The organism is Herbaspirillum sp. LeCh32-8, from assembly GCF_017814915.1.
Taxonomy (GTDB): domain Bacteria; phylum Pseudomonadota; class Gammaproteobacteria; order Burkholderiales; family Burkholderiaceae_D; genus Herbaspirillum.
Map to the genome: position 1 here is coordinate 778831 of NZ_JAGIPZ010000001.1, position 56223 is coordinate 835053.

Consider the following 56223-nt stretch of genomic DNA (forward strand, 5'->3'; position numbering starts at 1 on the left):
TCAATGAGCGCACGGTCAGCAGGGTGATTTCATAGTCGAAGTCGATGAAGCCTTCCACGATCACACGGCCGGCGTCCACGCGGCCACCGGCGGCAGCGTAGTTCCAGGCGCCTTCGATCTCGTCGGGACCGTCGATCTTGGACTGTCCCTTGCCGGAGGACGACATCACCGGCTTGATCACGCAGGGGAAGCCGATCTGGTCGATCGCAGCCTTCAGCTCTTCCAGGCTGTCGGCGAAGCGGTAGGGCGAGGTCGCCAGGCTCAACGTCTCGCCGGCCAGGCGACGGATGCCTTCGCGGTTCATGGTCAGCCAGGCGGCGCGGGCGGTCGGGATGACGTGTGCGCGGCCGGCTTCTTCCAGCTTGACCAAGGTTTCAGTGGCGATGGCCTCGATCTCGGGCACGATCAGGTCGGGTTTTTCCTGCTCGATCAGCGCGGCCAGTGCGGCGCCGTCGGTCATGTTGATGACGTGGGCGCGATGCGCCACCTGATGGCCGGGCGCGTTCTCGTAGCGGTCCACCGCAATCACTTCAACGCCCAGGCGCTGCAGCGCGATGATGACTTCCTTGCCGAGCTCGCCGGAGCCGAGCAGCATGACTTTGGTAGCCGATGGAGAAAGCGGGGTGCCGAGTCGGGTTGGTTTTTTCATAAGGGAAGAAGTGGATCAGCAGGGCGCTGATGCGGTGCGAGAAATAAATAACGGGCGGACGATACCAAATCTTGCTGCGTTTGGACAGCCGCAATGCCTGCAGTTTCATCGCGCGGGAATAGGTAAATTTTTGCAGATATTTCTACGTAGAAATGATTGTGGGGCAGAGACGCCCGGTGCAAGGCTGAACTTCCCCCTATCGGTCAGCAACAGCCGGTAAAACGCATCAACGCCCAAACCGGCGATGGCCGGGCCGTCCTTGCGCCGCTATCAAAAAACGCCCGGTCATCGTAATTATTTTTGGTCCAGATGCAAATCCAGCATGGCCCCGGAGAGCGATTTACCGTGTGCGTCCAGCGCCAGCGAGCGCGTCACGCCGCCGCCCAGCGCGCTGCGCATGACGAAGTTGAGTGCGCCCAGGTGTGGCAGCTCGTAGCGCACTACGTCGCCATGCACCACGCCGGCAAAGTGTGCGCGTACGCGCTCGGTGGTGAGTTCGCGCGCCAGCAGCGCGTAGTCTTCCAGGCGATAGGCGATCACCGAGATGTTGGAGATGTCGCCTTTGTCGCCGGCGCGGGAGTGGGCAATGTCACGCAGCAGCATGGGCGATCTCCTCGAATTGGATGGATGGTGTCACCAGCTCGCGCGGCAGCAGCAAGGACAGTACTGCGACCACCTCGCGCGCCGACTTGGTGGCGCCGCCGCCGCCGGCCGGGCCATTCGTATAGAGCGTCTCGACCTCGTTGCCGATGCGCACCGCTTCCTTCATGCTGGCGGTGCGGCCGGCCACGCGGGCACGCACCTCGAACGGTTCGGCCGCGCCTTGCGACATCGCGGCGCCGCAGATGGCGTTCACGCCGATCAGCTCGAAGCGCAGCTCCTCGCTTTGCACGCCGGTCAGCGCCAGCCGCTCGCGCACGATATCCAGCGCCAGCTGCGCGCGCGCCTGGGCGCCCGGACCGGCGTAGGAAATCTGGCCTTCGCCGATGAAGCTGTCGCGGTAGCCCAGCGTGGTCTTCAGCGTGGCCGTGCGTGCGCGGCCGCGACCGCCGGAGACGGCCACGCGATCGGGGCCGATCTCCACGATCTGCGCCTGCGAGAAGTCGGCCACCACATCCGGCGTGAAGTAGCTGCGTGGATCGTGCAGCTCGTAGAGCAATTGTTCCTTGCAGGTCTGCGCGCTGACGCGCCCGCCCGAGCCGGCTACCTTGGTGATCACCGCGCTGCCGTCGGCGCTGACTTCGCCGATGGGAAACCCCAGGCGCGCCAGGCCGGCCACGTCCTTCTTGCCCGGATCGGCGAAATAGCCGCCGGTGATCTGGCCGGCGCATTCCAGCAGGTGGCCGACCAGCGTGCCTTGTCCGAGCTTGTCCCAGTCGTCCAACGCCCAGCCGAACTCATGCACCAGCGGCGCCAGCACCAGCGCCGGATCGGCCACGCGGCCGGTGACCACGACGTCGGCGCCGGCCTGCAGCGCTTCGACGATGGGCGCGATGCCGAGGTAGGCGTTGGCCGAGATCAGCTTGTCGCCCAGCGAGGCGACCGGCTGGCCGTTGTCCTCGATGGAAAAGCCGCCGTCCTTCACCACATGCAGCACGTCGTCGCCGGTGACGGCCGCCACTTTCAGGCGCGGCAAGCCGAGCTCTTGGCCGATTTCGCGGATGCGGCGCGCAGCCGCTTGTGGATTGGCCGCGCCCATGTTGGTCACGATGCGGATGCCCTTGGCCACGCAGGTCTTTAAGACGGCATGCATGCGCTCGGCCAGCAGCGGGTCGTAGCCTTTGGCCGGATCGGCCAGGCGCGCTTGCTGGCCGATGGCGATGGTGCGCTCGGCCAGGCACTCGAAGATGAGGTAATCGAGTTCGCCTTTCTCGGCCAGTTCGGCGGCCGGCTCGATGCGGTCGCCCGAGTAGCCGGCGCCGGCGCCGATGCGCACTACGCGCTGGGTCGGATCTGTTGTGCGGTTCATGCTGCTTCCAATCGTTGTGGCGGGGTAGGCCGGGTTGTCTTGCCGTCTCAGAACAGCGGGAACAGGCCCAGCAGGACGCAGGCGATGGTCATGACGATCGACGCGCCGAAGAGGAACGGAATGGTGTACTTCTGGTGGTCGGCCAGTTCGATGCCGGCCAGGCCGCATACCAGGAAAGTGGCCGGGGTCAGCGGGCTGACCGGGAAGCCGGTGGTCATCTGGCCCAGCAGCGCGGCCTGCGCCACCTGGATGGTCGGCACGCCCAGCATGTGGCTGACTTCGGCGATCACCGGCAGCACGCCGAAGTAGAAGGAATCCGGGTCGAACAGCAGCGACAGCGGCATCGACAGCACGCCCAGCACCACCGGGATATGGCTGGCCATCTCCGGCGGCACGAAGCCCACGGCGGTCTTGGCCATCGCGCTCAGCATGCCGGACTTGGTCATGATGCCGGTGAACACGCCGGCGGCGAACAGGATACTGGCCATCAGCAGCGCGGCCTTGGCGTGGGCGTCGATACGTTCGCGCTGCATGGTGACGTCGCGGTAGTTGATCATCAGCGCGGCCACTACGCCGACCATGAACATCACCACCGGATCGACCTTGCCGCTGATCATCACGCCCAGCACCACCACGGTCAGCGCGATGTTGATCCAGAAGTTCTGCGGACGGCGGATCTTCAGTTGCGCCTCGGTCAGCTCATGCTGCTGCACGAAGTCCACGGTGGAACCCTTGCCCAGGCCGAGGCGGCGCTCTTCCTTCAGGCCCAGCAGGTAGGAGGCAATGAAGACGAACGCCAGGCCCACCAGTTGCACCGGCACCAGCGGCGTGAAGATGTCCGACACCGGAATGTGCAGCGCGGCCGAGGCGCGGATCATGGGGCCGGTCCAGGGCAGGAAGTTGACGCCGGCGGCCATCGAGGCCACGCACGCCAGGATGCGCTTGTCGATGCCCAGCCGGTTGTACAGCGGCAGCATGGCCGGGATGGTGATCAGGAAGGTCACCGCGCCCGAGCCGTCCAGGTGGATCAGCAGCGCCAGCAGCGCGGTGCCGGGCACGATGCGGGTGGGGCGGCTGCCGACGGTCTTGAGGATGCGGCTGATGATCGGGTCCAGCATGCCGGCGTCGGTGACGATGCCGAAGAACAGGATGGCGAACACGAACATGCCGGCCACCGGCGCGATGGCGGTGACGCCGGAGACGATGAACTTCGAGGTCTGCAGTCCGAAGCCGCCGATCAGCGCGGCAATGATGGGGATGGCGATCAGCGCCACCAGCGGCGACATCTTCTTGGTGAGGATCGCCGTGAACAATAGGACGATCGTGACAAAGCCGAGCAAGGCAAGCATGCGTGTCTCCTGGATTTTTAATTCGATTTCTTATGGGATCCGCTGCGGCCGCAAGCGTGGTCGGCGGAAGTAGGGCGAGTGTAGGTTTGCGGCGATTTTGTTGTAAAGTTGATTTTTCCGATCAATTGATCGGTTTTTAAAATCAATCAGGCGCGCCCAAGGCAAGCCTTTTTCCAGCTCTCACACGTCATGCACGTCAACATCTCCACCCGCTTGCTGCAAGCCTTCCTGGCGTTGTCGGATTGTCGTCATTTCGGCCATGCGGCCGAGCGCTGCCACGTCTCGCAGTCGGCCTTCAGCGTGATGATCCAGAAGCTGGAGGCCGCCGCCGGCGCGCGCCTGTTCGAGCGCGATACGCGCAACGTCACGCTCACCCCCGAGGGTGAGTTGTTCGTCGAGGTCGCGCGCCAGCTGGTGGCCGATATCGACGCTGCCTTTTCCAACATGAGCGACTACGTCGCACGCCGCAAGGGGCGGGTGGCGATCGCCGCCTTGCCGTCGCTGGCCGCGGGCTGGTTGCCGCCGCTGCTGGCCGACTATCGGCAACGCTTCCCGGGCGTGACGGTGGAGCTGTTCGACGCCATCTCGGACCAGTGCCTGGACCTGCTGCGCCAAGGCAAGGCCGACATTGCGCTGACCGCGCCGGGCCCCAACCTGATCGAGTTCGACACCCGCCCGCTGTGCTCGGATCCGTTTTATCTGGTGTGCCGCAGGGACCATCCGCTGGCCGCCAAGCGCCGCATCAAGGTGCCGCAGCTGGCCGGCTGCGAGCTGATCCACCTGGCGCGCTCGACCAGCGTGCGCCAGCATTTGGAGGCCATGCTGCATCCCGCCGGCACGATCAACACAGGGTTAGAGGTGGAACACCTGGCCACCGTGGCGGCGTTGATCGAGAGCGGGCTGGGCGTCTCAGTGGTGCCGGAGCTGACGCTGTTCCAGTTCCGCCTGCCCAATCTGGTGGCGATCCCGCTGGACGCGCCCGAGCTGGTGCGACCGCTCCTGATCGTCACGCCCAAGGAGCGCAGCCTGTCGATCGCGGCACAGGGCTTGCTGGAGTTGGTGGAGGCAAAGGCGGCCGCGGAATCCGGCGGCGCGCGCGATAAGGGAGCGAGGAAGGGGCCGAAGAAGGAGCGGGTGCGAGTACGGCCGTGACAGCCGCACGCCCATGAAAAAGGGCCGATCGGATATCCGGTTCCGATCGGCCCAGCTTGAAGGAATATTGCCGACGCAGTCCACCGGATGGCGGAGTCTGCGTCACACCGCTCAATCGGCGGCGTAGATGTCGTTGTGGACGGTTTCCTTGACGAAGAACAGCCCGATGACGACGGTGATCACGGCGATCACGATCGGATACCACAGGCCGTAGTAGATGTCGCCCTTGAAGGCCACCAGTGCGAAGGACGTGGTGGGCAGCAGGCCGCCGAACCAGCCGTTGCCGATGTGGTAGGGCATCGACATCGAGGTATAGCGGATGCGGGTCGGGAACATTTCTACCAGGGCGGCGGCGATCGGGCCGTACACCATGGTCACGTACAGCACCAGGATGAACAGCAGCAACAAGACCATGGGCTTGTTGATCTGGTCCGGATCGGCCTTGGTCGGATAACCGGCGGCCTTGATGTCGTCAGCCAGTTCCTTGGAGAAGGCCTTGTCCTTCGCAGCGGCATCTTCCTTGGACAGGCCGGCGGCGTCATAGGAGGTGATGATCTTGTCGCCGATCTTGACGGTGGCCACCGAGCCCGGTGCGCCGGCCACGTTCTCGTAGTTCACCGATGCGGCCGACAGCTTGGCCTTGGCGATGTCGCACGAGGAGGTGAATTTCTTGGTGCCGGTCGGGTTGAACTGGAACTGGCAGCTTGCCGGATCAGCGGTCACGATCACCGGGGCCTTTTGCAGGGCGGCTTCCAGCGCCGGGTTGGCGAAGTGGGTCAGGCCGTTGAAGATCGGGAAGTAAGTCACTGCGGCGATCAGGCAGCCGCCCAGGATGATGGGCTTGCGGCCGATCTTGTCCGACAGCGAACCGAAGAACAGGAAGAACGGCGTGGCCAGCAGCAGTGCGGCGGCGATCAGGATGTTGGCGGTGGCGCCGTCAACCTTGAGCGACTGTGTCAGGAAGAACAGCGCGTAGAACTGGCCGGTGTACCACACCACGGCCTGGCCGGCGGTCAGGCCCACCAGCGCCAGGATCACCAGCTTGAGGTTCTTCCACTGGCCGAAGGCTTCGGTCAGCGGCGCCTTGGAGGTCTTGCCTTCGGACTTCATTTTCAGGAAGGCCGGCGACTCGTTCATGGACAGACGGATCCACACCGAGATGGCCAGCAGCAGGATGGAGACCAGGAAGGGAATGCGCCAGCCCCATTCGGCAAAGGCGGCTTCGCCCACGGAGGTGCGCACGCCCAGGATCACCAGCAGCGACAGGAACAGGCCAAGGGTCGCGGTGGTCTGGATCCATGCGGTGAAGGCGCCGCGGCGGCCTTCCGGCGCGTGTTCGGCCACGTAGGTGGCTGCGCCGCCGTATTCGCCGCCCAGCGCCAGGCCCTGCAGGATACGCAGGATGATCAGGATGATCGGGGCGGTGATGCCGATGGAGTTGTAGTTGGGCAGGATGCCGACGATGAAGGTCGACGCGCCCATGATCAGGATGGTGACCAGGAAGGTGTATTTGCGTCCCACCAGGTCGCCCAGGCGGCCGAACACCAGCGCGCCGAACGGGCGCACGATGAAGCCTGCGGCGAAGGCCAGCAGCGCGAAGATGAAGGCGGTGTTGGGGTCGGTGCCGGCGAAGAACTGCTTGGCGATGATCGCCGCGAGCGAGCCGTACAGGTAGAAGTCATACCATTCAAAAACGGTGCCTAGCGAAGAGGCAAAAATGACCTTGCGCTCTTCAGGTGTGATGCCGCGCGCAGTCGTGTTGACTGATGCTGTCGTCATGCTGGTCTCCTTGGTTTTAGTAGATAGTTTTTTGCATGGCCGAATGGGGCGTTATGCAAGAACGCAGCAGAGATGTTGTGACTGACGCGACAGCCATCCCCGGTTTACACAAAATTGCGATATTGGTTCCGCATTGCTTGCGTAATGGCCCACTTGTCCACGGCGCGAGTGTGCGACGCCAACCTTACGCAGGACTTGCTTGAAACTTACACAAGCTTACAGCCGGGCAAGCACGGAAATGAGCTGCGGCGCAGCAAAAAAGAAGCCGCCTGGCGCGGCTTTTCGGGGAGATGGTTGATTTTGCGGCGCAGCGATCGGGGTGGCCGCGCTCGCATTTTGCGTTCAGCCGAAGCTGACGGTTTTTTCGAGGAAGTCGATGAACACGCGCACCTTGGCCGACAGGTTCAGGCGCTCCGGGTAGACGGCGTAGATATCCGCCGGCGGAAGATCCCAATCGGGCAGCACGCGGCGCAGGCGACCGGCATCGATGAATTGCTGCACGTCCCATTGCGATCGCAGCAGCAGGCCGTGGCCGTCCAGCGCCCAGTGCAGGGTGGCCTCGCCGTCGTTGCTGCTCATCGCGCCGTGCACCTTCACCGTCTGCTGGCGTTTGCCGCGGCTGAAATGCCAGGTGCCGTAGGCGGTGTCGTTCTCGCGCAGCACGATACAGCGATGGCTGCGCAGGTCGTCGGGGGATTGCGGCTCGCCATGCTGTTCCAGGTAGGACGGAGCGCCGCAGATGAAGCGCCGGTTGGAGGCCAGCCGGCGCGCCACCAGCCGCGAGTCGGGCAGCTCGCCGAAGCGGATGCCGACATCGAAGGCCGACTCGGCCAGGTTCATCGGGCGGTCGGTCAGGTCCAGCTGCACGTCGACCTCGGGGTAGCGCAGGCGGAACGCCGACAGCGCCGGCGCAATATGCCGGCGGCCGAAGCCGAAGGTGGCGTTCACCTTCAGCAGTCCGCGCGGCACCTCGCGGCTGCTGGAGACCATGCGCTCGAGCTCCTGCACCTCTTCCAGCAGTCGCGAGCCGGTCTTCAGGTACAGCTCGCCCTCCTGCGTCATCGCCAGCCGGCGCGTGGTGCGGTTGAGCAGGCGCACGCCCAAGCGCTTTTCCAGTTGCGCCAGCCGCGCGCTCACCGCCGGCGGCGTCAGGCCCAGGTCGCGCGCCAGCGCCGACAGGCTGCCGTAACGCACCAGGCGGGTGAAGAATTCAATGTCGCTGATCGGATCCATGGCGGCGGGCTTTGTTTTATTCGTAATTTAAATTTAAGAATAGCTTAAATGACTATGCATTATGCCGCGTTGGCTATGAAGTTACACTGATTTCGCCAGTGAAAGCGATGAATTCCATCGCATGGCGTATCAGGAGACATCGTGGGAAAGACCCTTTACCGGAAGATCGTGGACGGCCACACCGTCTTTCAGGTCGACGAGCAGCACGTGGCGCTCTACGCCGACCTGCACATCATGAACGAATACACCAGCCCGCAGGCCTTTGCCGGGCTGGCCGAGAAGAACCTGCCGGTGCGCTGCCCGCAAAAGCAGATGGGCATCGTCGACCACGTGATCCCCACGCATCCGGTGGCCCGCGCCGCGCGCACCATCGTGATCGACGCCGCCGCGCAACAGGCCGCCAACTTCACCCGCAATTGCAAGAAGCACGGCATTCACCTGTTCGACGTGCAGGACCGGGAGCAGGGCATTGAGCACGTGGTGGCGCCAGAGATCGGCCTGATCCGCCCGGGCATGGTGGTGCTGTGCGGCGATAGCCACACCACCACCTACGGCGCGCTGGGCGCGCTCGGCTTCGGCATCGGCACTTCCGAAGTGGAGCACGTGCTGGCCACGCAGACGCTGATCTATCGCGTGGCCAAGGACATGCGCATCCGCGTGGACAGCAGCCTCGCCGCGGGCGTCACCGCCAAGGATCTGGTGTTGTACATCATCGCCCGCATCGGCGCGCAGGGCGCGCGCGGCTACGCGGTCGAGTATTGCGGCAGGGCCATCGAGGCGCTCTCGGCCGAAGCTCGCATGACCCTGTGCAACATGACGGTGGAGGCCGGCGCGCGCGGCGCGCTGGTGGCGCCGGACGATGTGAGCGTGCGCTACGTGGCCGAGCGCATCCGCGACATGCCGGCGCAAGCGATCGCGGCCGCCTGCGAACAATGGCGCGCGCTGAAGTCGGATGCCGACGCCGTCTTCGATATCGAACATCGCTTCGACGCCGCCGACGTCGCCCCCTATGTCACCTGGGGCACCAGCCCTGACCAGGCGATTCCGGTGAGCGGCCGCATCCCGGCGCTGCCGGGCCAGCCGCTGGAGCAAGCCAACGTCGCCAAGGCCTTGAACTACATGGGCCTGGACGCCGGCGCTGCGCTTGACGGGCTGGCGGTCGACCATGTCTTCATCGGCTCCTGCACCAACGCCCGCATCGAGGACTTGCGCGAAGTGGTGGCGGTGGTGCGCGGCAGAAAGGTGGCCGCCGGCGTGCGCGCCATGGTGGTGCCGGGCTCGGGCCGAGTGCGCGAGCAAGCCGAGCGGGAAGGGCTGGCGGCGACCCTGATCGACGCCGGCTTTGAATGGCGCCAGCCGGGGTGCTCGATGTGCCTGGCCATGAATGACGATGTGCTGAAACCGGGCCAGCGCTGCGCCTCCACCACCAACCGCAATTTCGAGGGGCGCCAGGGACGCGGCGCCCGCACCCACCTGATGAGCCCGGCGATGGCCGCCGCCGCCGCGCTGGCCGGCCGCATCGTCGACGTGCGCAAGGAGTTCAAGCATGAGCAGGCATGACATCGTGGCCGGCATTGCCGCGCCGCTGACCATCGACAATCTCGACACCGACCAGATCATGCCCAAGCAATTCCTGCTGGGCATCGACAAGAGCGGTCTGGCGCGCGGCGTGCTGTATGACCTGCGCATGGATGGCGAGGGCCGGCCGCGCGCCGACTTCGTGCTGAACCGCCCGGAGTACCAGGGCGCGCGCATCCTGGTGGCCGGCGCCAATTTCGGTTGCGGTTCCAGTCGCGAACACGCGGTGTGGGGGCTGATGCAGGCCGGCATCGAGGCAGTGATCGCGCCCAGCTTCGGCGAGATCTTCTACTTCAATGCGCAGAACAACCGCTTGCTGCTGGTGACGCTGGCGCCGGAGGAAGTCGCGGCGCTTGCCGCGACGGTGGGTCGGGACGGCGGCAGCGCCATGAGCATCGACGTGCAGCGCCAGCGCGTGGTCGCGGCCGACGGCGTGGAATACGCCTTCGAGCTGCCGCTGCGCCAGAAGCGCATGTTCACCGAAGGGCTGGACATGATCGGCATGACGCTGGCCGACGCCGGCGCCATCGACGCTTTCGAACAACAACACCGGGCGCAGAACCCGTGGATGCAGATCGACCTGCCGCGCCAGCAGGTATCGGTCGCACAAGCCTGAATCAGCTTCAGGTCGCCGCATGACGGCACACCGGTCCGCGACGGCGGGCCGGTATTCCAATCCCAACAGGAGACAACCATGGAAAGTCCATCCATCGCACAGGACGCGCCGGCGCTCGGCCGTTTTTCCGCATTCACCCAATTTCGCATCGGCGGCATGCCCTTGCCGATGTTCGCCGCGCTCACGCTGGTGACCGCGCTGGCGATTGCCAGCGGGCGCCTGCCCAACGACATGATCGGCGGCTTCGCCGTGCTGATGTTGTCGGGCCTGCTGCTGTCCGAGATCGGCCGGCGCATCCCGCTGCTGCGCCACATTGGCGGCCCGGCGATCCTGTGCCTGTTCGTGCCGTCGGCGCTGATCGGTTACGGCCTGATGGAGCCGGCCGCGCTGAAGACCATCACCACCACGATGAAGACGGCCAACCTGCAATACCTCTACATCGCCTGCCTGGTGGCCGGCAGCATCCTGGGCATGAACCGCAAGATCCTGATCCAGGGCTTCCTGAAGATGTTCGTGCCGCTGCTGGCCGGCACCGCGGCGGCAGTCGCCGCAGGCATCCTGGTCGGCCTGGCTTTCGGTTACGACCCCAAGCACACCTTCTTCTTCATCGTCGTGCCCATCCTCGGCGGCGGCATCGGCGAGGGTGTGTTGCCGTTGTCGATCGGGTATTCCCAGATCCTCGGCACGCCGCAGGGCGACCTGATCGCCTCGCTGGTGCCGGCGGCACTGATCGGCAACGTGGTGGCGATTCTCTCGGCCGGCCTGCTGAAGCGCTTTGGCGAGCAGCACCGCCGGTACAGCGGCGACGGCGTGCTGGTGCGCACCGGCGAAGACCAAGAGCTGCTGCGCGAGAAGAAAGACGAGGCCCCGCTCGACCTGAAGCTGATGGGCGCGGGCCTGCTGCTGGGCTGCTCGCTGTTCATCCTCGGCGAGCTGCTGGCGCCGCTGACCGGGATCCCCGGCCCGGTGCTGATGATCGTGGCGGCGGCGCTGCTGAAGGTGGTGCGCAGCATTCCCGAGAGCATGGAGACCGGCGCATACCAGATGTACAAGTTCATGTCGACCAACCTGACCTTCGCCATCCTGGTCGGCCTGGGCACCTTGTTCGTCTCGTGGGACAAGCTGATGGCGGCGTTTTCGCCGGCTTATTTCGTGATCTGCGCGGTGATCGTGCTGGCGATGGTGGCGGCAGGATTTTTCGTCGGCGCCTGGCTGAAGATGTACCCGGTCGAGTCGGCCATCGTCACGGCCTGCCATAGCGGCCTGGGCGGCACCGGCGACGTCGCCATCCTGTCGTCGTCCAACCGCATGGGGTTGATGCCGTTCGCGCAGATTTCCACGCGCATCGGCGGGGCGGCGATGGTGGTGATTGCGACCGTGTTGATGAAGCTGTTCTATTGACCGCAAGCCGCGCGAGTGCGCGGCGAACGACGCTGGGCCCCTGCTTTCGCAGGGGCGACGGCGCGTACTATTTCAAATAGCTTGTCGTCCCTGCGAAAGCAGGGACCCAGTGTCTTTCGTGGCGTATCGACGGCCGTTGAACGACGCTGGGTCCCGGCCTTCGCCGGGACGACGGAGATATTTTCTGCTTAGCTGAGTGACATTGGCGCACCAGGTCGCCGTCTTCTTTTGACGCTACGGGCGTTCAAGCCAGCGCCGTCGTCGGCAGCGGCGCCGTGGCCGGGTTGCCGGACGGCAGCGCGTCGCCCGACAGCAGCGCCTTGACCACGCGTTCACCCAGGCCCAGGCCCACGCTCATGCCGATGCCGGTGTGCATCAGCACCACCGAGGTCTTGTCGTCGATGGCGGTGGCGGTGAAGGGGCCGGGGCCCTTGCTGCCGTACACGCCTTGCCAACGCTCGACCACTTTCACGCGCGTGCCCAGCGTGTGCTCGACCAGGCCCAGCATCAGCTCGTCGACTTCTTCGCTGTTGAACGGCGGCGAGTCGATGCCGTAGTGGTGCGAATCGCCCACGATCAGCTCCTGATAAGGCGTCGGGCTGACCAGCAGGTGGATGCCGTGCTTGTTGAGCAGCGGCGCGGTTTGCTCGATCTCGGCATGCACCGCGCGCGCGGTGGGCAGGTCGGAGAAGGCGCCGTAATGGGTGCAGGACAGGCCGGTCAGCACCGCGTGCGTGAGCGGCAGCGCGTCTTCGGTCTTCAGGCGCAGCATCTGCAGGCGGCACTGCTTCAGGTTCATCGATTGCAGCTTGTCGGCGAACAGGGTCAGGTAATCGTGACCGGAGCAGACGATCACGCGTTCGGCGCGGAACTCGCCGGCCGTGGTCGACAGGCGGCCGTCGCCGGCGCCGTGCACCAGGGTGTTGAAGCGGAAGTGCACGCCCTGCGAGTGCAGGTAGGCCACCAGCGCCGGCATCGCCTCGCGCGAATACAGCTGCAGGTCTTCGGTGCCGTGCAGGGCCGAGCGGTGGTGGCGGAAGCGGCCGCCGTACAGTGCTTCGAGCTTCTCGCCCTGCAGCAGCGAGGCGCGGTATTCGTACTGGCGCGCGCGCACGATCATGAACTCCTGCAGCACGTCGTGTTCGGCGGCGGTGCGGGCGAACAGCAGGGTGCCGGCTTCGCGGGCGCTGAAGTGGGCGCGCGCGGCGAGGTGCAGCCACAGTTCGCGGCTTTCGCGCGCCAGGTCCAGCATGACGCCGGGCGGCTGGCCGGTGACCAGGCCCATGCCGAAGTTGCGGATCGACGCGCCCAGCGGCGTGCCGGTGCGCTCGAACACGGCCACGCGCAGGCCGCGCTTGACGGCGGCGTAGGCGTGCGCCAGGCCCAGGATGCCTGAGCCGACCACGGCGACGTCGAAGTGATTTGGATCGGTGTTGCTCATGAATGCTCCATCGGAATCTGTTTGCGAGATGTGTGCTGCCTGTTTTGTGCGGGCGCTCTGGCGTCGCTCGTCGGCGTGCGGCGTTGTTGCCGCGCTGCTTATCCTCCCCGCATGCCGCCGCAGGCGTGCGCTGCGGCGGCATGGGTACTACCGATGCATGGCCGGTATTACTGTTTCTTTTCGGCCTTGCTTTCGTAGCGCTTGCTCCACTCGGTCAGGATGCGGTCGCGGTTGGTGCTGGCCCAGGTGAAGTCGTTCTTCACCAGGCGCTTTTCGTAGTCGGCCGGCAGCAGTTCGTCCGGCTTGGCCACGCCAGGGATGGCGACCACGGCGAAGTTCTTTTCATACAAGGCCATGGCGTCCTTGCTGGCCGAAAAATCTGCCAGTTTCTTGGCGGCTTCCAGGTTCTTGGTGCCCTTGACGATGGCGGTGGCTTCGATGTCCCAGCCCAGGCCTTCGCTCGGCAGGATCACGTCGATCGGCGCGCCTTCCTTCTTGGTCTTCACGGCGCGGTATTCAAACGCGATGCCGATCGGGAACTCGCCGGTGGCGGCCTGCTTGCAGGGCTTGGAGCCGGAGTGGGTGTACTGGCCGATGTTCTTGTGCAGGGCGTCCATATAAGCCCAGCCCTTGTCTTCACCCATCATTTGCAGCCAGGCCGAGACGTCCAGGTAGCCGGTGCCGGAGGAGGCCGGGTGCGGCATCACGATCTTGCCGGCGTAGACCGGCTTGGTCAGGTCGGCCCAGGAGGTCGGCTTGGGCAGGCCCAGCTTTTGCGCTTCCACGGTGTTGAAGCAGATGGCCGAGGCCCACACGTCCATGCCGACCCACGCCGGCGGATTGGCGGCGCTGCGGTACTTGGCGTCGATTGCCGACAGGCCCTTGGGCGCGTACGGGGTCAGCATGCCTTCCTTGTCCAGCAGCGCCAGGCTGGTGGCGGCCAGGCCCCAGATCACGTCGGCCTGCGGATTGGCCTTCTCGGCCATCAGCTTGGCGGTGACGATGCCGGTGGAGTCGCGCACCCACTTGATCTCGATGTCCGGATTGGCCTTCTGGAACGCTGCCTGATAGGCCTTGATCTGGTCCGCTTCGAGGGCGGTGTAGACCGTCAGCGTGGTGGCGGCGTGCGCGACCTGTGCCGAGAACAGCATGCCGGCGCCGACGACCGATGCGAGCAGGGTGAACAGCTTGGTTTTCTTCATGATGGCCTTTGGATGGGCTGGGTTGAAAAAGCGTCCGTGGAACGCGGAGGGAGAAATCGCAGAGGCTCGCTCAATGACCGCGGCCGCGCCGCCATGCCTGGGCGCGCGCCACAAAGCCGCTGCCGGCGAAGTGCATCAGCAGCGATGAGGCGGCCGAGGTCAGCAGGATCAGCGTGGACATCGCCGCCGCCGGGCCGACGTCGCCGGCATCGTCCATGTTGAGCACGGCGACCGAGGCCAGTACGGTGTCGGGGCGGTACAGGAAGATCACCGCCGAGACCGTGGTCATCGACGAGACGAACAGGTAGCGGAAGATCTCCAGCAGCGACGGCAGGCACAGCGGCACGGTGACGCGGATGAAGGTCTTGAGCACTGGCACCTTCAGCGACAGCGAGGCGGCTTCAAATTCGGGATCGAGCTGCTTCAACGCGGTGACCGCGGTCAGGTGCGCCGTGGTGTAGAAGTGCACCACCGAGCACACCACCAGCAGCGCCATGGTGCCGTACAGGAAGTTGAACGGATTGGCCGGATGGTTGAAGAACAGCAGGCTGCCCAGGCCCAGCACCAGGCCGGGGACGGCCATGGGCAGGAAGCACAGGAAGCGCAGCAGCGGACTCAGCACTGCGCCCAGCCGCGCCGGGCCGCGCGTCTTTTCCATCAGCCAGGCGCCGGTGAAGATCACCACGGTGCCGACCACGCTGGTGCCGCAGGCCAGCTTCAGGCTGTTCCAGTAGGCCAGCCAGCCGCCGCCGTCCATGTTGTCGAAGTCGTAGTGCTGCAGCGTCAGCGCCAGGTTGTAAGGCCACAGCTTGACCAGCGAGGCGCCTATGGCGACGGCGATCATCAGCAGGATGGCGGCCGAGATCAGCAGCACGGCGAGCAGGTTGAAGCCGTCGCGGCGCCAGTCCGGGCGCGGCACGTAGGCTTCCGAGCGGCTGCTCATCTGGGCCCGCTGGCGGCGCTGCAGCCAGGCGTCGACGGCGAAGGTCAGCACCGCCGGCACCAGCAGCAGCAAGCCGATCAGCGCGCCGCGGCCGAACTGCTGCTGGCCGACCACCGCCTTGTAGGCTTCCACCGCCAGCACGCTGTAGGCGCCGCCGGCGATCTTGGGCACGCCGAAGTCGGTGATGGTCAGCGTGAAGACCAGGCAGAACGCGCCGAAGATGCCGTAGCGCGTGGCCGGCAGCGTGACGCTGGTGAAGGTGCGCCAGCGCGAGGCGCCCATGGCGTTGGCGGCGTCATACAGGCGGCCGTCGGCCTGCGACAGCGCCGACAGCAGGATCATCAGCGCATGCGGGAAGGTGTAGAACACTTCGCCCAGCAGGATGCCCCAGAAGCCGTAGATGCTGCCGTTCATCAGTTCCTTGAACAGGCCCTGGTTGCCGAACAGATAGATCAGCGCGATGCCCGGCAGGAGCGACGGCGCCAAAAGCGGCAGCAGGCCGATGCCGCGCCACATGCCCTTGAACGGGATGCAGGTGCGCTGCAGCGCGTAGGCGAAGGCGTAGGCCAGCGGCACCGTCACCGCGGCGGTGACGAAGGACACCCACAGGCTGCGGCTCACCATGGGCAGGAAATTGATGTTGGAGAACAGCTTGGCAAACGGCGCGCTGCCGGCCCAGGCGCCGTCGGGCGTGAGCACCGCCTGGCCCAGGATGAACAGCAGCGGGCAGCCCAGCGCCACGAGCAGCGCGGCCAGCAGCAGCCATTTCAGGCCCGAGGTCAGCAGCTGGCTGCCGTCCAGCGCGGCCGGCGCGGCGGGCGTGGCCGAGCTTGCTGCAGCGGCTTCGCCATCGGCGTTCATAGCGGGGAGTTTGGTCATGGAGACGGAAGAATTCATGGCGCCGCTTTCCCTGCTCAGACGAAGACCTGCAGCGCCTGGCGCGGCAGCGAGATCCAGATGCCCTGATCGTGGCCGGCGTCGTGCATGGCGTTCAGGCGATCGTGGGCGTCGCCCATGACGTCGGCCAGCAGGGTCTGGCCGGGCAGGGCGTCGGACGCCAGCGCCAGGCGGTAGCGGTTGCCGAGGTAGATGCGATCCACCACGCGGGCGCGGAAGCGGTTGGCGGCGCTCTCATGCGGGAACAGGTCGACCGCCTCCGGGCGGCAGAACAGGCGGCCGTTGGCGAGTTCTTCTTCCTCCGGGCGAATCTCCAGCTGCAGCGTGCCGACCGCCACCTGCGAGCCGGAAATGCGAGAGAACGGCAGCCAGTTGGACTGGCCGATGAAGTCCGCCACGAAGGGCGAGGCCGGACGGCGATAGATCTCGTCGGGCGTGCCGAACTGCTCGATGCGGCCGCGGTTCATGACGGCGATGCGGTCGGCCATCACCATCGCTTCTTCCTGGTCGTGGGTGACCATCAGCGTGGTGATGCGGAATTCCTTTTGCAGGCGGCGGATTTCCAGCTGCAGGTGTTCGCGCACCTGGGCGTCCAGCGCCGAGAGCGGCTCGTCCAGCAGTAACAGCGAAGGCGAGGGCGCCAGTGCGCGCGCCAGGGCCACGCGCTGCTGCTGGCCGCCGGACAATTGGCCGGGGTACTTGCGTTCGCTGCCCGACAGGCCCACCATGCCCAGCATCTCGGCCACGCGCTCGTGCTTTTGCTGGCGCGACAGTTTGGGCCGACCGGCGCCGTTGTTGAGGCCGTAGGCGACGTTGTCTTCCACCGTCAGGTTGGGGAACAGGGCGTAGGACTGGAACAGGATGCCGTAGTCGCGCGACTGCGGCGGCAGCAGCGAAATCTCGCGCCCGCCGGCGTGCAGCCGGCCTCCGTCCTGGCGCTCCAGCCCGGCGATGGTGCGCAGCAGGGTGGTCTTGCCGCAGCCGGACGGACCCAGCAGGCAGACCATCTCGCCGTGTTTGACTTCCAGCGAAACGCGGTCCAGCGCGGTGAAGGCGCCGAAGCGTTTTTCGATGTCGCGCACCGACAGGAAAATGTCGTCGCCCTCGTGCTGCGGGCTGGTCGATGCGGGGAAGGAAGTTTGCGTCATGTCGGTGTGGTCTCGCTATGGGTGCGGCCCGCGCGGAGCTCGCCGCGCGGTTGCCAACCGCTGTTGTTATTGCCAAAACGCAGTGCTATCGGGCATTTGCGGGGCGTTGCCGGTCTCGAAGGCAAGCGGATGTTACGGCGCAAATGTGACTGCTGGATGACAGCCCCCGTTGTGATAGCGGGGTAATATCCGATCTATAGATTGAAGTTATGGATGATCCTTTTTTGGGCATCACGCGGGGAATCGCAGGCGGAAAAACTTGTCGAAATTCCAGCAGCGGAAGACGTCTTTGAACGTATGGCAAGCTTGCCTCGCTGCAAGCAGGCCGGCGTACATGACGCGGGGAAACGAGGAGAACAACAATGCACAACGTCACCATCAAACCGAAGCGCCTTGGCGCACGACTGGCGGCCGGCGGCTTGGGCGTGGCGGCCTTGCTGGCCGCGTGCTCGGCGCCGGAGAGCACCAAGGAGCAGCGCGACGAGCTGGCTAAGTCCATCATCGAGCAGAAGAAGACCACCGAGGACGGCACCTCCACCGCCACCACGGTGGATGGCTACAAGACCGACCTAGCCAAGCGCATCTCGCAGGTCAACTTCACCAGCGTCTATGTGGAGCGTCCGCAGGCGCTGCTGCGCTCGGTGATCGTGATCAAGTTTGTGGTCGACCGCGACGGCAACCTGGTCAAGAGCGAGATCCTGCGTACGAACCGCGACAAGCACGCCGAGGCCAGCGCGCTGGGCAGCCTGAAGAGCACGGCGCCTTTCCCCAAGCCGCCGGAAGCCCTGCTCAGCCATGGCCGCATCGAGCTCTCCGAAAGTTGGCTGTTCAATAACGACGGACGTTTCCAGCTGCGCAGCGTGGCCCTGGCGCAGATGGATCGTTGAGCCGCCTTTCAGGGGCGACTGCCATCCCGGGCAAGATGCCGCAGGGCATTGGCATGTGTATAATGTCGCGCGTGCACGACTGAGTGCGTGCGCCTGAGCGATGGCCGCTCCGCCGGACCAGGGCGAACGAGAGTTCGCCTTTTTTATTATCCGATCCGGCAGGGTCCGGCCAGGCTCGCCAAACGGCGCCGCGCACCTCCATTGACCGGATCGTTTATTGATTGGCTATTCATGTTTGAATTCATTCGTACCCACCAGCGCCTGATGCAGTTCCTGCTGCTGCTGTTCATCTTCCCGTCGTTCGCTTTCTTCGGCCTGGAGGGCTACAGCCGCCTGACTGACGACAACGGCGTGGCCAAGGTGGCCGGCCAGACCATCACCAAGGAAGAGTGGGATGCCGCGCATCGCCAGCAACTGGACCGCATGCGCCAGGTCTATGGCAACCAGTTCGACGCCAAGCTGTTCGACACCGCGGAAACCCGTCGCGCCATCCTGGACAACCTGATCGCCCAGCGCGCCCTCGGCGCCGAAGTGGTGGCCAACAAGCTGGTGGTGCCTGACCAGGTGCTGCAGCAAAGCATCCTGCAGATCCCCGGCCTGACCAAACCGGACGGCACCTTCGACAACGAGCAGTACCGCGTGCTGCTGGCCGCCCAGGGCCTGACCCCCAAGAGCTACGAAGCCGGCCTGCGCCGCGAAATGGCGCTGCAGCAGTTGAACGCGGCGATCCAGACCACCGCCTTCGCACCCAAGACCGTGGCCGAGAACCTGTCGAACCTGAACGATCAGGAACGCACGGTGCAGATGCTCAACTTCAAGCCGGACACCTACGCCTCGCAGGTCAAGGTGAGCGACGAGATGCTGCAGGCCTACTACGACAAGAACGGCCGCCGCTTTGAAACGCCTGAATCGGCCAATATCGAATACGTGGTGCTGGACGCCGCCGCCGTGGCCGCGCAGTCGGCCGTGACCGACGACGACATCAAGTCCTACTACGAGCAGAACAAGAAGCAGTATTCGACCGACGAGCAGCGTCGCGCCAGCCACATCCTGATCACCGTGAAGAAGGATGCGCCGGCCGCCGACAAGGCTGCCGCCAAAGCCAAGGCCGACGGCCTGGTGGCGCAGCTGCGCAAGAACCCGGGCGACTTCGCCAAGCTGGCCAAGGCCAATTCTCAGGATCCCGGCTCGGCCGAGAACGGCGGCGACCTCGGCTTCTTTGGCCGCGGCGCGATGGTCAAGCCTTTCGAGGATGCAGCTTTCAGCCTGAAGCAAGGCGAGATCAGCGATCCGATCGAGTCCGACTTCGGCTATCACGTGATCGAAGTGACCGGCATCAAGCCGGCTGCGGTCAAGCCGCTGGACTCGGTCAAGGATGAAATCGCCGGCGAAATCAAGAAGCAGATCGCCGCCAAGAAGTACTCCGAGCTGGCCGACCAGTTCAACAACCTGGTCTACGAAAACGGCGACAGCCTGAAGGCCGTGTCCGACAAGCTGAAGCTGAAGATCCAGAGCGCCACCGGCGTGATGCGCAATCCGAACCCGGCTGCCGGCGCCGCGCCGTACAACAACGCCAAGTTCCTGACCGCGCTGTTCACCGACGACGTGATCAAGTCCAAGCACAACACCGAGGCCGTGCAGGCCGCGCCGAACACCCTGATCGCCGGCCGCATCACCGAGTACCACCCGGTGGCCAAGCGTCCGTTCGCGGACGTGAAGGCCGACGTGCAAAAGGCGGTGACGCTGCAGGAAGAGCAGGCGCTGGCGCTCAAGGCCGGACAGGCGCGCCTGGCCGAGCTGCAAGGCAAGGATGACGGCGCCGGCTTCAGCGAAGCCAAGGTGGTGTCGCGCGTGAAGGCCGAAGGCTGGACCGAGGAAGCCTTCAATGCCGTGATGAAGGCCGATACCGCCAAGCTGCCGGTCTACGTCGGCGCTGAAACCCCGGGCCTGGGCTACCAAATCTACCGCGTGACCAAGGTCGAGCAGCCCAAGACGGTTGATGCCGCCCGCCGCAAGACCGAGCAGGAGCAGATCGCCGGCGCGCTGTCGCAGCAGGAAGCGCTGGCCTACCTCGGTTACTTGCGCGAGAAGGCCAAGACCAAGCTGTTGAAGGGCGCCGCCTCGGTGAGCGCCGACGACGCCGCGAAGTAAGTCGCGACGGCGCCTGCCCCGGCTGATGCATCCCGGGGCAAGGGCGCACCGCAGGCGTGAATCGGCGCGTCGGTTTCGCCCCATGCTGGTGATCGGCGACGATCTGTAGGCATGGGCGAGACAATTAGCTAAAAAATATAGAAAGGCCGCTTTCCCAGCGGCCTTTTTTGTTTCATCATGGGAGCCGGCGTCGCATTCCGGCGGGATGCGCGAGGGAGCCGGGCAGGGGAGTCATCGTAGATCTTCTCTTTGTTTTGTTGGCGAAATGTCAGCTTTTCAGCCGATGGGAAGATGCATCGGCGCATGTCCGGACGCGCGCTCGCTTGTCATCCTGATGGCGGTTTGCGTCGTTTCTGAATTGTCCGGCTGCCGTAGAGTTGTCGCTGTCTCCAGTCGCATTCGAAGGGTGTCGTGCCCGATGTTTCTTCTTTGAAATATCGCCGGCGCCATGTGTTGCCAATCAATACCGCGAATACCGACCACGTTTTATGCCTGCCCCAGTCCTGATCATCCAAACCGGCAATTCCAACCAGACCCTCAGAGCCAGCTACGGCGGCTACGCCCAGCAGATCCAGTGCGCCGCCGGGCTGTGCGACAGCGACACCCAGACCGTGACCGTGTACGAAGGCGAGGAGCTCGGCTCCCCGTGCGGCTATCGCGCGGTCTTCATCACCGGTTCGCCGGCCATGGTGACGGACAAGGAAGACTGGAGCGAGCGCACCGCCGAGTGGATCCGCGACGCCGCCGAGCAGGACATGCCGATGTTCGGCATCTGCTACGGCCACCAGCTGCTGACCCACGCCTTCGGCGGCGAGGTCGGCTACAACCCGGCCGGCCGCGCGGCCGGCACCATGCACGTGGAAACCTTCGATTGCTGCCGCAAGGATGAATTGCTGGGCGTGCTGCCGGAACAGTTCCCGGCGCACATGCTGCACATGCAGTCGGTGATCCGCCCGCCCAAGGACGCGATCGTGATGGCGCGCTCGCCGATGGACCCGCACCACATGATCAAGCACAAGCACAATGTGTATTCGACCCAGTTCCACCCGGAGTTCTCGCCGGCGTTCGTGCGGGCGCACCTGAATTACTACGCCGAGGTGTATCGCGGCTGCGGCATCGACGCCATGGCGCTGTGCGACAAGGTCAGCGAGACACCGCAATCGACCGGCCTGCTGCGCCGTTTCCTGGAACTGTACGCGCGGCACTGACACCGGTGCGGCCAAACAAAAAAGCCCCTGTCCCGATAGTCGGCGCAGGGGCTTTTTGCTGCTGCGGCGCGGCGCTTTTACTTTAGGCCCACCAGCGGTTTGAGGTGCGTCCACACGTTGTCCAGCAGGATGGGCTGGGCCTGCTCGTTGGGATGGATGCGGTCGGCCTGGAACAGCTCCATGTTGGCGGCGATGCCATCCATGAAGAAGGGCACCAGCGGCGTCTTGTTCTGTTTGGCCAGCGCCTGGAACATGTCGGAGAAGCGGCGGGTATAGTCCGGGCCGTAGTTGGGCGGGATCTGCATGCCCACCAGCAGCACCTTCGCGCGGCTCTGGTGGGCGGCGTCGATCATGGCCTGCAGGTTGTCCTGGGTGGTTTTCAGCTGCAGGCCGCGCAGGGCGTCGTTGCTGCCCAGCTCGATCACCACCACGTCTGGCTTGTTCCTGGCCAGCAGCGCCGGCAGCCGGTTCTTGCCGCCGATGGTGGTGTCGCCGCTGATGCTGGAATTCACCACGGTGGCGTCGATCTTGTTCTGCTGCAGCCGTTGCTGCAGCAGCTGGGTCCAGCCGCGGCCGCGCTCCAGGCCGTACTCCGCCGAGAGGCTGTCACCGAGCACGAGCAGGGTTTTTGGGGCAGAATAGGCGCTCATCGCCGCCAGCATCAGGGCGATGCCCGCCAGCAGCCGCATCAGTGGCATCAGCCCAGCGCCCATGCGCCGGTGCGCTGCAACCGTCCCGGACCTTCTTGCCTGAATGCCCTGCATGAGCGCTGCCATTTCCATTCCCGCCGATCCCGTTGCTTCCGCTGTGCCTGCCATCGAAGTCCTTCAGTTGTCCAAACGTGTTGCCGATGCCTCGGCCGAATCCGGCCAGCTCACCATCCTGAGCGGCATCGATTTTACCGTGGCCGCCGGCACCACGGTGGCCATCGTCGGCGCCTCCGGTTCTGGCAAGTCGACCCTGCTGGGCCTGTTGGCTGGACTGGATACGCCCAGCGAAGGTTCCGTGAAGCTCGATGGCGAGGACATCTACCGGCTTGACGAAGACGGCCGCGCCGCGCTGCGCAAGCGCAAGCTGGGCTTCGTGTTCCAGTCGTTCCAGTTGCTCGGCCACCTGACCGCGCTGGAGAATGTGATGCTGCCGCTGGAGTTGCGCGGCGACGCGCAGGCGAAGCCGAAGGCCGAAAAGATGCTGGCCCGGGTCGGTCTGGGGCAGCGCCTGAAGCACTATCCGAAATATCTCTCCGGGGGCGAGCAGCAGCGCGTGGCGCTGGCGCGCGCCTTCGTCACCGAGCCGCCGCTGCTGTTTGCCGACGAGCCCACCGGCAGCCTGGATGCCGCCACCGGCGAGGCGGTGATCAAGCTGATGTTTGAACTGAACCAGGAACGCGGCTCCACGCTGGTGCTGGTCACCCACGACAACAGCATCGCCGCGCGCTGCGCACGCACCATCACCATCGCGGCGGGCCGGCTGGCCTGAGGCCGTCCAACGGCGCGAGACTAGACCGACTCCATCGGATCGGCTGCCGGCAGCCGGTGGTGGCGCTTGCGCTCGACCAGGGCGATGCCCACGCCGCTGGCGCAGATGACGGCGATGCCCAGCACCGTCAGGCCGTCGGGAAACTGGCCGAACACCAGCCAGCCCATGCCCGAGGCCGAGATGATCTGGGCATAGAAGAAGGGCGTCAGTACCGAGGCTTCGGCGTGGCGGTAGGCGGTGTTCTGCAGCAGGTGGCCGATGGCGCCGGTGATGCCGGTGGAGATCAGGATTGCCCATTCCACCAGTGTCGGCGTATGCGCGCTCCAGAAGAAGGGCACCGCCAGCGTCGACAGCACGCTGCCGACCAGGGCGCCATAGAACAGCGTCACCATCGGGTCGTCAGCCTGGTTGGCCTTGCGGTTGAGGATGGACATCATCGCCATCGTGAACGCCGACAGCAGGCCCAGCGCCACGCCGTGGGGCGGAATATCGCCGCCCGGGCGGATCACGATCAGCATCCCGGTAAATCCCACCAGCACCGCGATCCAGCGCGAGGCATAGCTGCGCTCGCCCAGCAGCCACGGCGACATTGCCAGCACGATCAGCGGCGCGCAGAAGTTCATCGCCGTACCTTCGGCCAGCGGCACGATCCGCAACACCGAAAAGAAGATCAGCGTGGACGCCAGCAGCAGGGCGCCGCGGCCCAGCTGCAGCCGGGGACGGTTGGAGCGAAAGATGCTGCGTCCGGAGCGGCGCTGGTAGAGCGGCACCAGCGTCACGGCCATGAACACCACGTTGATGCTGTAGCGCATCCACGCGATCATCACCACGTGGTAGCCGGAGATTGCCAGCAGCTTGCCGGCCGCGTCCAGCAGCGAGAGCGTCCATAAACCCGTCACCAGGAAGATGACGCCCAGAAAGAGCCTAGGCGTGTGTGCGGTGGTGCGTGACGTGGGCAGGACGGTGGTGGACATGGTCTCGGATGATGTTATTGAACACGGCTCTGATGGCCGGGATGAATTCGCTGGCGGTCAGGCCTACCGGCCCCAGGCCTTCGGCCACCAGGCGGTCGGCGGCGGCGCCGTGGATCCAGGTGGCGGCCAGCGCGGCGGCGCGCGTGGGCCAGCCTTGCGCCAGCAGCGCCCCGCACAGGCCGGACAGCACGTCGCCGGTGCCGGCGGTGGACAGCGCCGGATTGCCGGTCGGGTTGATGGTCATCTCGCCGTCGGGGAAGGCGATCACGGTGCCGGCGCCCTTGAGCACGGTAATGGCGTTGAACTGGCGGGCCAGCAGGCGCGCCGCCTGCGGCCGGTCGGCCTGGATCTGCTGGGTGGTGGTGTCGAGCAGGCGTGCGGCCTCCAGCGGATGCGGGGTGATGATGCTGACGATCTCGCCGTTGGTGCGGCTGCGGTCGTGCAGCTTGTGCTGCAGCGTAGGTTCGGCCGAGATCAGGTTCAGGGCGTCGGCGTCGATCACGATGTCGGCCTCGCTATCGAGCGCGCGCGAGAGGATGTCGTAGGCGTGGCGCGAGGTGCCCATGCCGGGGCCGACCACCAGCGCCGCGCTGGCGCCGAATTCGACGCGGTCGGCGACGCGAAACATCAGTTCCGGATGCACGCCGTCATAGGCCGGGCCATCGTCGACGAAGGCGACATACACCCGTCCCGCGCCGCCGAAGGCCGCGGTGCGGGCCGCCAGCACGGGCGCGCCGGCCATGCCGCGCGCGCCGCCCACCACGATCACGTCGCCGTAACTGCCCTTGTGGGAGTTGTTGGCGCGCGGCTTCAACGAGGCGGCGAAATATTGCGGGCCGTTCAGGAAGGCGCGGGTCGGCTTGTAGCAGCCGTGGTCGATTTCCAGATCGCGCAGCGCGATGTGGCCGCTATGGTCCTTGCCGTCGCAGGTGTGCAGGCCGGGCTTGTCACCGATGAAGGTGATGGTGTGGCTGGCATTGACCGCGGCGCCGTCGCTGCCGCCGACGATGCTGCCGCTGTCGGCGTTCAGGCCGCTGGGCACGTCGATGGACAGCACCGGGCAGCGCAGGCCGTTGACGTAGTCGATGATGGCGCGCAGCTTGCCGTTGGGCGGACGTGACAGGCCGATGCCGAACAGGCCGTCGATCACCAGCGCCCAGGATTGGCCGCGCAGGCCGGCCGGGCTGAGGTCTTCGATGAACTGGATGTCGGCCTCGCGGGCGCGCGACATGGCGCGGCGCGCATCGTCAGCCTGCTTGCTTTCGTCGGCGTGCAGCTGCACGGCGACTTCGATGCCGGCTTCTTCCAGGATGCAGGCGGCCTCCAGCGCATCGCCGCCGTTGTTGCCGGGGCCGGCCAGGATCAGGACGGACGGGGAGGATTCGGTGGCCGAGCACAACAGTTCCTGTGCGTATTCGGCGACGGCCGCGCCCGCGCGCTGCATCAACGTGTAAGGCGGCAGGCTGGCCAGGGCCTTGTGCTCGACCTCGCGGATTTCGGCAACGGAATAGAGCGCGCTCATGGCTGTGATCGCTGATGAGTTAGTGCTGCGGTGGATGGGGTGCTGCGGAGGTATTGCGGGTGCCTGATTTCGAAATCATTCTAAGTCAATTGTCCCTGCTGCGCAGGCGACGCGCAGATGAAAAAAATCGGCTTGGATGAATCCATGCCGATTCGTCTCCTGCCTGACCTGCCTGGCGGCGGTGTTCAGGCGGCCGCTCAGCCCGTGGCCAGGTCGCGCGGCAGAAAGCCTTCGGCATCGATCTCCGGCTCCTCGCCGGCCATCATGTCGGCGAGGATGCGCGCCGACGCCACCGCCGCGGCCCAGCCGGTGACGCCATGGCCGGTATTGACGAAGACGTTGCCGTGGCGGGTCGGGCCGAACACCGGCAGGCCGCTGGGCAGCACCGGGATGGTGTTGGCCCAGAAATGCGCCTGGTTGTAGTTGGCTGCGTTGGGGTAATAGTCGCCGGCGATCTTGAGCAGGTTGCGCAGCGCCTTGGGTGGGATCGCCTGCGACGGCGGTACGAAGCCCAGCAGACCGGTGATGCGCAGGCGATGGCCCAGGCGCGTCATGGCGACCTTGTAGCTGTCGTCGAACAGCGCCATGTTGGGCGCGTCGTCCGGATTCTTGATCGGCACCAGCGCCGACCAGCTTTGCAGCGCGCGCAGCGGCAGCGGGGTGTCGAGCGGACGCAGCAGCTCGGCGCTTTGCATGCCGGCGGCCAGCACCACGCCGTCCACGGTCATGCTGGAAGCCAGGTGCGGCGAGTCGATCTCCAGCGTGACGCGTCCGCCGAAGTCGGCCTGGATCGCTTTGACGGACGCGCCGAAGTGGAAGGACACGCCCAGCTCCTGGGCAGCGTTGCGCATCTGCTTGGCAAACAGCACGGCGTTGCCGGCGATGTCGTCGGGATAGTGCAGGGCGCCGGCCAGCGCCGCCTCGGACGAGAAGGCCGGCTCCAGCTGGCGGATGGCGGCGGTGTCCAGCGACTTGTGCTTGAGCTCGGCCTGCTGCGCGGCTTCCTGCATTTGCGGAATGCGCGCGGCCTCGGCGGGCAGGCGGAACAGGTGGAACACGCCGTTGCTGTTCTCGTGCTCCATGCCGTAGTGGGCCTGCAGCTGCAGCGTCAATTCCCGGCCATAGGCCGACAGGCGCGTCAGGCGTTGCTTGTTGGCGGCGAAGCGCTGCTGCTGGGCAGCGCGCGTCTGGCGCATCCAGCGGTTGCGCGAGAAGTCGGCGCCCGACGCCAGCAGTACGCGCGGCTCTTCCTTGAAGCGGCAGGCGAAGGTGGAGAAAGCGCCGGGCAGGGTCAGCGGCATGGCCACGCCCGGCGCAAGCAGGCCGGAGTTGCCGAAGGTGGCTTCCTCGGCGACGTGGGCGCGCCGCTCGATGACGGCCACCTGATACCCCTTGGCCGCCAGGAAGTAGGCGCTGCAGATTCCGGAAAGTCCCCCGCCGATGACGGCGATCTGTCGATGTGTGCTGTTCACTCTGTTCGTCTTGATGCGGTCAATGCCGCTTTGGTCGTCGTCATCGTCCGGCTTCTCGTGTGATCACAATGGCAAGATTGCATTGCGCGGGCCGCTGTTGCGATGCGGCCGGAATGATACATCGAATTTTCCTTGCCGAAACGATATCGGCCGCAGGTCGCGCGCTATCGCGCTTGCGGCGGGAGCGTGCTGGAAACGGTTGGTGAAGCGATGCCGGCTTGCATGCAAACAACGCGCAGACCCGCGGCGGCGATGACAGGCGCGCGCCGCAGGCTGCAGCGGGGCGTGTTGCCGCGATGCATTGCTTCGTCGGCGTCGAGGGAAATCCGCTTGGTCGACAGTCGACTCATCGACCGCAGACCCCGGGGTGATGGTTGCCGGGCCTTTGCATGGCGCGGCGCAACTGCGGCAGGCGCCGCGTTGTTCCAGCATGGCTGCGGGCCAAGGAGGGATGAGGAGGGCGGCGCGCCAATCTGCTCGCTTTCTGTGGGCCGAACACCCCCGTCCACTGTATAATTCCGGCTTTGCCAGCAAACGCGCGCACGCTTCACCAGTCCGGCGCCGTGTCCCATGCCTGTCGCAGGTCGTTGCCTGCTGCAATGCGGTAACGAGGACGCGCCCGGAGCTCGATGGAGCGGCCTCTGCCGCGATGCTGCGACAGTTTCCCCCGATTCAAGCTAACTGCCTCGACCTCGCCATGCTGATCCTGCCGGGCTCCAATGCCCTTTCCGCCTTCCGTACCCAACGTCTCCTGACCCAACTGCAAGCCATCGACCCCGCCATTACCGGCGTGTCGGGCCGTCACCTGCATTTCGTCGACGCCGCCCAGGCGCTGACCCGGGAAGACGAAGCGCGCCTGAACGGCCTGCTGACCTACGGTGACCCGTTCAACGGCAGCGACGAGGGCGACGCCTTCGTGGTGATTCCGCGCTTCGGCACGATCTCGCCCTGGGCCAGCAAGGCCACCGACATCGTCCACAATTGCGGCATGGCGCACATCCATCGCGTCGAGCGCGGCGTGATTTACCACGTGCAGGTCAAGAGCGGCCTGCTGGGCGGCGCCAAGAAGCTGGCCGACGCCAGCATCCCGGCCGTGGCCGCGCTGCTGCACGATCGCATGACCGAAACCGTGCTGCGCAATCCGGCCGATGCGGCCGGCCTGTTCACCGAACTGCAAGCCAAGCCGCTGGAGTCGGTCGACGTCCTCGGCGGCGGCCGCGGCGCACTGGAGCGCGCCAACACCGAGCTCGGCCTGGCGCTGTCGGACGACGAAATCGATTACCTGGTGGATGCCTTCAGCCGCGCGCAGCGCAACCCGACCGACGTCGAACTGATGATGTTCGCCCAGGCCAACAGCGAACACTGCCGCCACAAGATCTTCAACGCCGACTGGACCATCGACGGCGTGGCGCAGGACAAGTCGCTGTTCGGCATGATCAAGAACACCCACCAGCTGAACCCCAAGGGCACCGTGGTCGCCTATAGCGACAACTCCTCGATCATCGAAGGCGCCACCGTGCCGCGCTTCTACCAGCGCGGCGCCGGCCGCGGCAACGTGTATGAGGCCTCCGAAGAGCTGACCCACATCCTGATGAAGGTGGAGACGCACAACCACCCGACCGCGATCTCGCCGTTCCCGGGCGCCTCCACCGGCGCCGGCGGCGAAATCCGCGACGAGGGCGCGACCGGTCGCGGCTCCAAGCCCAAGGCCGGCCTGACCGGCTTCACCGTCTCCAACCTGATGGTCACGCACGCCGTGCAACCGTGGGAAAACGCCCGCGACGTGGCGCAGCCCGCCGCCGCGCGTGCCGAACATGCCCAGGGCGGCATCTACGGCAAGCCCGAGCGCATCGCCTCGCCGCTGCAGATCATGATCGACGGCCCGCTGGGCGGCGCCGCCTTCAACAACGAATTCGGCCGTCCCAACCTGGGCGGCTACTTCCGCACCTACGAGCAGAACGTGGGCGGCCAGGTGATGGGTTACCACAAGCCCATCATGATCGCCGGCGGCATGGGCAACATCTCCGCCAAGCACACCAGGAAGAGCGACCTGCCGGTGGGCAGCCTGCTGATCCAGCTGGGCGGCCGCGGCATGCGCATCGGCATGGGCGGCAGCGCCGCCTCGTCGATGGCCACCGGCGTCAACACCGCCGACCTGGACTTCGACTCGGTGCAGCGCGGCAATCCGGAAATGGAGCGTCGCGCCCAGGAAGTCATCAACGCCTGCTGGGCGCTGGGCGATGAAAATCCCATCCTGTCGATCCACGACGTCGGCGCCGGCGGCCTGTCCAACGCCTTCCCTGAAATCACCAACGACGCCAAGCGCGGCGCGCTGTTCGACCTGCGCAAAGTACCGCTGGAAGAATCCGGCCTGGCGCCGAAGGAAATCTGGAGCAACGAATCCCAGGAGCGTTACGTGCTGGCCATCGCGCCGGAACACCTGGAGCTGTTCACCTACCTGTGCGAGCGCGAGCGTTCGCCGTTCGCCGTGGTCGGCACCGCCACCGAAGAGCGCCAGCTGAAGGTGGTCGATCCCGAGCACAACAACAGCCCGGTCGACATGCCGATGGACGTGCTGCTGGGCAAGCCGCCCAAGATGCACCGCGACGTCAAGCACGTCGAGCAGACCCTGCCGCCGGTGGACCTGACCGGCATGGACCTGGTCGAGGTGTCGCACCGCGTTCTGCGCCTGCCGGCCGTGGCCGACAAGTCCTTCCTGATCACCATCGGCGACCGCAGCGTGGGCGCCATGACCGTGCGCGACCAGATGGTCGGCCCCTGGCAGGTGCCGGTGGCTGACGTGGCCGTGACCGCGATGGGTCTGGAAGGTTATCTCGGCGAAGCCATGGCCATGGGCGAGCGCACCCCGCTGGCAGTGATCGACGCCGCCGCCTCCGGCCGCATGGCCGTGGGCGAAGCGATCACCAACATCGCCGCCGCGCCGATCGCCGAGATCGGCGACATCAAGCTGTCGGCCAACTGGATGGCGGCCTGCGGCCAGCCGGGCCAGGACGCCGCGCTGTTCGATACCGTCAAGGCGGTGGGCATGGAGCTGTGCCCGGCACTGGGCATCTCGATCCCGGTGGGCAAGGATTCGTTGTCCATGCGTAGCACCTGGAGCGACGATGAGGGCGCCAAGTCGGTGACCTCTCCGGTGTCGCTGATCGTCTCGTCGTTCGCGCCGGTGACCGACATCCGCCGCGTGCTGACGCCGCAACTGCGGCGCGACAAAGGCGAGACCGTGCTGATCGCCATCGACCTGGGCCGCGGCAAGAACCGCATGGGCGCCTCCGCGCTGACGCAGGTGATGCAGCAGATCGGCAACGAGACGCCGGACGTCGATAGCGCCGAAGACCTGAAGGGCTTCTTCAACGCCATCCAGCAATTGAACGAGCAGGGCCAACTGCTGGCCTACCACGACCGTTCGGACGGCGGCCTGTTCTCCACGCTGACGGAAATGGCCTTCGCCGGCCGCACCGGCATCTCGGTCAACCTCGATATCCTGACCATGGAAGGCGGTCACGGCGACGACTGGGGCGACTCCAAGAACTGGACCACCCAGGTGGCCGAGCGACGCAACGAGCAGACCCTGCGCGCGCTGTTCAACGAGGAGCTGGGCGCCGTGATCCAGGTCGCGGCCGAGCAGAAGTCGGAAGTCATGAACGTGCTGCGCAGCTTCAACCTGGGCGCCTGCAGCCACATCATCGGCAAGCTGAATGATCGCGACGTGGTCGAGTTCATGCGCGACGCCAAGAACATCTACAGCCAGACCCGTATCGAGCTGCAACGCGCCTGGAGCGAGACCAGCTGGCGCATCGCCCGCCTGCGCGACAACCCGGCCTGCGCCGACGCCGAATACGACCGCATCCTGGATGCGGCCGACCCCGGCATCAGCCCCAAGCTGACGTTCGACCCGCAGGAAGACATCGCCGCGCCGTTCCTCAACATCGGCGCCGCCGCCCGTCCCAAGGTGGCGATCCTGCGCGAGCAGGGCGTGAACTCGCACATCGAGACCGCGTTCGCCATGCACAAGGCCGGTTTCACCGCAGTCGACGTGCACATGAGCGACCTGATCGCCAATCGCGCCAAGCTGGACGACTTCAAGGGCTTCATCGCGGTCGGCGGTTTCTCGTACGGCGACGTGCTGGGCGCCGGCGAAGGCTGGGCCAAGACCATCCTGTTCAACGCCCAGCTCGCCGAGCAGTTCTCGCGCTTCTTCGGCCGCGACGACACCTTCTCGCTGGGTATCTGCAACGGCTGCCAGATGATGAGCAACCTGAAGTCGATGATCCCGGGCGCGGAAGCCTGGCCCAAGTTCACCCGCAACAAGTCCGAGCAGTTCGAGGCGCGCTTCGTGAATGTGGAAGTGGCGGACTCGCCGTCGATCTTCATGCAGGGCATGGCCGGCACCCAGGCGCCGATCGCCACCGCCCACGGCGAAGGTTTTGCCGACTTCTCGCAGACCGGCGACATCACCAAGGCGATCGTCGCGATGCGCTACATCGACAACACCGGCGCCGTGACCGAAGGCTATCCGTACAACCCGAACGGCTCGCCGCAAGGCATCACCTCGGTGACCACGCCGGACGGCCGCTTCACCGTGCTGATGCCGCACGCCGAGCGCGTGTTCCGCACCGTCACGCAATCCTGGCACCCGGAAGCCTGGGGCGAGGATTCGCCGTGGATGCGCATGTTCCGCAACGCGCGCAAGTGGGTCGGTTGATGGCTTGAAGGCCGACCCGCGAAGGGCCCGCTACGGCGGGCCGCTTCGAGGGCGAAGAAGCACCGAGGCAATAAAAAAAGCGCAGTTCCGAAAGGAACTGCGCTTTTTGCTTTCTGGTGACTTCTGTTGTGCGCCGCTCCGTGAGGAGGCGGCGCGCTTCAGGCGTTATCAGAAGATGTGACGGATACCAACGCCGACGGTGGTCAGCTTGGCCGAGCTGGAAGCCGTGTTGGTCAGCTCATACACGGCTGCATCCTTGGCCTTGTTGTAGTCGACCGTGGTGTACAGCTGGGTGCGCTTGGACAGCGCGTACTCGGCCCAACCAGCGATGGCGTAACGCTTGCCGTCGCCGACATTGCCCAGAGTGGTGTAAGCCACGTTCTTGCTCTTGTCGTAGTAGAACGCGCCGGTCAGGGTCAGGGCAGCGGTTGCCTTGTAGCTGGTGCCGAAGAAGAAGCCGGTGTCCTTGCGCTGGATGCCTGCCACGCCGCCGCTGGCGCCGGTGGCGAAGGTGTTGGCAGCCATGTAGGCGGAGGTGGAGCCGGTCGCATCCTTGATGTTGTAGTAGCCGCCGAACAGCTTGGTCACGCCGAAGTCATACGAAGCCGACAGGTTGTAGGCGTTGTCGCGGTTGTTGGCGTTGTCGTTGGTCTGCTGGAAGCCGCCGCCGACCGAGAAGCCGCCGACGGTGTAGCGCAGGGCGCTGCTGAACTGGCTGCCGCTGCGGGTCGAGCCGGCGGTTTCGCCGAAGGCGTAGCTCACGCCAACAGACACAGGGCCGAAGTCGTTGTCATAGCGCACCATGTTGCTGGTACGAATGCGGGTTGCAGCAGCCGGCAGCCACGAGTTGGTTTCGTAGTTGCCCACGGTCAGCGGGTCGAAGTGGTCGGCCATCAGGTCGAACAGCGGGGTGTTTTGACGACCGACGCGGACCTTGCCGAAACCGCCCGACAGGCCAACCCACGACTGGCGGCTGAACAGGGTGTTAGGCGTGGAGAGGGCGCCGGTGTCGCTGCTGAAACCGTTTTCCAGCTGGAACTGGGCCTTCAGGCCGCCACCCAGATCTTCGGTGCCCTTGAAGCCGATACGGCTGTTGGCGATGGCGCCGTTGTCAACGCGGAAGTTGCTGTTGCCGCGAGCGTTGTCGTTGCTGAGGTAGCGGATGCTGGTGTCGACGATACCGTAGATGGTCACGGTCGATTGCGCGAACGCAGCGCCGCCGGTGGTCAAGCCGGCTGCCAGCAGCAACATGGAACTCTTTTTCATTGGTGTCTCTCCTGATACCACGATGTTTGTAATGAATATGCGACGCGGACGCGGCTTAGAGGGCCTCCCCCGGCGCACCCTGCTGCCGCCGTCCTTTGAATTTTGCTGTGGGTCGGCGGAGCATGCCCAAGCAGGGCAGGAGCGAAGAATAGCAGAATGGGGCGCGGAATTTCGCTTAAAGTGTTGCTTAAAATTTTTATTTTTTTAATTATTTATAAGGATTTTATCGAATATTTAAATGCAGCCTGCGCATTTATTGCGGTTTTGCTATTCAGTTCCGCACATTCCAGATGACGGCGATTTTTGGCCGACGTTGTCAAAAAAACACCCGCCAGGGCGAACCGTGGCGGGTGTTTTTTTGCGTGCGACCGGCGGCATCGAAGCCGCCTGCGGGAATTACTGCACCTTGGCCTTCTTGCGCAGTTCTTCCTGGTAAGCCTGCAGCTTCTTCTGTTGCAGGGCTTCGGCGATTTGCGGCTTGACTTCGTCCAGGGTCGGGACCTTGGCCGGACGGGTGTCTTCCAGCTTGATCACGTGCCAACCGAACTGGGTCTGCACTGGAGTCGGGGTGACTTCACCCTTCTTCAGGGCGACCATGGCGTCGGAGAACGGCTTCACGAAGGAGGCCGGGGTGGCCCAATCCAGGTCGCCGCCGTTGGCCGCGGAACCGGTGTCCTTCGATTGCTTGGCCAGGTCTTCGAACTTGGTGCCGGCCTTCAGCTTGGCGATGATGGCTTCAGCGTCTTCCTTCTTGTCCACCAGGATGTGGCGTGCATGGTATTCCTTGTCGCCGGCCTGAGCCTTGAACTTGTCGTATTCAGCCTTGATGTCGGCGTCCGACACAGGGTTCTTCTTCAGGTAGTCGGCGATCAGGGCGCGGATGACGATGGACTGGCGGGCCAGTTCCAGCTGGTTCTTGACGTCGGAGCTGTTGGACAGGCCTTGCTTGTCGGCTTCCTGCATCAGGATTTCGCGATTGACCAGTTCTTCCTTGATGGCGCCGCGCAGTTGCGGGGTGTCCGGCTGGCCTTGCGAGGTCATTTGCTTGACCATCAGATCGGCGCGCGAGGAAGGGATGGCCTTGCCGTTGACCACAGCCAGGTTTTGCGCGAAAGCGGGGATGGAAGCGATTGCAAACAGCAGAACCAGCAGGCGAGCGGGTTTGAATGTCATTGTTGAAATCCTGGAAAATTAAAGAAGTGAATCAAAAACGGAGATTGGAAAACAGGAGGGATGGCGTCGATGTTGTTCTTGGTCTCAGTTCTTTGCCTCTGATGGGGTGAGCGCCACGATGGCCAGCGCGTGAATCTCTTGCTGCATCAGGTCGGACAGGCAATCATACACCAGCCGATGACGGTTCACCCGATTTTTACCCTCAAACAAATTCGATACCAGACGGACCCTGTAATGCCCTCCGCCTGAGGCCGCGCCGGCATGGCCGGCATGTAGGGCGGACTCGTCCTCGACCAGACACTGCTCTGGTGAGAAAGTTGCAAGCAGCCGCTCGCGGATGCGCTCGGGGCGGGTGTCGGCGGCACTCATTCGGCGTCCTTCATGTACTTCGACAGGAACAGGCTCTGGCCGATGATGAAGGCGAACATCAGCCCCATGCTGCCGAACATCTTGAAGTTGACCCAGGTGTCCAGCGGGTAGTTGAAGGCGACGTAGATGTTGATCAGGCCCATCACGGCGAAGAACAGGATCCAGGCCAGGTTCAGGCGCGGCCAGACGGTTTCGGGCAGGGTGACCTGCTTCTCCATCATCACGCGGATCAGGTTCTTCTTCATGAACAGCTGCGAGACCAGCAGCGCCAGCCCGAAGGCCCAGTACAGGATGGTCGGCTTCCACTTGATGAAGGTGTCGTCGCGGAAGTAGATGGTGGCGCCGCCGAACACCACGATGATAGCCAGCGAGACCCACAGCATGGCGTCGACCTTGCGACGGCGCAGCAGCAGCCAGCCGATCTGCGCCAGCGAGGCGACGATGGCCACCGCGGTCGAGAGCAGGATAGGCGCTTGCGCAGCCGTGACGGCGCCGGCCGACATGGCGCCGCCAAGATATTGCATCACAAGCTCCTGCGCGCTCGCGGGATGGCCTTCGGCCCACTTGAAGACGCCGAAAAACAGGATGACGGGGAACAGGTCGAACAGAAACTTCATCGGACGAATTTTTTCATGAATCAGGTTGATCGGTGGTCATCCGTTACACATCGAAACAGCTGGCGGCCGGATCCTTACGCGGGATCGAAGCGCAGCGAAGCTGAATTGATGCAATAGCGCAGTCCGGTCGGCGGCGGGCCGTCGGGGAAAACGTGGCCCAAATGCGCGTCGCAGACGTTGCAGATGATCTCGGTGCGAATCATGCCATAACTGCGGTCCAGTTTTTCACGGACGTTGGCCGGATCGATGGGTTCGAAGTAGCTGGGCCAGCCGCAGCCGGAATCGAATTTGGCGTCCGAGGTGAACAGCGGCGTGTCACAGCACACGCAGGTATAGGTGCCGGCTTCGTGGTGATCCCAGTAGCGACCGGTGAAGGCGCGCTCGGTGGCGGCCTCGCGGGTGACCTGGTATTCCAGGGAATCGAGTTGCTCGCGCCATTGGGTTTCGGTCTTTTCTACGCGCTTGGTCATGGTGGCTCCTGTTGTGCTGCCGGTTGAATGGGACTTTGCCGGGCGGCAAGTGTAATGGTTTGGGTCGATTCCTGCCGGCGCGCCGCTCAGGAGGAGCAGCTGACCTCCAGGTGGCTGGCCCAGTCCGGCGGCAGGTCGGCGTACTTGTCGTGCGCCGGCTGTTCGTCGAAGGGGCGGCTCAGGATGGCGTGCAGCTTCGCCACTTCCGAGAAATCCTTTTGCTGCGCCTTCTCGATGGCAACTTGCGCCAGGTAATTGCGTAGCACGTATTTGGGGTTGACCGCGTGCATTGCAAGCCGGCGTCGGTCGTCGTCGCTGCCTTCGGCCTGCAGGCGGGCGCGGTATTGCGCGGCCCAGGCATCGAAGGCGGGGCGGTCGATGATGAGGTCGCGGATCGCCTCGTCCTGCCCCGGATTGCCGATCCGCAAGTCGCCCAGGCGGCGGAAGAACAGCGTGAAATCGACATGGCTGTTCTTCAGGATGGCGAACATGGCGTCGATCAGCTTGTCGTCGTCCGCTTGCGTCGTCGTCAGACCCAGCTTGGCGTGCAGCAGCTGGTCCTGCCTGGCCTCGAAGACGGCTTCGTAACCGGCCAGCGCGGCCTCGGTGTCCTCCACGCTGCCGATCAGCGGCAGCATCGCCTGGCCCAGCGCAAAGCAGTTCCACTGGCCGATGCGCGGCTGCATCTGGTAGGAATAGCGGCCCTGCTGGTCGGTGTGGTTGCAGATGTGGCGCGGGTCGAAGGCTTCCATGAAACCGAACGGGCCGTAGTCCAGCGTCAGGCCGAGGATGGACATGTTGTCGGTGTTCATCACGCCGTGCATGAAGCCCACCGCCTGCCATTGCGCCATCAGTTCAGCGGTGCGGCGCGTGACTTCGGTCAGCAGCGCCTTGTAGGGATTGGCCTCCTGCAGGAGCTGCGGGTAGAACTGCTCCAGCACGGTATCGGCCAGCACCTTCAGGTCGTCGAAGCGCTGGTTGTAGTACCAATGCTCGAAGGAGCCGAAGCGGATGAAGCTGGGCGCCATGCGCGTGACCACGGCGGCGGTTTCGGCCTGCTCGCGCAGCACGCGCTGGTCGGAGCCGGTGACGGCCAGCGCGCGCGTGGTCGGGATGCCCAGCGCGGCCATCGCCTCGGAGCACAAAAATTCGCGGATTGAAGAGCGCAGCACGGCGCGGCCGTCACCCATGCGCGAGTAGGGCGTCTGGCCCGAGCCCTTGAGCTGCAGCTCGATGCGGCCGTGGCCGTCGGCTGCGGGCACGTCGCCCAGCGAGATCGCGCGACCGTCGCCCAGTTGCCCGGCCCAGACGCCGAACTGGTGGCCGGAATAGACCGCCGCCAGCGGCAGCGAACCGTCGCCGATGCGGTTGCCGGTGAACAGGTCGAGGAAGCCGGGATCCTGCACGGCGGCGGCATCCAGGCCGATGGTGGCGGCTGCATCCTCGCTGAAGCCGACCAGGTAGGGCGCCGGCAAGGGCGTGGGCTGCAGGCGCGTGTAAAAGGCCGGCGGCAGCGCGGCGAAGCGGTTGCCGAAGCTGGGCAGGATGGTCGTCGGCTGCGCCTTGGCAGCGGCGGTATCGGTGGAAGCGGGTGTGTCGGTCGTCATAAAAGGCAGGTGATGCCGGGGCGTCGAAGTTGCAAGAGGGCGTCTGCAGCGGCCTTGCGGCGTGATACGCCATTTTGACAGAGAAGCGCGAATCCCATAGGATCGCGCTACTTTTTCAGTCCGGCTGTTTGCGAACGGGCAACTTTCGGCGCTAGACGATACTTTTGGCGACACCTTTGGAATTTGCACTGATCACCTTCCTGAACGGCCTGGGCTACGGCTTCCTGCTGTTCATGCTGTCCTCCGGGCTGACGCTGATCTACAGCATGATGGGCGTGCCCAACTTCGCCCACGCCAGCTTCTACATGCTGGGCGCCTACGTCGCCTATTCGATCGCCGGCGTGCTGGGCTTCTGGCCCGCGCTGGTCATCGCGCCGCTGGTCGTGGGCGCGGCCGGCGCGCTGGTGGAGCATTACGGCCTGCGCATCGTGCACCGCTACGGCCACGTGCCCGAGCTGCTGTTCACCTTCGGCCTGTCCTATCTGGTGGTGGAGCTGGTGCAATTGGTGTGGGGCCGCTCGCCGGTTCCCTACCGGATTCCGCCCTCGCTGGAGGGCACGCTGTTCACGCTGTATTCGACCTCGTTCCCGGTCTACCGCGGCTTCATGCTGCTGGTGGCGGCGCTGATGCTGCTGGCGATCTGGCTGCTGCTGCGCCATACCCGCATCGGCCTGACCATTCAGGCTGCGCTGACGCATCCGCAAATGGCCGAGGCGCTGGGCCACAACGTGCCGCGCGTGTTCATGCTGGTGTTCGGCGGCGGCTGCGCGCTGGCGGCGCTGGCCGGTGTGATCGGCGGCAATGCCTTCGTCACCGAGCCCGGGATGGCCGGGGCGGTAGGCAGCATTATCTTCGTGGTGGTGGTGGTCGGCGGGCTGGGGTCGCTGGCGGGCGCTTTCATCACCTCCATTTTTATCGGCCTGATGCAAACCTTCGCCGTGGCGCTCGATTATTCGCTGGCCGGCCTGCTGGCCGCGCTGGGCGTCACCGCGCCGGTTGGCGGCCCGCTGGCGCCGCTGCTGCGCCTGACGCTGGCCCAGGTCGCGCCTATCCTGCCTTACCTGCTGCTGGTGGCGATGCTGATCGTGCGCCCCAAGGGCCTGATGGGCAAGCGGGAGGGATGAGGCGATGAAGCGTTCCTTGCTCCCCTGGCTGTGCTTCGCGCTGGCGTTGCTGGTCGCGCCGCTGGTGTTTCCGCAAAGCGCGGCGCTATCGCTGCTCTCGCAAATGGGCACGATGGTGCTGCTCTGTCTTTCCTACAACATGCTGTTGGGCGAGGGCGGCATGCTGTCCTTCGGCCATGCGGTGTATTCCGGGCTGGGCGCGTTCGGCGCCATCCACCTGATGAATGGCATCGCTGACGGCAGCGCGCCGTTGCCGTTTTCGTTTCCGATCACGCTGGTGCCGCTGGCCGGCGGCCTGGTCGGCGCGCTGTGCGGCGTGGTGTTCGGCTTCCTGACCACGCGCCGCGCCGGCACCACCTTCTCGATGATCACGCTGGGCCTGGTGGAGCTGGTCTCGGCGTGCGTGCTGATGTTCCCCGACCTGTTCGGCGGCGAAGGCGGCATCTCCGCCAACCGTGTGGTCGGCGAGCCGGTACTGGGCATCAGCTACGGGCCGCAGATCCAGGTCTATTACCTGATCGCCGTCTGGTTGCTGGCATGCACGGCGGCCATTTATGCGCTCAGGCACACGCCGCTGGGCCGCATCCTCAATGCCGTGCGCGACAACCCGGAGCGCGCCGCCTTCATCGGCTACGACCCGCAGCGCGTGCGTTACCTGGCGCTGATTCTGTCGGCCTTCTTCGCCGGCGTGTCCGGTGGACTGTCGGCCATCAATTTCGAGATCGTCAGCGCCGAGTACGTCGGCTCGCTGCGCTCAGGGGCCATCCTGCTGTTCACCTTCATCGGCGGCGCTGCCTATTTCTACGGCCCCATTATCGGCGGCGTGGTTGGCGTGCTGTTCGCCTCGCTGCTGTCGGCTTATACGCAGGCCTGGCAGTTCTATCTCGGCGCCTTCTTCATCCTGATCGTCATGTGCGTGCCTGGCGGGTTGGCCAGGCTGATCGACAATCTCGCGCGCGTGCTGCGCGCCGGCGCACTAAACACGCGGTTGGCGCGGCTGCTCGCGGCGCAGGCTGCGGCCGGGCTGGTGGCGCTGGCCGGCGTCGTGCTGGCGACCGAGATGGCGTATCAACTGAGTTTGGGCAGCCTGGCCGACAGCGGCGCCGGCGTGGCGCCGGCGGTGCTGTTCGGAATCGCTTTCGATGTGCACTCGCCGCTGACCTGGTCTGCCGCCGCCGCGCTGGCCGCGGCCGGCATTGCCGCCATCGTACGCCTGCGGCCGTCATGGTCGAGCAGTTGGAGCCTCGCCTGGAAGAAGATGGAAGCGGCCGAACATGTACGACGCGAAGCCGCTTCGTCCTGCCGGATCGATCGGGAGGCGCCATGAGTGAGTCCATCGCGCTGGAGCTGCGCGGCCTGCACAAGGCATTCGATCGCGCCGAGATCATCCGCGGCGTCGACCTGCAATTGCATGCCGGCGAACGTTGCGCGCTGATCGGCCCCAACGGCGCCGGCAAGTCCAGCCTGTTCAACCTGGTCTCGGGGCGCCACCGCGCCGACGCCGGCAGCGTGCTGCTGCACGGGCAAGACATCACGCGGCGCACGCCGCAGGCCATCAACCGGCTGGGGCTGGCGCGCAGCTTCCAGATCTCCAGCCTGTTTCCGCGCCTGTCGGCGTTCGAGAACGTGCGCTGCGCGGTGCTGTACCAACTGGGTTACGGCTACGCCTTCTGGCGTCGCATCGGCCGGCTGCACGACGCTGCCGACCGGGCGCATGCCGTGCTGCAACGGGTCGGCCTGCAGTCGCGCGCGCACCTGCCGGCGGGCGAGTTGAGCTACGCCGACCAGCGCGCGCTGGAGGTGGCGGTGACCATCGCCGCCGATGCCTCGGTGATCCTGCTCGACGAGCCCACCGCCGGTATGAACCGCGCCGAGGCCCAGGCGATGGTGGCGCTGATCGGTGAGGTCACCGTCGGCAGGACCTTGCTGATGGTGGAGCACGACATGCAGGTGGTGTTCGACCTGGCCGACCGCATCGCCGTCATGGACAACGGCCGCGTGATCGCCTGCGACAGTGCGGAACGTATCCGCTCCAATCCCGAGGTGCAGCGCCTCTACCTGAACCGGAGCATCGATGGCTGAGCGCGAACCCCTGCTGGCAGTGGCCGGCCTGCATGCCTGGTACGGCCAGAGCCATGTGCTGCACGGCGTGACCCTGCAGGTGGAAGCGGGCGAGATCGTCAGCGTGCTGGGCCGCAACGGCGCCGGCCGTTCGACCCTGCTGAAGGCCCTGATCGGACAGGTCAGGAGCGAAGGGCAGGTGCGCTTCGATGGCGCCGACATCCTCGGCCTGCCGACCTACGATATCGCTCGTCGCGGCATCGGCTATGTGCCGGAAAGCCGCGACGTCTTCCCCGCGCTGACGGTGGAGCAAAACCTCCTGCTGGGCCGCAAGAGCGGTGCGCAACCCGCCGCCGGCTGGCGCTTCGACGACATGTATGCGATGTTCCCGTCGCTGCACAAGCGGCGCGCCGTCGCTGCGGGATCGCTGTCCGGCGGCGAGCAGCAGATGCTGTCGCTGGCGCGCGCGCTGATGGGCAATCCGTCGTTGTTGCTGATCGACGAGCCCACCGAAGGCCTGTCGCCGCAAATGGTGGAGCAGGTGGCGCGTTATCTGGGCGAGTTGCGCAGCCGCCATGTGGCGGTGCTGCTGATCGAACAGAAGCAGACCATCGCGCTGGACATTTCCCAGCGCCTGTACGTGATGGGGCGCGGCGAGATCGTGTTCCACGGCACACCGGGCGAGCTGCTGGCCGACGGCGGGGTGCAGCGGGAGTGGTTGTCGGTCTGATGATCTGATTTCAGTCACGGACAAAGCGTCCGGTTTTTCGCCGGACGGCGATGGCGGTGCTAGGGCGGCCGGCCCACAATCGTGGTTCCCCAATCTATGCCGCGTGCGCCGCTTTCACCATGCTCAACTGGCTCCTGTTCCTTGCCCTCGGCGCACTCGCCATGCTTGCCGCCGACCGCGCCTGGCTGCGCCGCGTTAGTCGCTCCGATGGAGCACTGCACGATCCCGACGGCTACCTCGAACTCACCGCGCGCATGACTGAGCTATGCCACGGCGACCGGCGCCAGGTCGACGCCCTGATCGAGGCGCAGCAACAGCTGCATCCGCAGGCCACCCATGCCGAGGCGGTGCGGCTGGCGATGCGACATCTGCTGGAGCCGGAGGCCGCGCGGCATCGGGCCTGAGACGGAATTCATGAAGTACAAAGTAAAACGGCGGCTCCCGAAGGAACCGCCGTTTCGCGTTCAATGCCTGTCCAGCGTCTGGTCGATTACTTGTTGACCAGCTTGGCCGGCAAAGTCAGCGTCAGCAGACCGCCGATCACCAGCGACACGGCCAGCACATACATGCCGGCGTTGGTGCTCTGGGTGGTGTCCTTCAACCAGCCCACCAGGAACGGGCTGACGAAACCGGCCAAGTTGCCCAGCGAGTTGATCAGCGCGATGCCGGCCGCGGCGGCGGTGCCCGACAGGAAGGCCGTCGGCAGGCTCCAGAACAGCGGCAGCGTGGTCAGGATGCCCATGCTGGCCAGTGTCAGCGACGCCATTGCCATGGTGGTGTTGTGGTCGTACACGGTCGACGCCAGCAGGCCAACGCAGCCGAAGAAGGCGGGAATGGCGACGTGCCAGCGGCGCTCGCGGCGCGCGTCGGCGCTGCGGCCGATCAGCACCATGGCCACGGCGGCGAAGGCGTAGGGAATCGCGGTCAGCAGGCCGACGTTGAGCGGATCGGTCACGCCGGTGGTCTTGATGATGGTCGGCAGCCAGAAGCTCACGCCGTACAGGCCCATCACGAAGCAGAAGTAAATCAGCGCGCCCAGCCAGACGCGGCCGTTGGAGAACATGGCCGACAGCGACAGGTGTTCCTTCTGGCTTTCTTCCTGGCTGATCTTGACTTCCAGCAGCTTCTTCTCTTCTTCAGTCAGCCAGGCGGCGTCACGGATACGATCCTTCATGTAGGCGATCACCAGCACGCCCAGGATCAGCGACGGGATTGCTTCCAGGATGAACATCCACTGCCAGCCGGTGTGGCCCCAGATGCCGGGCATGGCATGCATGATCCAGCCCGACAGCGGGCCGCCGATCACGCCGGAGAGCGCGATGCCGGTCATGAACAGCGCGGTGATCTTGCCGCGGCGCTCGGCCGGGTACCAATAGGTCAGGTACAGGATCACGCCAGGGAAGAAGCCGGCCTCGGCCACGCCCAGCAGGAAGCGCATCAGGTAGAACATTTCCGGCGTGGTGACGTAGGCCATGCCGCCGGAGATGATGCCCCAGGTGATCATGATGCGGGCGATCCACATGCGCGCGCCCACCTTGTGCAGGATCATGTTGCTGGGAATTTCGAAGACGAAATAGCCGATGAAGAAGATGCCCGCGCCCAGGCCGTAGATGGTCTCGCTGAACTTCAGGTCGGACAGCATCTGCAGCTTGGCGAAGCCGACGTTGACGCGGTCGAGGTAGGACGCCACGTAGCACAGGAACAGCAGCGGCAAGAGCCGCCAGGTGACCTTGGCATAGGTAGCGTCTTCAAAGGTGGCCTGGCTGCTGCCGGGCGAGGCGGTGGCGCCTGCGTTGTAGCTCATGTCTCACTCCTAATGTGTATGCGGTGTTCTTATTCTGTTTTTGCGTGCGGCCTTGGCTATGCTGCCCGGTCCGCCTGTATTGCCGCCGGTGTCCGCTGCGTTAGTGATTGTTCTCGCATCCGGATCGGTGCCTCATTGTAGTGACGGCGGCGCTATTGTCAATGCAATATCGCCGCCGTCGCCGAGCTTGTTGACCGAGGCTTACGCCACGCTTACACGCAGCGTCCGCCGTCGACTTCGATGCATACGCCGGTCACGAATTCGGCCTCGTTGGAGCCGAGATAGAGGCAAGCGTTGGCGATGTCCTCGGGGTTGGAGAAGCGACCCATGGGGATGGTGGCGACGAACTTCTTGCGGTTCTCAGGGGTGTCGGGCACGCCCATGAATTCCGACAGCAGGCCGGTGGCCGAGATCACCGGGTTGACGCAGTTCACACGGATCTTGTCCGGGCCCAGTTCGGCCGCCATCGACTTGCTGGTGGTGATGACCGCACCCTTGCTACCGTTGTACCAAGTCAGGCCCGGACGCGGGCGGATGCCCGCAGTGGAGGCGATGTTGACGAAGCAGCCGCCGCCGACCTTGCGAAAATGCGGCACGAAGGTGTGTGCCGAGAGGAAGATGCTCTTCACGTTGACGGCGTAGACGCGGTCGAACTCGTCTTCTTGCACTTCCAGCATGGGGCGGTTGCGGTGCGTGGTGCCGGCGTTGTTGACCACGATGTCGAGCGCGCCGTAGTTCTCCAGCGCAGCGGCCAGCAGCTTGTCCATGTCGGCGCGCTTGGAGACGTCGGCCTTGGCGAACACCGCGCGGCCGCCGGCCTTCTTGATTTCTTCGACCACGCGCAGGCCGCCGGCCTCGCCGATGTCGGCCACCACCACCGCCGCGCCTTCGCGCGCATAGGCCTTGGCGATGCCTTCGCCGAATCCCGAACCGCCGCCGGTCACGATGGCTACTTTGTCTTTCAAACGCATGTCATGTCTCCTTGGATGAATCGAATGGTTGTTGCATCAGTTCGTTGCGCGATCAGCCGTGGCGGATCGCGATGGTCTTGAGCACGGTGAAGCCGTAGAGCGCCTCGAAGCCTTTCTCGCGGCCGTGGCCGCTGGCCTTGACGCCGCCGAACGGCAACTCGACGCCGCCGCCGGCGCCGTAGTTGTTGATGAACACCTGGCCGCTGCGAATGGCGCGCGCCATGCGCATCTGGCGCGCGCCGTCGCGCGTCCAGACGCTGGCCACCAGGCCGTAGTCGGTGCCATTGGCCAGGCGGACGGCGTCTTCCTCGTCATCGAAAGGCATGGCCGCCAGCACCGGGCCGAACACTTCTTCCTGCGCCAGGCGGTGCTGCGGCGGCACGTCGCGCAGCAGGGTGGGCGGCTGGTAGAAGCCGGTGGCCGGCGCCTTGGGGTCGACCACGCCTTGCGCCACGACGGCGATCTTGTCGCTGCGGGCATCGGCGAGGAAGCCCGCCACGCGCTCCTGCTGGGTCTTGCGGATCAGCGGGCCGCAGTCCAGGTCCATCTGCGAGGAGCCCACGCGAAGTTGCGAGAACAACCCGCTCAGGCGATCCAGCACCTTTTCATAGGCGCCGCGCTGCACCAGCAGGCGGCTGCCGGCCGAGCAGGTCTGGCCGGCGTTCTGCACGATGGCGTTGACGATCACCGGCAGCATGGCGTCGAAGTCGGCGTCGTCGAACACCACCTGCGGCGATTTGCCGCCCAGCTCCAGCGTGACCGGCGTGTGATGCTCGGCGGCGCCGCGCACCACCACCTTGCCGATATTGGGCGAGCCGGTGAAGGAAATATGGTCGACATCGGGATGCTTGACCAGCATGTCGCCGGCTTCATGGCCGTAGCCGGTGACGATGTTGAGCGCGCCTTCCGGGAAGCCGACCTCGGCGGCCAGTTCGGCTACGCGCAGGATGGACAGGCAGGCGTCCTCGGCCGGCTTGACCACGCAGGTATTACCGGCGGCCAGGGCGCCGCCGACGCAGCGGCCGAAGATCTGCATCGGGTAGTTCCACGGCACGATGTGGCCGGTCACGCCGTGCGGCTCGCGCAGCGTCAGCACGGTGTAGCCGGACTGATAGGGGATGGTGTCGCCGTGCAGCTTGTCGGCGGCGCCGGCGTAGAACTCGAAGTAGCGCACGATGGCCGCGGCATCGGCGCGCGCTTGCTTCATCGGCTTGCCGCAGTCGCGGCCTTCCAGCTGGGCCAGCTCTTCCTGATGGTCCTGCAGCTTCAGCGACAGCTTCATCAGCAGGCGGCCGCGCTCGGCCGCCGACAGCTTGCCCCAGGCGCCCTCGTAGGCGCGGCGCGCGGCCTTGACGGCGCGGTCGATGTCGGCCTCGTTGCCGCGGGCGATGGATTCGAAGACCTGGCCGTCGGAGGGATCGATGACGGGGATGCTGTCGCCGGAGGCGGGTTCGACCCAGCGGTTGTCGATGAAGTGCTGTTTCATGGGCGTGCGTCCTTTCGAAGGTGTCCGGAACGGAAGTGCGTGCATCTGCGCCGGTGCGCGGCGCGCACGGGCAGGGCAAAACGGGAAAGCGCAGCGGCAGGAAGGGCGCTCGCATGGGCGCGCCTTTTGGGGGTGGTGTCTCCTGTCGTTGTTATGCATGCGCGCACCGTGGTTCGTGGCGACGGCGGCGCTGTTATGGGTGCCCAATCTAAGGCAGTGCTCAAAAGCTGTCAATTTATTTTACTTATTCATAGCGGGCTTTCTTTGCCAAAAACTATCTTCGCGCGCAGCAAATCCGCTACCATGCGCATCAATACAGGAGGCATTCGCGGCGGCGCAGCCATGCGGCATCGCAGCGACTACAGCTTCCGGAAATGTCATGCCAACGGAGACGATATGCCGAAACCCAGCCAGCCGCGCACGCCCGACGCCGATACGGCAGCGCGCGCGCCGTCGGCCAAAGTTGTCAACCTGAAGAACCCGGCGCGTGCGTCCGGTTCGCCCGAAATCCTGACGCTGGCCGCCGCCGGCCTGGGACCGGTGCGCCCGGAGCGCTTTGCCGAGCGCGTCTATGAGACCCTGTTCCATGCCATCGTCGAGGGCCGCATCGCGGTCGGCAGTAAGCTGCCCTCGGAGAACGATCTGGCCACCCTGTTCGACGTCTCGCGCCCGGTGGTGCGGCAGGCGCTGGATCGTCTGCGCGAAGACCAGATGGTGGAGTCGGTGCGCGGCTCCGGCACCTACGTGAAGGAAAAGCCCGGCCTGGCCGCCGCCACGCCGCAGGACGCCGAGCCGGAAACCCGCATCGGCCACATCATGAACGGCCTTGAGCTGCGTCTGGTGATCGAGCCCGAGTGCGCCTACATGGCCGCGCTGCGCCGCAATGCCGAGGACCTGGAGAAGATGGAGCGCCTGCTGGAGGGCTTTGAGCAGGCCAATGCGGTGGGCGGCATCGCCCACCATTTCGACTTCGCTTTCCACGAGGCGATCGCCACGGCCACCGCCAACATGCGCTTCGTGCAGGTGATGAAGACGCTGGAGTACGACGTCAGCCACGCCGTCAACATGCTGCGCCACCTGATGCACATCCCGCCGTGGAAGCGCTCGCAGGATGCGATGGACGAGCACCGCAAGATCTTCGAGCTGATCTGCGCCCAGGACGCCGAAGGCGCGCGCCGCGCCATGCGTGGGCATATCGAGAATGCGCGCACGCGCATGTTCAACAGCCGGCCCGGGTTGTAAGTGCATGAGTACGTGAGTGCGTGAGTACGGGGCGCTCTGTTGTCAATTGAATTAACAAGTCTGGATTAACGCCGCTTCATGGAATTACGTCAACTGCGCTATTTCGTCGCCATCGTCGACCACGGTTCGCTGTCGCGCGCGGCCCGCGTGCTGCACATCGCCCAACCGGCACTGACCCAGCAGATCCGCCAGCTGGAAGACGAGATGGAGGCGCAGTTGCTGCACCGCTCGGCCCAGGGCGTGATCGCCACCGACGCCGGCAAGGTGTTCTACGAGCACGCGCTGGCGATCCTCAAGCAGATCCAGGACGCCAAGCAGGCGGTGGCGCAGTCCACCGACAAACCCTCCGGCACGGTGGCGCTGGGCATTCCGCAAAGCGTCTCCAATGCGCTGGCGCTGCCGTTGTTGAACGCGGTGCGCTCCACCTATCCCGAGATCACGCTGCAGCTGACCGAAGAGCTGACCGGCAACCTGATCACCCAGCTCAAGTCCGGCCGCATCAACCTGGCGGTGCTGTTCGACGACGGCCAGCTGTCTTCCTTCGCGGCCACGCCGATGATCGAGGAAGAAATGATGTACATCACCCGCGCCAAGTCGCAATACGGCGTCTCCGGACGGCGCGGCGTGCCGCTGGCCAAGGCGATCGCCGCGCCGCTGATCCTGCCGGGCCTGGCGCACGGCGTGCGCCCGCGCATCGAGAACCTGGTGCGCGCGCAGGGCATGGCGCTGGAGAATGTGATCGAGATCAATTCGGTGGCGATCCTGAAGTCGGCCATCCTGGCCGATATCGGCGCCACCATCCTGCCGGTGGCGCCGCTGCTGTCCGACATCGAGCGCGGCGACATGGCGGCGCATGCGATCGCCGGCGAGAAGATCTCGCGCACGCTGGCCTTGTGCGCCTCCAAGAACATCCCGCTGACCACGGCGGCGGCGGCCGTGGAGCGGCTGGTGCTGGATGTCACCGATGAATTGTGCCGCTCGGGCAAGTGGGGGCATACCCGGCTGCTGGCGCGGGAGTGAGGCATCCCGGCGATGCGCCGGAGCAGCGGTGCAAACAACAACGGCATGCGTTGAGCATGCCGTTGTTGTTTGTGACGCGGGTGGAAGCACCCGCGCTGCGATCAGCGCAGATCAGCGCAGGATGTCCAGTACCTGCAGGATGGTGAAGCTGACCGGATCGTAGACCACGGTGTAGCCGTCGTAGTAACCCATCTGGTAGCCGCGCGGCGGCGGCGGCAGGTCGCGGCGCACGTTCTGCGGCACCGGCTTGATGCGGCCGCGGAACTCCGGCGGCACCGGCTGGCCTTCGCGGAAGTCCGGGCGATGGCCGCGATCTACGCGCTTCAGATCGCCGTTGTAATGCTTGCGCAGCTTTTCGCGGTCGGCGTCGCGGAACTCATAGCGGCGCTCGCCGCCGCCATGGTCATCATGATGTTCCATGCCGGGGCCGGGCGGCGGGCCCGGCTGCTGCGCCTGCGACAGTGAGGCCCAGCCCATCGAGGCTGCGGCGGCGAAGGCGAGGGTGGAGGTTTTCAGTACGGTCTGGAAGCTGGTTGGCATAAGCGCTCTCATTGTTGATGTCCGTGAAAGACCCCCGACGGCAAAGTGAAGTTGCCGGATTTACCCTTGTAAAGGAAGTGCAAGCGAATGCGGGGCGCGGTAAATCGGCGCAAAAGGGCTGGAGTTGCAGGCCGGCAAGCCAGATCATGGCGCCTGCGCGCAAAGATTGCGCGATTTTTCATTGCACCTGGAAGGACCCCATGGCCATCAGCCCCGTCGCCTCCGTCAGCGCCGCCGGCGCGCTCGCCGGCACTTCCCTGTACGACATCAAGCCGCCGGCGCCGCCGCGCACCCCGCCTGCGCCGCTGATCGGCATGGAGGCGCTGCCGGCCGCTAACGCGGTCGCGGCGACGGCGGCAACAAGCGGCGGCAACAGCAGCAACAACAACTCGACCGGCTCGGGCAATGGAGGTAGGTCGCCGGGCGGGTCCTACGGCGGCTTTTACGCCGTGGCCTGAGGCCCGTTAGAAGAAATCGCGGCTGCGCGGCTCCAGCTCGCCCAGCAGATGGGTCAAGTCCTCCAGCCGTCCGGCCACCAGATGGCGCACCTTGCCCTTGGCCTGCCAGGTGCCGTAGACGCCCAATAGCCGCGCATTGAGCACCTCGCTGCGCTGGCGTTCCAGCACCGCCGGCCAGATCACCACGTTGGCCGATCCGGTCTCATCCTCCACCGTCATGAAGATCACGCCCTTGGCCGTGGCCGGGCGCTGGCGCACCGTCACAATGCCGCAGCAGCTGGCGAACTGGCGATCCTGCAGCAGGTTCAGGTCGGCCACGCACATGAAGCGCCGGCGTTGCAGCGTTTCGCGCAGCAGCGCCAGCGGGTGGCGGCGCAAGGTCAGGTTCATGGCGCGGTAGTCGCCCAGGATCTGGTCGCCTTCGGTGGGCGCCTCCAGCTCCACCATCTCGTCGCGCCGCGCGGCCGGGCGCAGGATGTCGCGGTCGGGGACGGCGCCCACCGCGTGCCACAGCGCCTGGCGACGATGGCCGGCCAGCTCGCGCAGGGCGTCGCCGGCGGCCAGCGCCTCCAGCGCGTGCCGGTCCAGCACGGCGCGCCGGGCCATGTCGGAGACATCGGCGAAGGGCTGCTCGGCGCGGGCCTGCTCGATGCGCAGCGCGGCCTCGGCCGGCATGCCGCGCAACAGGCTCATGCCCAGCCTCACCGCGGGGCGCGCGTGCGGCTTGCCGGGCAGCGGCTCCAGGGTGGACTCCCAGTTGCTGCGCATGACGTTGGCCGGCCGCACTTCCACGCCGTGGCGGCGTGCATCCTGGATCAGCTGCGAGGGCGAGTAGAAACCCATGGGCTGGCTGTTGAGCAGGCCGCACAGGAAGGCTTCCGGCTCGTGGCATTTGAGCCAGCTGCTGAAGTAGGTGAGCTGGGCGAAGCTGGCGGCATGGCTTTCGGGGAAGCCGTATTCGCCGAAACCCTGGATTTGCTTGAAGATGTTTTCGGCGAAGTCGCGCGAATAGCCGTTGTCGGTCATGCCCAGCACCAGCCGTTCGTGATGAGGACCCATGCCGCCCTTGCGTTTCCAGGCCGCCATCGAGCGGCGCAGGTCGTCCGCCTCCGAGGGGGAGTAGCCGCCGGCCTCGATGGCCACTTCCATCACCTGTTCCTGGAAGATCGGAATGCCCAGGGTGCGCTCCAGCACTTTCTTGATCTTGCCGCTCTTGCTGGTGTTGTCGGGATAGTCGAAGCTGCCGCCTTCGCGCACCAGCTCGCGCCGCTGCAGATAGGGATGCACCATGCCGCCCTGGATCGGCCCCGGGCGCACGATCGCCACCTGCACCACCAGGTCGTAATGGGTGCGCGGCTGCATGCGCGGCAGCATGCTCATCTGGGCCCGGCTTTCGATCTGGAACACGCCGATGGTGTCGGCCTCGCAGATCATGTCGTAGGTGGCGGGATCCTCGCGCGGGATATCGTGCATGCGCATCACCTGCGGCAGGCCGCGCCGCAGGCTGACCAGCTCCAGTGTACGGCGCAGCGCGGTCAGCATGCCCAGCGCCAGCACATCCACCTTCAGCAGCCTGAGCGACTCCAGGTCGTCCTTGTCCCATTCGATCACGGAACGGTCTTGCATGGCCGCGTTCTGGATCGGCACCAGGCGCGAGAGCTGGCCGCGTGCGATGACGAAGCCGCCGGTGTGCTGCGACAGGTGGCGCGGGAACTTGAGCAGCTTGCCGGTGATGCCGGCCCACAGGCCGATCTGGGGCAGCTCGGGATCGAGGCCTGCTTCCTTGAATCGCTCCAGCAATTCCTCGCGGCTGTCGAACCAGTGCTGGGCCTTGGCCACGGTATCGACCACCGAGGGATCCACGCCCAGCGCCTTGCCGACTTCACGCAGCGCGCCGCGCGGCCGGTAGCTGTGCACGGCGGCCGCCAGCGCGGCGCGGCGGCGGCCGTACTTGCGGTAGATGTGCTGGATCACTTCCTCGCGCCGCTGGTGTTCGAAGTCGACGTCGATGTCCGGCGGCTCATCGCGTTTCTCGCTGATGAAACGGGCGAACAGCAGGCGCGTCGAGGTCGGGTCGACTTCGGTCACGCCCAGGCAGTAGCAGACCGCCGAGTTGGCCGCCGAGCCGCGTCCCTGGCACAGGATGCCTTTTTCGCGGGCGAACTTCACCAGGTCGTAGACGGTGAGGAAATAGGCTTCGTACTCCTTGCCGGCGATCAGCGCCAGCTCCTTCTCGATCTGTTCGCGCACCTCGCCGGGCACGCCGCCGGGATAACGCCTGTGCGCGCCGGCCAGCGTTTCCTGCCGCAGGTAGTCGGCCGCGCTCATGCCCAGGGGCACCAGTTCGTCGGGATATTCGTAGCGCAGTTCATCCATGTTGAAGCGGCAGGCGGCGGCGATCTTCAGCGTTTCGGCCATCACCGGCGCGGCATGCACCTGCGCCAGTCGCAGGCGCTGGCGCAGGTGCTGCTCGGCATTGGGCGCCAGCGCATAGCCGCATTCCTGCACCGGCTTGCCCAGGCGGATGGCGGTCACCACGTCCAGCAGGTATTTGCGTGAGCGGTTGTGCATCAGTACGTCGCCGACGGCGACCTGCGGCACGCCGTGGCGTCGCGCGGCCTGTTCAAGGGTGTCGCGGTGGATCTCGTCCAGCGGGCGGTACAGGCGCGTCAGGCCGAGCCGGCCGCGCTCGCCGAACAAGGGCTTGAACCAGCGTAGCTGGCTCTCCAGCGTGGCGGCGTCGACCGCGTAGTCAGGCACCAGGATCAACTGGCAATCAGGCAGGGCGCGCAGGTGCGACAGCGCCGGCGGCGGCGCGCTGAAGTCCTCCGGTTGCAGCAGGTAGCTGCCCTTGGCGGCATCGGGCCGGGTGCGCGCGCGGGTGATCAGTTCGGACAGGTTGCCGTAGCCCTCGCGGTTGTTGGCCAGCGCCACCAGGGTCATGGCAGCCAGCGGGTGCAAGGTGCCTGACGTGTCCGCTGCTTCCTGCAATCCGGTAAAGCGAAAGCAGCTGCCGATGATGAGCCTGAAGTCGCGATCCTTGTTCTGCTCCAGCTTCATCTGCTCCTTGCATGCTGCGTGCGCCCGCACCACGCCGGCCAGCGTGCATTCGTCGGTGATGGCCAGCGCCTTGTAGCCCAGCGCGATGGCGCGCTCCACCAGTTCGGCTGCGTGCGAGGCGCCGTGCAGGAAGCTGAAGTTGCTGCGGCAGTAGAGCTCCGCGTAGTCGGGCAGGCCGGCGGCAGGCGGCAGGGGAGCGAAGTCGTCGTCCATGGCGTACTGCACCCGTCAGCCGAACAGCCCGTGCAGGAACCACTGCGGTTCCTGGTCGGACTGCTCGCCGCCCACCCACTGGCGGAAGATCCAGTAATAGACATGGCGGGCATCGCGCGCGGTGAAGTAGTCGCGCGTGACCGGCCGGCCCTCCCACCAGCCGGCTTCGATGCGTTCGGGCGGCGATGCCAGCTCCAGCGGCGTGCGATAAAAGGGCTTGTGGCGTTGCAGGCGCAGGGGTTCGGGGTCGGCCAGCAGCCACAGCGGACGCGGCGGCAGGCGCGCGGCATCGGCCGGCAGCGGCGCCGGCAGGTCGGCGGCGTCTTGCATGACCCCGCACCAGCGGTTGGCGACTTCGGGCCGATGGTCGGCCTGGGGCGCGGCTTGTTGCACCTGATCCGGGCCCAGGCGGGCGACCAGCAGCTCGATCAGACGATGGTGGTCTTCGGCGCTGCCGCCGGGTTCGGGAAACAGCGTCTGGCTGGCGGCCTGCATGCCTTCCAGTTCGTCGGCGACCAGCACCAGCGCGATGGCCGGCGCCGGCAGGCTGGAGCGGGTCAGCTTTTCCTTGAGCAGCGCGTGCAGGTGGTCTTCCTGCCAGGCGGCGACCGACAAGGCCAGCACTAGTTCGGTGGGCGGCACGGCCTGGCGGCCGCGTTCATGCTCCAGCAGCAGGCGCAACTGCTTCACCGCCAGTTGGCGCGCCGACAGCCAGCCGGCCAGCTGGGCCAGCAGGCGCTGCGCGTAGGCGGCCAGGATGTCGGTATGGTCGATGCGGTCCGGTAGCTCCATGCGGGCGCGAAAGGCCGGCGGCGCTTGCACCCAGCGATGCAGCTCGGGGGCCTCGCCGTAGGCGCGATCCATCATCTCCAGCAACGCCTTGCCGCAGCGCCGCTGCAGGCCGGGGCGCGGCAGCCGGCGCAACTGGCCCAGCCGGCGGCAGCCCAGGCCGTGCAGCCATTCCAGGTGCGGTACGGCGGCGCTCAGCAGCGACACCGGCAGGCGTTCCAGCCTGCGCCGCATCGATGCCGCACGCAGCGTGCGCACGTAGCCGAAGCGCGCCAGCATCCAGGCGCCGGTGGCGGTCACCGCGCAGCTCAGCGTGGCGGACAGGCCCAGCCGGGCGATGGTCACCCGCACCCGACGGCACAGCGCGCGAATCCCGCCGAACAGGCGCAGGCTGGCGCCCACGTCGAGCAAGACGCAGGCGTCTTCGGCCAGGCTGACCTGGGGCGTGTACTGCAGCAGCGCCAGCGCCGCCTCGTCCAGCAAGGCGGCTTCACGCAGCCGGTCGCGCTCGTGGCAGTGGGCGTCGGGCGACAGCAGCCGGGCGCCGCCGCGGCGCATGCCGGTTTCCACACCGTCGGCGCGCGCCGACGCCGAGAGGGCGCTGACACGGTCGCGCTCGAACATCATGGCCGGCTCTTCAGCCAGCCAGTTCGGGCGAAAGGCTTCCAGTTGCAGCAGCGGCAGGTGTACGGCGATCCACAGGGACATGGCGTTGCAAATTCGGCGAAGGCGTCAGTGAAATGAACAGGGGCAGGTCGCGCCGCGGTCCGCGACGCTTGATGAAACCGATTTCCAGGCCGTCTTTCAGGCCGTCCCGTGCCGGCCGCAGCGCCAGCCGCAGGGGAGCGGGCGATGCCTCGCGGGCACAGGACAACGGGCGAAACAGGAAGAACAGCGTACTGCCACCCTGGGCCGCCATATGCAGGCGGCGCAGGTTGTCGGCGCGCATCTTCGGCTGCCACAGCAGCAGCGCCTGGCAGCTGTCGGCGCGCAGCACCTGCTCGGCGGCCCAGCAGGCGTCGGAGGGCGTGTCGGCCTGCAGCGTCAGCAACCGCGAAGGCGCCACGCCCAGCCGCGCCCAGCCCGGTGCATTGACCGCATGCGGAGCCTGCAGCAGGGCGATGCGTCCGGCGCCGGGGCGCAGTCGACGGTCCGGCGCTGTGCTCAGCACCGGGCGCAGCAGGCGCAGTTCGCCGATGCCGTCTTGCGGCAACAGCAACTCGATCAATACGCCGGCCGGCCAGCCGCCCTCCGGCAACTCCGCATCCAGCGCCGCGAAACCGCTGGCCATGCCGCGCGGCCCGCCGCGCGCCAGCTGGGACGCCAGCCAGAGCGAGGGATGGATCGCTTCCGGCGCGGCGGCCGGGGAGGAAGGCGTCTGCATGGGAAAGATGGCGGCGGTGCGCCGTGGCTCGGAAAAATACGATAACTGTATAAATATACAGTATTTGTTCCAACCCTGAGAAAAAGTTACAAGTTAAGAAAAGAAATCCGGCGACGCCGCTGCCCGCCAATGGAACGAAAAAAGGGCCGCACTGCGGCGGCCCAATAGGAGGCTGGAGGTAACCTCCGGAGACTTGCTTTGCTCCCGGCACCCGATGGGGGGCCAGGTGAAGCAACTTCAGGGCGCGGCTACTGCCACAGACGAACAGACTGCCTGTCCACTTCGTCCCGGCGCCGTGCCGCAGGTCGTCAGCGCGAATTCTTGTGGCTCTGCTGACCTGCCTTGACGTGCTGTTCGTGCGTGCCGCCCTGGGAGCCGTGCTGCTGCCCGCCTTGGGAGGCTTGCTGTTGATGCTGCTGGTTCTTGTGGCTTTGTTGCCCGGCCTGAACGTGCTGCTCGTGGCTGCCACCGCGTTGCGATTGATTCTGGTTCGACATGAAGCATCTCTCCTTGGTCAATTTTCAAAAGAAGACATCCGAAGGAATGTCTGAGAAGAACGCCGTCAGGCACCGCTTTGAAACCGCTGGAGCAACCGTGGCAGGGCGAACTCCCCGCAGGCAGCTGCCGGATGCCTGTGCATGGACGGCGTAGAGTCATCATAGGCGGCGTCACTTGGCGGCGTTATCGGCCATTGCCGCATGTTGCGGTCAGCAAACGCTGTCGTCTTTGTCGGCAAGCCTTGATGAGCGGGGAAAGGGCGCAGGCAGGCCATCTTGACGGATGAGCAATACGTTTTTTTGCGATTTCCGAGCTCATCGATAAAAATCGGCAAGCTCATCTTCACGGATTCCTTCATTTCCTACAGTCAATGCCTACAAGGGCTGATGGACTCTTCTGATAGTTACTGCCGTGGATGCTTCCTAAACTGCAGACGTGGGTAGTTCGGTTTCCGGCCGGACATCCCATCATTTTTCCGACCAGACAAAGGAGTCAGACATGGCAAATGCACAAAACCCGGGCAGCAGCAATCGCGGCTTCGCAGCAATGGACCCGCAAAAGCAGCGCCAGATCGCCAGCATGGGCGGCAAGGCTGCCCATGCCAAGGGCGCTGCCCACGAGTTCACCTCGGCAGAAGCACGTGAAGCTGGACGCAAGGGCGGACTGAACAGCCATGGCCGCAAGAATGCCAACGCCGGCGGCAACGCTACCGGCAGCGTGGCCGTCGCTGCTCCTCAGATGACGCAAAGCGCTCCGCAACCGCAGCAAGTCCAGCAGTCGCAACCCTCGCAACAGCCACAGCAGCAACCGCAACAATCCGACAGCCATCCGCTGCAGCAGGGCTGATGCAGTCGCCGGCAGGCGACGCAGGCCAATGACGCCCCGTTGGGCGCTGGCAGCCGGAAGTCCGGCATCCGCATGACTCGCAGTAACGACAACAACAAAACGAAAAGGCGCCCGCAGCGCCTTTTTTTGTGTCCGCTTGCCCATGATGGGCGTCAATGGCGCGACAGATCGTCCATCAACGGCACCAGCGCCAGCACGAACAGCGATGCCGCCAGCGGCACGGTGGCCAGGAAGCCCACGGCCTTGAAGCCCAGCGCGCCGGCCACGCCGCCCAGGAAGAACATCAGCAGCAGCGAGGACAGCAGCGCAAAGCGTCGCCGCGCCGGCGGCAGCGGATCGTCGCCGTTCAGCTCGCCGGGCGTCCTGGGCGCCATCTTCCAGTAGCACATGCGGCCCAGCTCGATGCCGATGTCGGTGACCAGCCCGGTCACGTGGGTGGTGCGGATCTCCGAACGAGAGATCTTGCTGATCATGGCGTTCTGCAGGCCCATCACAAAGCACAGCAGCATCACCGTCACCGGCGCGAACAGCAGCCGATGGCCGTCCAGGTTGCTGCCGAGAATGCCGAAGCACAGCAGCAGCATCGCCTCCAGCATCAGCGGCATGGCGTATTCGCTATGCAGACGCCGTCGCCGCGCCCAGTTGATCATCACCGCCGAGCCGGCCGCGCCCACCATGAAGGCCAGCAGCGAACCCACGCCGGTGGCCAGCAGCATGGTCTG

49 protein-coding genes (2 of these 49 cut by a window edge) are annotated in these 56223 nt (G+C 65.6%); 20 read left to right on the plus strand and 29 right to left on the minus strand.

The features are described 5' to 3' along the window. On the minus strand, positions 1-649 hold the 5' portion of the coding sequence (gene purT / locus J8I26_RS03605; protein WP_209604109.1) for a formate-dependent phosphoribosylglycinamide formyltransferase. The gene continues 563 nt to the left of window position 1, outside the view; the window shows 649 of its 1212 coding nt (coding positions 1-649); the start codon lies at positions 647-649; the stop codon falls past the left edge of the window. Here purT and J8I26_RS03610 point away from each other — a divergent pair. Beyond that, positions 594-869, plus strand: a complete 276-nt coding sequence (locus J8I26_RS03610) for a hypothetical protein (RefSeq protein WP_209604854.1) — start codon at positions 594-596, stop codon at positions 867-869. The two genes, purT and J8I26_RS03610, sit on opposite strands and share 56 nt — an antisense overlap. Before the next feature lie 74 nt (positions 870-943). On the opposite strand, the gene J8I26_RS03615 is transcribed toward J8I26_RS03610, so the two are convergent. The 3 genes from J8I26_RS03615 to J8I26_RS03625 are packed head-to-tail and all read right to left on the minus strand — an operon-like array spanning position 944 to position 3967. Then, the gene (locus tag J8I26_RS03615) at positions 944-1252 is read right to left on the minus strand and encodes a hypothetical protein (RefSeq protein WP_209604111.1); all 309 of its coding nucleotides are present in this window, start codon (positions 1250-1252) and stop codon (positions 944-946) included. Beyond that, on the minus strand, positions 1239-2618 hold the full coding sequence (locus J8I26_RS03620) for an acyclic terpene utilization AtuA family protein (RefSeq protein WP_209604113.1): 1380 nt from the start codon (positions 2616-2618) through the stop codon (positions 1239-1241). The genes J8I26_RS03615 and J8I26_RS03620 overlap by 14 nt, the downstream gene beginning before the upstream one ends. A 47-nt stretch (positions 2619-2665) precedes the next feature. Next, positions 2666-3967, minus strand: coding sequence for a citrate:proton symporter (locus J8I26_RS03625; RefSeq protein WP_209604115.1), 1302 nt, complete (start codon positions 3965-3967; stop codon positions 2666-2668). Between the two features lie 189 nt (positions 3968-4156). On the opposite strand from J8I26_RS03625, the gene J8I26_RS03630 reads away from it, so the two are divergent. Further along, entirely contained in the window at positions 4157-5119 is a 963-nt protein-coding gene (locus J8I26_RS03630) for a LysR family transcriptional regulator (protein WP_209604117.1), read from the plus strand. A 111-nt stretch (positions 5120-5230) separates the two neighbouring features. Here J8I26_RS03630 and J8I26_RS03635 read toward each other — a convergent pair whose 3' ends face one another. Both J8I26_RS03635 and J8I26_RS03640 read right to left on the minus strand, forming a co-directional pair. Next, a complete protein-coding gene (locus J8I26_RS03635; RefSeq protein WP_209604119.1) occupies positions 5231-6898 on the minus strand; it encodes an MFS transporter in 1668 nt (555 codons plus the stop codon). A gap of 342 nt (positions 6899-7240) precedes the next feature. Then, entirely contained in the window at positions 7241-8131 is an 891-nt protein-coding gene (locus J8I26_RS03640) for a LysR substrate-binding domain-containing protein (protein ID WP_209604121.1), read from the minus strand. A 138-nt stretch (positions 8132-8269) separates the two neighbouring features. Here J8I26_RS03640 and leuC point away from each other — a divergent pair, with 138 nt between their 5' ends. From leuC to J8I26_RS03655, 3 genes are all read left to right on the plus strand, one after another. Next, positions 8270-9691, plus strand: coding sequence for a 3-isopropylmalate dehydratase large subunit (gene leuC / locus J8I26_RS03645; protein ID WP_209604791.1), 1422 nt, complete (start codon positions 8270-8272; stop codon positions 9689-9691). Next, the gene (gene leuD, locus J8I26_RS03650; protein WP_209604123.1) at positions 9678-10325 is read left to right on the plus strand and encodes a 3-isopropylmalate dehydratase small subunit; all 648 of its coding nucleotides are present in this window, start codon (positions 9678-9680) and stop codon (positions 10323-10325) included. The genes leuC and leuD overlap by 14 nt, the downstream gene beginning before the upstream one ends. Before the next feature lie 78 nt (positions 10326-10403). After that, positions 10404-11726, plus strand: a complete 1323-nt coding sequence (locus J8I26_RS03655) for a 2-hydroxycarboxylate transporter family protein (RefSeq protein WP_209604125.1) — start codon at positions 10404-10406, stop codon at positions 11724-11726. A gap of 244 nt (positions 11727-11970) precedes the next feature. On the opposite strand, the gene J8I26_RS03660 is transcribed toward J8I26_RS03655, so the two are convergent. The 4 genes from J8I26_RS03660 to J8I26_RS03675 form a co-directional block, all read right to left on the minus strand. After that, positions 11971-13167 (minus strand): TIGR03364 family FAD-dependent oxidoreductase, encoded by a 1197-nt coding sequence (locus J8I26_RS03660; protein ID WP_209604127.1) that lies wholly within the window; start codon positions 13165-13167, stop codon positions 11971-11973. Positions 13168-13334: 167 nt separating this feature from the next. Further along, the gene (locus J8I26_RS03665; RefSeq protein WP_209604129.1) at positions 13335-14369 is read right to left on the minus strand and encodes a putative 2-aminoethylphosphonate ABC transporter substrate-binding protein; all 1035 of its coding nucleotides are present in this window, start codon (positions 14367-14369) and stop codon (positions 13335-13337) included. 70 nt (positions 14370-14439) lie between these two features. Next, positions 14440-16173 carry a putative 2-aminoethylphosphonate ABC transporter permease subunit gene (locus J8I26_RS03670; protein WP_245200114.1) on the minus strand — a complete coding sequence of 578 codons (1734 nt, stop codon included), beginning with the start codon at positions 16171-16173 and terminating at the stop codon, positions 14440-14442. Positions 16174-16226: 53 nt separating this feature from the next. After that, entirely contained in the window at positions 16227-17357 is a 1131-nt protein-coding gene (locus J8I26_RS03675) for a putative 2-aminoethylphosphonate ABC transporter ATP-binding protein (RefSeq protein ID WP_209604131.1), read from the minus strand. Between the two features lie 362 nt (positions 17358-17719). Here J8I26_RS03675 and J8I26_RS03680 point away from each other — a divergent pair, with 362 nt between their 5' ends. The 3 genes from J8I26_RS03680 to J8I26_RS03690 all read left to right on the plus strand — a co-directional run bounded on the left by J8I26_RS03680 (position 17720) and on the right by J8I26_RS03690 (position 21603). Then, positions 17720-18244, plus strand: coding sequence for a TonB C-terminal domain-containing protein (locus J8I26_RS03680; RefSeq protein WP_209604133.1), 525 nt, complete (start codon positions 17720-17722; stop codon positions 18242-18244). A 231-nt stretch (positions 18245-18475) separates the two neighbouring features. Continuing rightward, positions 18476-20395, plus strand: a complete 1920-nt coding sequence (locus J8I26_RS03685; protein WP_209604135.1) for a SurA N-terminal domain-containing protein — start codon at positions 18476-18478, stop codon at positions 20393-20395. A 488-nt stretch (positions 20396-20883) separates the two neighbouring features. Further along, complete coding sequence (locus J8I26_RS03690) at positions 20884-21603, plus strand: glutamine amidotransferase (RefSeq protein WP_209604138.1); 720 nt, start codon at positions 20884-20886, stop codon at positions 21601-21603. Between the two features lie 77 nt (positions 21604-21680). Here the strand turns inward: J8I26_RS03690 and J8I26_RS03695 are convergent, their stop codons facing one another. Next, positions 21681-22292, minus strand: coding sequence for an arylesterase (locus J8I26_RS03695; RefSeq protein WP_209604795.1), 612 nt, complete (start codon positions 22290-22292; stop codon positions 21681-21683). Between the two features lie 73 nt (positions 22293-22365). Here J8I26_RS03695 and J8I26_RS03700 point away from each other — a divergent pair, with 73 nt between their 5' ends. Beyond that, the gene (locus J8I26_RS03700; protein ID WP_209604141.1) at positions 22366-23082 is read left to right on the plus strand and encodes an ABC transporter ATP-binding protein; all 717 of its coding nucleotides are present in this window, start codon (positions 22366-22368) and stop codon (positions 23080-23082) included. Positions 23083-23102: 20 nt separating this feature from the next. Here the strand turns inward: J8I26_RS03700 and J8I26_RS03705 are convergent, their stop codons facing one another. The 3 genes from J8I26_RS03705 to J8I26_RS03715 form a co-directional block, all read right to left on the minus strand. Continuing rightward, on the minus strand, positions 23103-24056 hold the full coding sequence (locus tag J8I26_RS03705; protein WP_209604143.1) for a DMT family transporter: 954 nt from the start codon (positions 24054-24056) through the stop codon (positions 23103-23105). After that, positions 24007-25578: an NAD(P)H-hydrate dehydratase gene (locus J8I26_RS03710; RefSeq protein WP_209604146.1), complete on the minus strand. Its 1572-nt coding sequence runs from the start codon at positions 25576-25578 to the stop codon at positions 24007-24009. Before J8I26_RS03710 ends, J8I26_RS03705 begins: the two co-directional genes overlap by 50 nt. Positions 25579-25775: 197 nt before the next feature. Continuing rightward, positions 25776-27050 (minus strand): FAD-dependent oxidoreductase, encoded by a 1275-nt coding sequence (locus J8I26_RS03715; protein WP_209604148.1) that lies wholly within the window; start codon positions 27048-27050, stop codon positions 25776-25778. 697 nt (positions 27051-27747) lie between these two features. Between J8I26_RS03715 and purL the strand changes: the two genes are divergently transcribed. Continuing rightward, entirely contained in the window at positions 27748-31773 is a 4026-nt protein-coding gene (gene purL / locus J8I26_RS03720) for a phosphoribosylformylglycinamidine synthase (RefSeq protein ID WP_209604149.1), read from the plus strand. Between the two features lie 168 nt (positions 31774-31941). On the opposite strand, the gene J8I26_RS03725 is transcribed toward purL, so the two are convergent. From J8I26_RS03725 to J8I26_RS03750, 6 genes are all read right to left on the minus strand, one after another. Next, complete coding sequence (locus J8I26_RS03725) at positions 31942-33039, minus strand: porin (protein WP_209604151.1); 1098 nt, start codon at positions 33037-33039, stop codon at positions 31942-31944. A gap of 396 nt (positions 33040-33435) precedes the next feature. Further along, complete coding sequence (locus tag J8I26_RS03730; RefSeq protein ID WP_209604154.1) at positions 33436-34212, minus strand: peptidylprolyl isomerase; 777 nt, start codon at positions 34210-34212, stop codon at positions 33436-33438. 84 nt (positions 34213-34296) lie between these two features. Beyond that, positions 34297-34581: a BolA family protein gene (locus J8I26_RS03735; RefSeq protein WP_209604156.1), complete on the minus strand. Its 285-nt coding sequence runs from the start codon at positions 34579-34581 to the stop codon at positions 34297-34299. Further along, complete coding sequence (locus tag J8I26_RS03740; protein WP_209604158.1) at positions 34578-35198, minus strand: septation protein A; 621 nt, start codon at positions 35196-35198, stop codon at positions 34578-34580. Before J8I26_RS03740 ends, J8I26_RS03735 begins: the two co-directional genes overlap by 4 nt. 74 nt (positions 35199-35272) lie before the next feature. Beyond that, a complete protein-coding gene (gene msrB / locus J8I26_RS03745; protein ID WP_209604160.1) occupies positions 35273-35668 on the minus strand; it encodes a peptide-methionine (R)-S-oxide reductase MsrB in 396 nt (131 codons plus the stop codon). Positions 35669-35754: 86 nt separating this feature from the next. Next, entirely contained in the window at positions 35755-37275 is a 1521-nt protein-coding gene (locus tag J8I26_RS03750; RefSeq protein ID WP_209604162.1) for a protein adenylyltransferase SelO, read from the minus strand. A gap of 176 nt (positions 37276-37451) precedes the next feature. Here J8I26_RS03750 and J8I26_RS03755 point away from each other — a divergent pair, with 176 nt between their 5' ends. The 5 genes from J8I26_RS03755 to J8I26_RS03775 all read left to right on the plus strand — a co-directional run bounded on the left by J8I26_RS03755 (position 37452) and on the right by J8I26_RS03775 (position 41594). Continuing rightward, positions 37452-38399, plus strand: a complete 948-nt coding sequence (locus J8I26_RS03755) for a branched-chain amino acid ABC transporter permease (protein ID WP_209604164.1) — start codon at positions 37452-37454, stop codon at positions 38397-38399. Between the two features lie 4 nt (positions 38400-38403). Then, a complete protein-coding gene (locus J8I26_RS03760; protein WP_209604166.1) occupies positions 38404-39726 on the plus strand; it encodes a branched-chain amino acid ABC transporter permease in 1323 nt (440 codons plus the stop codon). Further along, positions 39723-40481, plus strand: a complete 759-nt coding sequence (locus tag J8I26_RS03765; protein ID WP_209604168.1) for an ABC transporter ATP-binding protein — start codon at positions 39723-39725, stop codon at positions 40479-40481. Before J8I26_RS03760 ends, J8I26_RS03765 begins: the two co-directional genes overlap by 4 nt. Then, positions 40474-41190, plus strand: a complete 717-nt coding sequence (locus J8I26_RS03770) for an ABC transporter ATP-binding protein (RefSeq protein WP_209604173.1) — start codon at positions 40474-40476, stop codon at positions 41188-41190. Before J8I26_RS03765 ends, J8I26_RS03770 begins: the two co-directional genes overlap by 8 nt. Positions 41191-41309: 119 nt before the next feature. Continuing rightward, positions 41310-41594 carry a hypothetical protein gene (locus tag J8I26_RS03775; RefSeq protein WP_209604175.1) on the plus strand — a complete coding sequence of 95 codons (285 nt, stop codon included), beginning with the start codon at positions 41310-41312 and terminating at the stop codon, positions 41592-41594. Between the two features lie 86 nt (positions 41595-41680). Here J8I26_RS03775 and J8I26_RS03780 read toward each other — a convergent pair whose 3' ends face one another. From J8I26_RS03780 to J8I26_RS03790, 3 genes are all read right to left on the minus strand, one after another. Continuing rightward, the gene (locus J8I26_RS03780) at positions 41681-42994 is read right to left on the minus strand and encodes an MFS transporter (protein ID WP_209604178.1); all 1314 of its coding nucleotides are present in this window, start codon (positions 42992-42994) and stop codon (positions 41681-41683) included. A gap of 212 nt (positions 42995-43206) precedes the next feature. Continuing rightward, a complete protein-coding gene (locus J8I26_RS03785; protein ID WP_209604180.1) occupies positions 43207-43965 on the minus strand; it encodes an SDR family oxidoreductase in 759 nt (252 codons plus the stop codon). A 52-nt stretch (positions 43966-44017) separates the two neighbouring features. Then, positions 44018-45451 carry an aldehyde dehydrogenase family protein gene (locus tag J8I26_RS03790; RefSeq protein ID WP_209604182.1) on the minus strand — a complete coding sequence of 478 codons (1434 nt, stop codon included), beginning with the start codon at positions 45449-45451 and terminating at the stop codon, positions 44018-44020. A 396-nt stretch (positions 45452-45847) separates the two neighbouring features. On the opposite strand from J8I26_RS03790, the gene J8I26_RS03795 reads away from it, so the two are divergent. Together J8I26_RS03795 and J8I26_RS03800 are read left to right on the plus strand one after the other, a co-directional pair. Then, complete coding sequence (locus J8I26_RS03795; RefSeq protein WP_209604184.1) at positions 45848-46693, plus strand: FadR/GntR family transcriptional regulator; 846 nt, start codon at positions 45848-45850, stop codon at positions 46691-46693. A gap of 78 nt (positions 46694-46771) precedes the next feature. Further along, entirely contained in the window at positions 46772-47713 is a 942-nt protein-coding gene (locus tag J8I26_RS03800; protein ID WP_209604186.1) for a LysR substrate-binding domain-containing protein, read from the plus strand. Between the two features lie 111 nt (positions 47714-47824). On the opposite strand, the gene J8I26_RS03805 is transcribed toward J8I26_RS03800, so the two are convergent. Further along, positions 47825-48253: a hypothetical protein gene (locus J8I26_RS03805; protein ID WP_209604188.1), complete on the minus strand. Its 429-nt coding sequence runs from the start codon at positions 48251-48253 to the stop codon at positions 47825-47827. A gap of 200 nt (positions 48254-48453) precedes the next feature. On the opposite strand from J8I26_RS03805, the gene J8I26_RS03810 reads away from it, so the two are divergent. Continuing rightward, positions 48454-48711 (plus strand): hypothetical protein, encoded by a 258-nt coding sequence (locus tag J8I26_RS03810; protein WP_209604190.1) that lies wholly within the window; start codon positions 48454-48456, stop codon positions 48709-48711. Between the two features lie 6 nt (positions 48712-48717). On the opposite strand, the gene J8I26_RS03815 is transcribed toward J8I26_RS03810, so the two are convergent. The 3 genes from J8I26_RS03815 to imuA are packed head-to-tail and all read right to left on the minus strand — an operon-like array spanning position 48718 to position 54157. Beyond that, positions 48718-51984 (minus strand): error-prone DNA polymerase, encoded by a 3267-nt coding sequence (locus J8I26_RS03815; protein WP_209604192.1) that lies wholly within the window; start codon positions 51982-51984, stop codon positions 48718-48720. A 15-nt stretch (positions 51985-51999) separates the two neighbouring features. Continuing rightward, positions 52000-53481 (minus strand): DNA polymerase Y family protein, encoded by a 1482-nt coding sequence (locus tag J8I26_RS03820; protein ID WP_209604194.1) that lies wholly within the window; start codon positions 53479-53481, stop codon positions 52000-52002. After that, on the minus strand, positions 53411-54157 hold the full coding sequence (imuA, locus tag J8I26_RS03825; protein ID WP_209604196.1) for a translesion DNA synthesis-associated protein ImuA: 747 nt from the start codon (positions 54155-54157) through the stop codon (positions 53411-53413). Before imuA ends, J8I26_RS03820 begins: the two co-directional genes overlap by 71 nt. Before the next feature lie 323 nt (positions 54158-54480). Here imuA and J8I26_RS03830 point away from each other — a divergent pair, with 323 nt between their 5' ends. Further along, positions 54481-54708, plus strand: a complete 228-nt coding sequence (locus J8I26_RS03830; protein WP_209604198.1) for a hypothetical protein — start codon at positions 54481-54483, stop codon at positions 54706-54708. Positions 54709-54719: 11 nt separating this feature from the next. Here J8I26_RS03830 and J8I26_RS03835 read toward each other — a convergent pair whose 3' ends face one another. Beyond that, positions 54720-55013 carry a hypothetical protein gene (locus J8I26_RS03835; protein ID WP_209604200.1) on the minus strand — a complete coding sequence of 98 codons (294 nt, stop codon included), beginning with the start codon at positions 55011-55013 and terminating at the stop codon, positions 54720-54722. Positions 55014-55153: 140 nt separating this feature from the next. On the opposite strand from J8I26_RS03835, the gene J8I26_RS03840 reads away from it, so the two are divergent. Beyond that, the gene (locus J8I26_RS03840; protein ID WP_209604202.1) at positions 55154-55501 is read left to right on the plus strand and encodes a KGG domain-containing protein; all 348 of its coding nucleotides are present in this window, start codon (positions 55154-55156) and stop codon (positions 55499-55501) included. A 152-nt stretch (positions 55502-55653) separates the two neighbouring features. Here the strand turns inward: J8I26_RS03840 and J8I26_RS03845 are convergent, their stop codons facing one another. Next, positions 55654-56223, minus strand: partial view of a YoaK family protein gene (locus J8I26_RS03845; RefSeq protein ID WP_209604204.1) — the 3' portion only. 186 nt of this gene lie beyond the right edge of the window; the window shows 570 of its 756 coding nt (coding positions 187-756); its start codon lies beyond the right edge, outside the window; the stop codon is at positions 55654-55656.

Coding starts and splice junctions, on each gene's coding strand:
- J8I26_RS03685 (WP_209604135.1), top strand. CDS start 18,476: ATGTTTGAATTCATTCGTACCCACCAGCGCCTGATGCAGTTCCTGCTG.
- J8I26_RS03615 (WP_209604111.1), bottom strand. CDS start 1,252: ATGCTGCTGCGTGACATTGCCCACTCCCGCGCCGGCGACAAAGGCGAC.
- imuA (WP_209604196.1), bottom strand. CDS start 54,157: ATGCAGACGCCTTCCTCCCCGGCCGCCGCGCCGGAAGCGATCCATCCC.
- J8I26_RS03680 (WP_209604133.1), top strand. CDS start 17,720: ATGCACAACGTCACCATCAAACCGAAGCGCCTTGGCGCACGACTGGCG.
- J8I26_RS03710 (WP_209604146.1), bottom strand. CDS start 25,578: ATGAGCGCGCTCTATTCCGTTGCCGAAATCCGCGAGGTCGAGCACAAG.
- J8I26_RS03820 (WP_209604194.1), bottom strand. CDS start 53,481: ATGTCCCTGTGGATCGCCGTACACCTGCCGCTGCTGCAACTGGAAGCC.
- J8I26_RS03705 (WP_209604143.1), bottom strand. CDS start 24,056: ATGTCCACCACCGTCCTGCCCACGTCACGCACCACCGCACACACGCCT.
- J8I26_RS03750 (WP_209604162.1), bottom strand. CDS start 37,275: ATGACGACCGACACACCCGCTTCCACCGATACCGCCGCTGCCAAGGCG.
- J8I26_RS03800 (WP_209604186.1), top strand. CDS start 46,772: ATGGAATTACGTCAACTGCGCTATTTCGTCGCCATCGTCGACCACGGT.
- J8I26_RS03840 (WP_209604202.1), top strand. CDS start 55,154: ATGGCAAATGCACAAAACCCGGGCAGCAGCAATCGCGGCTTCGCAGCA.
- J8I26_RS03785 (WP_209604180.1), bottom strand. CDS start 43,965: ATGCGTTTGAAAGACAAAGTAGCCATCGTGACCGGCGGCGGTTCGGGA.
- J8I26_RS03780 (WP_209604178.1), bottom strand. CDS start 42,994: ATGAGCTACAACGCAGGCGCCACCGCCTCGCCCGGCAGCAGCCAGGCC.
- J8I26_RS03795 (WP_209604184.1), top strand. CDS start 45,848: ATGCCGAAACCCAGCCAGCCGCGCACGCCCGACGCCGATACGGCAGCG.
- J8I26_RS03695 (WP_209604795.1), bottom strand. CDS start 22,292: ATGCGGCTGCTGGCGGGCATCGCCCTGATGCTGGCGGCGATGAGCGCC.
- J8I26_RS03805 (WP_209604188.1), bottom strand. CDS start 48,253: ATGCCAACCAGCTTCCAGACCGTACTGAAAACCTCCACCCTCGCCTTC.
- J8I26_RS03640 (WP_209604121.1), bottom strand. CDS start 8,131: ATGGATCCGATCAGCGACATTGAATTCTTCACCCGCCTGGTGCGTTAC.
- J8I26_RS03735 (WP_209604156.1), bottom strand. CDS start 34,581: ATGAGTGCCGCCGACACCCGCCCCGAGCGCATCCGCGAGCGGCTGCTT.
- J8I26_RS03620 (WP_209604113.1), bottom strand. CDS start 2,618: ATGAACCGCACAACAGATCCGACCCAGCGCGTAGTGCGCATCGGCGCC.
- J8I26_RS03810 (WP_209604190.1), top strand. CDS start 48,454: ATGGCCATCAGCCCCGTCGCCTCCGTCAGCGCCGCCGGCGCGCTCGCC.
- J8I26_RS03635 (WP_209604119.1), bottom strand. CDS start 6,898: ATGACGACAGCATCAGTCAACACGACTGCGCGCGGCATCACACCTGAA.
- J8I26_RS03690 (WP_209604138.1), top strand. CDS start 20,884: ATGCCTGCCCCAGTCCTGATCATCCAAACCGGCAATTCCAACCAGACC.
- J8I26_RS03675 (WP_209604131.1), bottom strand. CDS start 17,357: ATGACGCAAACTTCCTTCCCCGCATCGACCAGCCCGCAGCACGAGGGC.
- leuD (WP_209604123.1), top strand. CDS start 9,678: ATGAGCAGGCATGACATCGTGGCCGGCATTGCCGCGCCGCTGACCATC.
- J8I26_RS03760 (WP_209604166.1), top strand. CDS start 38,404: ATGAAGCGTTCCTTGCTCCCCTGGCTGTGCTTCGCGCTGGCGTTGCTG.
- J8I26_RS03665 (WP_209604129.1), bottom strand. CDS start 14,369: ATGAAGAAAACCAAGCTGTTCACCCTGCTCGCATCGGTCGTCGGCGCC.
- J8I26_RS03835 (WP_209604200.1), bottom strand. CDS start 55,013: ATGAAGGAATCCGTGAAGATGAGCTTGCCGATTTTTATCGATGAGCTC.
- J8I26_RS03610 (WP_209604854.1), top strand. CDS start 594: ATGACTTTGGTAGCCGATGGAGAAAGCGGGGTGCCGAGTCGGGTTGGT.
- purL (WP_209604149.1), top strand. CDS start 27,748: ATGCTGATCCTGCCGGGCTCCAATGCCCTTTCCGCCTTCCGTACCCAA.
- J8I26_RS03730 (WP_209604154.1), bottom strand. CDS start 34,212: ATGACATTCAAACCCGCTCGCCTGCTGGTTCTGCTGTTTGCAATCGCT.
- J8I26_RS03670 (WP_245200114.1), bottom strand. CDS start 16,173: ATGAACGCCGATGGCGAAGCCGCTGCAGCAAGCTCGGCCACGCCCGCC.
- J8I26_RS03725 (WP_209604151.1), bottom strand. CDS start 33,039: ATGAAAAAGAGTTCCATGTTGCTGCTGGCAGCCGGCTTGACCACCGGC.
- J8I26_RS03660 (WP_209604127.1), bottom strand. CDS start 13,167: ATGAGCAACACCGATCCAAATCACTTCGACGTCGCCGTGGTCGGCTCA.
- J8I26_RS03700 (WP_209604141.1), top strand. CDS start 22,366: ATGAGCGCTGCCATTTCCATTCCCGCCGATCCCGTTGCTTCCGCTGTG.
- J8I26_RS03765 (WP_209604168.1), top strand. CDS start 39,723: ATGAGTGAGTCCATCGCGCTGGAGCTGCGCGGCCTGCACAAGGCATTC.
- J8I26_RS03625 (WP_209604115.1), bottom strand. CDS start 3,967: ATGCTTGCCTTGCTCGGCTTTGTCACGATCGTCCTATTGTTCACGGCG.
- J8I26_RS03655 (WP_209604125.1), top strand. CDS start 10,404: ATGGAAAGTCCATCCATCGCACAGGACGCGCCGGCGCTCGGCCGTTTT.
- J8I26_RS03815 (WP_209604192.1), bottom strand. CDS start 51,984: ATGGACGACGACTTCGCTCCCCTGCCGCCTGCCGCCGGCCTGCCCGAC.
- J8I26_RS03790 (WP_209604182.1), bottom strand. CDS start 45,451: ATGAAACAGCACTTCATCGACAACCGCTGGGTCGAACCCGCCTCCGGC.
- J8I26_RS03775 (WP_209604175.1), top strand. CDS start 41,310: ATGCTCAACTGGCTCCTGTTCCTTGCCCTCGGCGCACTCGCCATGCTT.
- msrB (WP_209604160.1), bottom strand. CDS start 35,668: ATGACCAAGCGCGTAGAAAAGACCGAAACCCAATGGCGCGAGCAACTC.
- J8I26_RS03630 (WP_209604117.1), top strand. CDS start 4,157: ATGCACGTCAACATCTCCACCCGCTTGCTGCAAGCCTTCCTGGCGTTG.
- J8I26_RS03740 (WP_209604158.1), bottom strand. CDS start 35,198: ATGAAGTTTCTGTTCGACCTGTTCCCCGTCATCCTGTTTTTCGGCGTC.
- J8I26_RS03770 (WP_209604173.1), top strand. CDS start 40,474: ATGGCTGAGCGCGAACCCCTGCTGGCAGTGGCCGGCCTGCATGCCTGG.